Source organism: Nonomuraea sp. NPDC003804, assembly GCF_040610675.1.
In the GTDB taxonomy this organism is placed as follows: Bacteria; Actinomycetota; Actinomycetes; order Streptosporangiales; family Streptosporangiaceae; genus Nonomuraea.
Map to the genome: position 1 here is coordinate 111,608 of NZ_JBEXMT010000016.1, position 55,141 is coordinate 166,748.

Genomic DNA, 55,141 nt, shown 5'->3' on the forward strand with positions numbered 1-55,141 from the left:
GGTGCCGGCGCAGGTCCTGCTGGCGGAGACCTTCGCGTACGGCGAGGCGCACGGGGTCACCCGTGAGGCGCTGGCCCAGGTGCTGTCGGGCACGCCGCTGGGCGCGCTGGCGGCGCGGATCGCGGCTCCGGCGCAGGAGACGAGGTACGCGCTGGGGTTGGCGGCCAAGGACGTGCGGCTGGGGGCGTGGGAGGGAACGACGATGGCGCGCGCGGCGCAGGCCCGGCTGGAGGCGGCGGAGGCCGCCGGCCACGGCGAGCGGGACGTGACCGCGATCGCCACGCACGTCGCCACGGAGGTCGCTGCGCCGTCGCGCGCGGTGCCGGTCAACCCGGGCAGCGTGCCGGCCACCAACGGGTTCTACTCGCACGCGGTCCGCGTGGGCGGCATGCTCTACGTCTCTGGCCAGGCCGCCTTCGACGAGCGCGGCCAGGTGGTCGGCGAGGGCGACATGGCGGCGCAGGCCGAGGCCGTCTTCCAGAACATCGGCAAGATCCTCGCCGACCAGGGGGCCGGGTTCGAGGACATCGCGTTCATCAGGACCTACCTGACGGACATGGAGCAGAGGTTCGCCTACGGGCAGGTGCGCCGGAAGTACATCACGGGAACACCGCCGGCGAGCACGACCGTGGAGGTGTCCAAGCTGTTCATGCCGGGGCTGCTGCTGGAGATCGACCTGATCGTCGCCCTGCCGTAGAGGCACGAAGGCGGCGGGCCGCAGTCCGCGCCGTGCCAGGCGGGCCGTGCGAGACGGCGCCGCCGTCCGCGCCGTGCCAGGAGGGCCGCCGTCCGCGCTCTGACAGGCGGGCCGTGCGAGACGGGCCGCCGGTGGGCGGCGGCCCATCTCGGGGCGAGCGGCTAGGCCAGCGGGCCGGTGACGGACTCGACGGCGGACACGACCGTGCCGTCGGCGACCAGGCGGACGACGGACTCGATCTCGGGCGCCAGGAACCTGTCGGTGCCGGGCCCCGGCACGCTGTCGCGCAGCGCCCCGACCACGGCCCCGGTGGCGGGGGCGGGCTGGAGCGGAGCGCGCAGGTCGATGGCCCGCGCGGCGGTGAGCACCTCCACGGCCAGCACCCGCGTCAGCCCGTCGACCGAACGGCGCAGCTTGCGCGCGGCCGACCAGCCCATGGAGACGTGGTCCTCCTGCATGGCCGAGCTCGGGATCGAGTCGACGCTCGCGGGAGCGGCCAGGCGCTTCATCTCCGACACGATGGCCGCCTGGGTGTACTGGGCGATCATGTGGCCGGAGTCGACGCCCGGGTCGTCGGCCAGGAAGGCGGGCAGGCCGTGGTTGCGGGCCACGTCGAGGAACCGGTCGGTCCTGCGCTCGGACATGGAGGCGACGTCGGCGGCGACGATGGCCAGGAAGTCGAGGACGTAGGCGACGGGCGCGCCGTGGAAGTTGCCGTTGGACTCCACCCGGCCGTCGGCCAGGACGGCGGGGTTGTCGACGGCCGAGGCCAGCTCCCAGGTGGCCACGTTGGCGGCGTGGGCGACGGTGTCACGGGCGGCGCCGGCCACCTGCGGGGCGCAGCGCAGCGAGTAGGCGTCCTGGACGCGGGTGCAGGCGTTGGGGTCGCGGTGGCTCTCCATGATCCCGGAGTCCTTCAGGACGCGGACCATGTTCGCCGCCGCCAGCGCCTGGCCCGGCTGCGGGCGCAGCGCCTGCAGCTCGGGCGCGAAGACGCGGTCGGTGCCGAGCAGCGCCTCCACGCTCATGGCGGCGCTGATGTCGGCGGTCTTGAGCAGCCTGGTGAGGTCGTGGATGGCGAGGATGAGCATGCCGAGCATGCCGTCGGTGCCGTTGATGAGAGCCAGGCCCTCCTTGGCGGCCAGCTCGACGGGCTCGATGCCCGCCTGCTTGAGCGCCTCGGCACTCGGTCCGACCTTTCCGGACTTGTCCCTCACGACGCCTTCGCCCATCAAGGTGAGGGCGACATGGGCGAGGGGGGCGAGGTCTCCCGAGCAGCCCAGGCTGCCGTACTCGTGGACGACCGGGGTGATGTGCGCGTTGAGGAGAGCCGCCATGGTCTTGGCGGTCGTCGGGCGGATGCCGGTGTGACCCGTGGCGAGGGTGTGCAGGCGCAGCAGCATCAGCGCGCGCACCACCTCGGTCTCGACCTCGGGCCCGCTGCCGGCCGCATGGGAGCGCACCAGCGAACGCTGCAGCTGGGCGCGCAGCGAGGGGTCGATGTGCCTGGTGGCCAGCGCGCCGAACCCGGTGGAGACGCCGTAGGCGGGGGTCGGGCTCTCGGCCAGTTCGTCCACCCGCTGGCGGGCGGCGGAGATGGCGGCGATCGCGTCGTCCGTGAGGTGGACGGGGGCGCCGTGGCGGGCCACTCGGATGACGTCGTCGAAGGTCAGCGGCTCAGGACCGACGTTCACGACTTCGTTGTCGCGCATATTGCACTCTCTCGCTCAGGTAACCGGCGTATGTGATGTTAGCTCCTTACAGGGCAACCGACCGCACCGTCTCTCCTGCCCCGGCATGGGCGGAATCACCACGTGGGGCCGTCGGGCTCGGCCTGGTCGGCGTGGAGCGCGGAGAGGGGTGCGGGACGGGCCGCACAAGCGACGGCTTGCGCGGCCACGCCTCGGCCGACACCCACGGGGCCGGTCTAGGCACCCGCCACCGCGCACAGCAGGCGGTTGTTGCCGCGCTGCCACAGCGTGCCGATCTCGGCGAAGCCGGCGCCGCGAAGGGCGTCGACGTGCGTGGAGAGCAGGTTGGACTCCGCGCCGCTGTGGCTGCTGCCCGCCGTGGTGCGGGCGGTGTTGAGCGCCGCCAGGTCGGGGTCGGCCGCCACCGCCTCCCACCACTGCTTCCAGCCCTCGGGCAGGTCGCCGCCGAAGTAGCGCTCGGTCTCCCTCTCGTGTACGGCACGCTCCAGCCTGGCGAGGGACGGCGTGGCGTCGTCGGAGTCGAGGTGGTCGCCGTTGAGCAGCAGCCCGCCGGGCCGCAGGACCGCCGCCAGCTCGCCGTACAGGGTGGCCAGCTCGGGACCGGCGATCCAGTGCAGCGCGGTGGTGCTCACCGCCGCGTCCGCCTGCCGGTCAAGGCCGAGCTGCCGGGTCCATCCGGGAGTGCGCAGGTCGAGCGAGAGGAAACGGAGGTGCGGATAGGCGGCGCGACCGAGCCCGAGCAGCAGCGGGTCGGCGTCGACGGAGATCACGGTGGCCTCGGGCAGGCGCTCGACCAGCCTGGCCGACAGCGAGCCGGGGCCACATCCGAGGTCGATCACGAGCGGGTCGGGGCGCCCCAGAGCCTCCACGGCGTCGATCAACGCGGTGAAACGCTCCTCACGGTCGGGCAGGTAGCCCTCCTGCTGGCGGTCCCAGCGTGCGATCCACTCCTTGGCGGCAGCGTTGGTGAGCACGAAGATCTCCTTGTGACCGTCGTTTACAATTTCGGCAGTCACAACGTAGAGCGCGAGGGAGTAACTGGTCAAGTGGAATTCAACAGTCACAATGATGGCGTCGTGCGGGTCGCCGTAGGACTGATCAACTCCCTGACCCCGGGCGAGCGGCGGGGCCGTCCCTACGCCCTCCCCGCCGACCTGGCGCCGGCGGCAACCGACGGGCTGCGCGCCGGCTACCCGCGCCACCAGGAGGCGAGCCCGACGGAGGCGACGGAGCTGGCCGCCGTCGCGCGGCGGCTGCGCACCGTCTTCGAGGCCGTCTCCTCGGGCGACATCGACGCGGCGGCCGGGCAGATCAACCGGTTGCTCGAGGAGACCAACGCGCGGCCTCGCCTCGACCGGCACGACGGGGAACCCTGGCACCTGCACTTCCACGGCCCCGGCGGCACCATGGCGGGCGACTGGGCGGCCAGCTGCGCGACGTCGCTGGCGATCGTGCTGGGAAGCGAGTTCCACGACCGGCTCGGCGTGTGCACGGCGCCGCACTGCGACCGGGTCTACGTGGACGTCTCCCGCAACGGCACCCGCCGCTTCTGCTCCACGGCCTGCCAGAACCGGGTGAAGACCGCCGCGTTCCGCGCCCGCGCCAGGACCTGACCGTCACCGCGCCGGACGGGCCCGTCGACGCCGTCCGGCCCGCCGGGCTCCGTTGCGGCGGCCGGGGTCACTCCGTGCGCGCCGCTTTCGGTTTGGGGACTCGGCAAGGATTCGGTACAGTTCTCTTCGTCGTCGCGAACGAGCGGCAACGCGGAAGTGGCTCAGTGGTAGAGCATCACCTTGCCAAGGTGAGGGTCGCGGGTTCGAATCCCGTCTTCCGCTCGGAAGCACCGAGGACGATTAGCTCAGCGGGAGAGCGCTTCCCTGACACGGAAGAGGTCACTGGTTCAATCCCAGTATCGTCCACCACATCGAAACCCCAGGCCGTCCCGGCCTGGGGTTTCGTGTTTACGCAGACCCGCGCCCGCCCGTGGGGGCGGGCGCTCCTCGCGGCTGGGTCAGGTGAGAGCGGGTCAGGTGAGCGGCGGGTAGACGTGGTCGCCGGGGTGGCCGGGCGGCAGGACGCAGCGGCGGCCGCGGTCGGTGCTGGGACAGCGTTCGGCGTCCTCACGCATCGGCAGCCGGCCAGGGGATTCGTCGTTCATCATCGCCTTCTGTCGGAAGAGGGTCAAAAACGTATCCACTGTCGTCAGCGCGGTCCAGATGTTACTGAAGGTAATGATCGTGGCCGCGACCTGCGAAAAGATGATCTCCGTACTCTCCGGGGACCGCGTCGCGGTCAGGCCGACCCCGCGCCGGGCCCGACCGCGCGCCCCTGGCTACGATCTCTGACGCCGTCACCGCCGCGGTGTTCCGGCGAAGGAGGTTCGACCCGAATGAAGATCGTCCTGGCAGGGGCCAACGGGGCCGTCGGCCGTCAGTTGGTGCCGCTGCTGGTCGAGGCGGGACACGAGGTGGTCGGCACCTCGAAGGCCCGTGCCCTCGGCTGGACCCCCGCCTGGCCCTCCTGGCGAACCGGCTTCCCCGCCCTCACCGCCACGGCCTGACCACGTCAGATCCCGGGTCGCCACGCGCGGCGCCGGGCCGTCGCGGGGCGCGTCCCGCCTCGTGTGGCGCGGTGCGTGGCCTGTCGCGGGCGGTCAGAACAGCCAGCGGGTCTGGCCGTACTCGCCGTCCCGCGCGAAGCCGAAGGCCCGCTCGGGCGCGACCCTGAACACCGGCACCCGGCCACCCCGTCCGACGAACGCCCCGTCGGCCACGTCGAAGCGCCAGTCGGGGCCGTACTTGGTCGTGTACGCCTCGGCCAGCCGGCGCAGCTCGGCCTCGTCGGTCACCGGCTCCGCGCGTCCCTCGACCACCACGTCCGGGCCGCCGCTCATGGAGCTGGAGCCGGTGGTGAGCACGCAGCGGGTGTTGCTCTCCAGGTTCTTGGCCTTGCGCTCGGTCGCCCCCGTGCAGAAGTACAGCGCGCCGTCGTGCCAGACGGCGATCAGCGGGGTGACGTGCGGGCCGCCGTCAGGCCGTACGGTGGACAGCCAGTAGATTTCCGCCGCCGACAGGATGTCGCGCGCCTCCGCCCAGCTGGTGGGGGTGGCGTTGTCGCTGCTGAAGCGGCGGTCGAGCGTCGTCTCGGGATCCTTGTCCGCCATACCTCCGGCATATCATCCCCCGGCCGAACGACGCACGAGGGCGCGCACCTCCTCGGCCAGGTCCGCGACGGGACCCTCCACCGTGACGCCGGGCACCACCTGCTGGATCGGCAGCGCGTTGACGGGCGAGGCGGGCAGGCCGAGCTCGGCCCGCCAGGCGGCGAACTGGGCGGCGGAGGCGGCGTAGACGATACGGCCGAGCCCCACCCAGCCGTGCGCGGCCGAACACATCGGGCAGTGCTCGCCGGAGGTGTAGAGGGTCGTGCCGGCCCGCTCCTCCACCGGCAGGTTCGCGGCCGCCCACCTGGCCAGGTCGATCTCGGGGTGGCGGGTGGGGTCCGACGCGGAGGTCTCGCGGTTGCGGTCCTCGGCCAGGACGGTGCCGTCGGCGGCCACCAGCACCGAGCCGAACGGGTCGTCGCCCGACTCCAGCGCCTCGGCGGCCAGTTCCAGGCAGCGGCGCAGATGCCGCAGATCGATCTCGTTCACCGGCCCATGCTAGGCGCGGCCGGTGAACCCCGGCCGCGCACGACCGCCGCCGAGCACCGGCGTGTCGACATGGACGGCTCGCCGGCGACCGCCCCGGCTCAGCGGAGGAAGGCCGCGGCGACCCCCGCGTCGACGGGGATGTGCAGCCCCGTGGTGAGCGACAGGTCGCCGCCGGTCAGCGCGAACACCGCCGCCGCGATGTGCTCGGGCAGGACCTCGCGCTTCAGCAGCGTCCGCTGGGCGTAGAACTCGCCCAGCTTCTCCTCCTCCACTCCGTAGACGGCGGCCCGGTTCGCCCCCCACCCTGACGCGAAGATGCCCGACCCCCTCACCACGCCGTCGGGGTTGACGCCGTTGACCCGGATGCCGTGGGCGCCCAGCTCGGCGGCCAGCAGGCGCACCTGGTGGGCCTGGTCCGCCTTGGCGGCTCCGTAGGCGAGGTTGTTCGGCCCGGCGAAGACGGCGTTCTTGGAGGAGATGTAGACGATGTCGCCGCCGATGTCCTGGAGGAGGAGCACTCGGGCGGTCTCCCGCGAGACGAGGAAGGAGCCCCTGGCCATGACGTCGTGCTGGAGGTTCCAGTCGTCGAGGGTGGTGTCGAGGAGCGACCGCGAGAGGGACAGGCCGGCGTTGTTCACGATCAGGTCGACGCCGCCGAAGGCGAGGACGGCCTGCCGTACGCACGCGACGACCTGCTCCTCGGACGTGACGTCCACCGCGACGGCGACGGCTGTGTCCGCCCCCCGCCGGCCGGCGGGTTCCACGGCGCTCGGCCCGGCCGCGCCGGGAACGCCTGCGGCGGGCGGCAGGTGGGGGTGGCCGTTGAGTTCGGCGGCGACCTTCTCGGCGGCGGCGAGGTCGCGGTCGGCCACGACGACGCAGGCGCCCTCGGCGGCCAGGCGGCGGGCGGTGGCGGCGCCGATGCCCGAGCCGCCGCCGGTGACCAGCGCCACCCGTCCGGCCAGCGGTTTGGCCTTGGGGAGGCGGCGCAGCTTGGCCTCCTCGAGCTCCCAGTACTCGATGCGGAACTTCTCCGACTCGGGGATCGGCGCGTAGGTGGAGACGGCCTCGGCGCCGCGCATCACGTTGACGGCGTTGACGTAGAACTCGCCGGCGACCCGCGCGGTCTGCTTGTCCTTGCCGAAGGAGAACATGCCGACGCCGGGCACCAGCACGATGGCCGGGTCGGCGCCGCGCATCGCGGGCGAGTCCGGTACGGCATGCCGCCGGTAGTACGCCGCGTACCGGTCACGGTATTCGGCATGCAGGACGCGCAGCCGCGCCATCGCCTCGTCCAGCGAGGCGGTGGGGGGAAGGTCGAGGACGAGGGGAGCCACCTTCGTCCGCAGGAAGTGGTCGGGGCAGGAGGTTCCCAGGGCGGCCAGGCGCGGGTGCTCGGCACGGGCGAGGAAGTCCAGGACCTCCGGGCTGTCGGTGTAGTGGCCGACCTGGCGCACGTCGGTGGAGCACAGGCCGCGGACCAGCGGGAAGAGCGCGGCGGCGCGCGCCCTCCGCTCGGTGGCCGGTGGCGAGGGGTGGATCACCGGGCCGAAGGGCTCCGGCTTGCCGTGCTCGTCGATGTAGCGCTGGGCGGTGCGGATGATCTCGAGGGAGTTCGCCTGGCACTCCTTGCTCGTCGCGCCCCACGCGGTGATGCCGTGGCCGCCGAGGACGCAGCCGATGGCCTGCGGGTTGGCGGCCTGCAGCGCGGCGATGTCGAGACCGAGCTGGAAGCCGGGCCGCCGCCACGGCACCCACAGCACCCGGTCGCCGAAGATGCGGGCGGTCAGCTCGGGCCCGTCGGCGGCGGTGGCCAGGGCGATGCCGGAGTCGGGGTGGAGATGGTCGACGTGGGGCGCGTCGAGCAGGCCGTGCATGGCGGTGTCGATGGACGGCGCGGCGCCGCCCTTGCCGTGCAGGCAGAAGTCGAAGGCGGCGACCATCTCGTCCTCGCGCTCCACCCCCGGGTAGACGCCGGCGAGGGCGCGCAGCCGGTCCAGGCGCAGGACGGCCAGGCCGTCCTCGGTGAGGGTCCCGAGGTCGCCGCCGGAGCCCTTGACCCACATGAGCTCGACGTCGCCGCCGGTCACGGGGTCGCGCCGGACGCCCTTGGCCGAGGCGTTGCCGCCCGCGAAGTTGGTGTTGCGCGGGTCCGAGCCGAGGGCATGGGCCCGGTCGAGCAGCTCGGTAACCGTCATCAGGTGTCTCCCTTTGCGTGTGGTGTCGGTGATGGAGCTGGATCGTCAGGCCGCGCCGGTGGGTCGCGGGGCAGGACCTGCCGGGTCACGCGCCCCATCCCGCCTGGGAGCCGCCCACCCGCTCGGCCGCGATCTTCTCGAAGTACCCAGACCTCGCGTACGCCGCCATCGGGTCGGGGTCCAGGCCCATCTCGGCCCGCAACTCCCCCAGCATGGCCCGCACGTCGGTGTTGTAGGCGTCCATCAGCACGGCGTTGGCCCCCAGCACGTCACCCTCGGCCTGCGCCGCGGCCAGTGCCTCCCGGTCGACGAGCAGCGCCTTGGCCGTGGCCTCCTGGACGTTCATGACCGACCTGATCTGCCCGGGGATCTTCGGCTCGATGTTGTGGCACTGGTCGAGCATGAAGGACACGTGCGGGCCGTACCCGCCTCCGCTGATCACCTCGAACATGATCCGGAACAGCTGGAACGGGTCGGCCGCGCCGACCATGAGGTCGTCGTCGGCGTAGAAGCGGGAGTTGAAGTCGAAGCCGCCCAGCTTCCCCTCGCGCAGCAGGAACGCCACGATGAACTCGATGTTGGTGCCGGGCGCGTGGTGGCCGGTGTCGACGACGACCTGCGCCTTGTCGCCGAGGGCGCGGCAGTGGGCGTAGGCGGTCCCCCAGTCGGGCACGTCGGTGACGTAGAAGGCGGGCTCGAACAGCTTGTACTCCAGCAGGAGCCGCTGCCCCTCCCCCAGCCGCTCGTGGACCTGCTCCAGCGCGGAGGCCAGCCGGTCCTGGCGCGCCCTGATGTCGTCCTGGCCGGGGTAGTTGGTGCCGTCGGAGAACCACAGCTTGAGGGTGGCCGAGCCGGTGGCGTCCATGATGTCGACGCAGGCGAGCAGGTGGTCGAGGGCCTTGCGGCGGATCGCGGGGTCGGGGTGGGTGACGCTGCCGAGCTTGTAGTCGTCGTCCTGGAAGACGTTGGAGTTGATCGCGCCGATGCCGAGGCCGAGCGAGGCGGCGTGCCCGGCGAGGTCCTCGTAGGAGTCGACCCGGTCCCACGGGATGTGCAGCGCCACGGTGGGCGCGATGCCGGTGAAGGCGTGCACCTGGGCGGCGTCGGCCAGCTTCTCGTAGGGGTCGCGGGGCACGCCCGGCTGGGCGAACACCTTGAACCTCGTGCCCGAGTTGCCGTACGCCCATGAGGGCGTCTCGATGTGCTGCCGCCTGAGCAGGTCCTTGATCATGCGACTCCCCGCTTGGGTGTCTGAAACGTTTTAACGAAAACTAGACTCACATCCGCTGAAGGTCAATGCCAAGCCGGGAAATACGTTTTAATCAGCGCATGCGAATCACAGCTGTCGACCTCGGCGCGTCCAGCGGCCGGGTCATGCGCGCCGAGGTCACGGCCGACCGGGTCGACCTCGTCGAGGTGCACCGCTTCCCCAACCGTCCCGTCACCGTCGCGGGCACCCTCCACTGGGACATCCTGGCCCTCTACCACGACACCCTCGACGGCCTGCGGAGGGCCGGCGAGACCGACTCGATCGGCGTCGACTCGTGGGCGGTCGACTACGGCCTGCTGGACGGCGAGGGCGCACTCATCGGCAACCCGGTCCACTACCGGGACGCGCGCACCGCCCGCTACACCGAGCGGCTCGACCTCGACCGCTACCAGGTCAACGGCCTGCAGTTCCTGCCGTTCAACACGCTCTACCAGCTGCTGGAGAGCCGGCTCGACCACGCCGAGACGCTGCTCCTCATCCCCGACCTGCTCACCTACTGGCTGACCGGCGTCAAGGGGGCCGAGCTCACCAACGCCTCCACCACCGGCCTGTTCGACGTCAGGGGCAGGGACTGGGCACGGCCGCTGATCGCCGACCTCGGCCTGCCGGCGCGCATCTTCCCGCAGATCTCCCCTCCGGGGAGCGTCGCGGGCCCGCTGACGGCCGACGTCGGGCACCGCGCGGTCGTCACGCGGGTCGCCTCCCACGACACCGCCTCCGCCGTGGTCGCCGTGCCCGCGCGGACGCCACGCTTCGCCTACGTCTCCTGCGGCACCTGGTCGCTGGTCGGCGTCGAGCTCGACGAACCGGTGCTGACCGACGGCAGCGTGGCCGCCAACTTCACCAACGAGGCGGGCGCCGACGGCACCATCCGCTACCTGCGCAACGTCATGGGCCTGTGGATCCTGCAGGAGTGCGTGCGGGCATGGGGCGAGAGCGACCTGGAGGGCCTGCTGCGGGCGGCCGCGGCCGAGCGGTCCACGGCGGTGATCGATCCTGACGATCCGAGCTTCCTGCCGCCGGGCGACATGCCGGCCCGCATCGCGGCCTACTGCGCGCGCACCGGGCAGCCCGCACCGTCGAGCAGGCCGCAGGCCGTACGATGCATCCTGGAAAGCCTCGCCCTCGCCTATCGGAGAGCCGTCAGCGACGCCGCGCGGCTGAGCGGACGGGAGGTCGAGGTCGTGCACATCGTCGGAGGCGGCGCTCGCAACGCGCTGCTGTGCCAGCTGACGGCCGACGCCACGGGCCTGCCCGTGGTCGCGGGGCCGGTGGAGGCGGCGGCGCTGGGCAACGTGCTGGTGCAGGCGCGTGCCCTGGGGCTGGTGGCCGACCCGCGCGAGCTGGTACGGCGCAGCCAGCCGCTGCGCACCTACCATCCGGGGGGCGGGCGTGGCTGAACCGGTCAGCATCAAGGAGGTCGCGGCCAGGGCGGGCGTGTCGCCCGGCACGGTGTCGAACGTCCTCAACCGCCCCGAGAAGGTCGCCGGCTCCACGCGCAGCCGGGTCGAGCAGGCGATCCGCGAGCTCGGCTTCGTCCGCCACGGGTCGGCCTCGACGCTGAGGGCGGGCCACAGCCGGACGATCGGCCTGTCGGTGATCGACATCGGCAACCCGTTCTTCACCGACGTCGCCGCCGGCGTGGAGGATCTGGCCAGCGACCGCGGCTACGCGGTGATCCTCGGCAACAGCTCAGGCAGCAGGGCCAAGGAGGAGCGCAACCTGCTGGTCTTCGCCGAGCAGCGGGTGCGCGGCGTGCTGATCACCCCGTCCGACGACGACTCGCGTCGCCTGGAGCGGCTGCGCTCGCGCGGCATCAGCGTGGTGCTCGTCGACCATCCCGCCGAGCGGCCCGACCAGTGCGCGGTGTCGGTCAACGACGTGATGGGCGGCACGATGGCGGTCTCCCACCTGCTGGCGGGCGGGGCCGAGCGGCTCGTCTACGTCGCCGGACCCGCCTCGATGCGGCAGTGCGGCGAGCGGCGCGAGGGGGCCGAGCGGGCGCTGGCCGCCGCCGGCCGCGACCCCGCCGAGCTGCGCGTGCTGGAGATGCCGTCGATGACCGCCAAGGCGGGCCAGCAGGCCGCGGAGACGCTCGTGGCCGACCTGCCGGACGCCGTCTTCTGCGCCAACGACCTGCTGGCGCTCGGCCTGCTGCGCGGCCTGCTGCAGGCGGGCGTGCGGGTGCCCGAGCAGGTGTCGCTGATCGGCTACGACGACATCGACTTCGCCGCCGCGTCGGCGGTCTCGCTCAGCTCGGTCAGGCAGCCGACCTACCAGCTCGGCAGGGTGGCCACCGAATTGCTGCTGGACGAGTGTGACAATCCCAACACACACGCCCACCAGCAGATCATGTTCCAACCCGAACTGGTGATCAGGGAATCGACGCGGTGACGTCTAGACTTCCCAGCATGTCCAACGCTGTCCGCCATGTCCTCGGAGTGGTCGCTGGGCTGCTCCTGACTCCCCTGCTGGCCGTCGGCCTCGCCTTCGGCGCGGGCCAGATCCTGTTCGCGTTCAGGACCTACACCGGGCCGTGGTGGGGAGCACTCGCGCTCGCCGGAACCGCGATCGTGCTCGGATTCGTCGCCGGCTCGCGGCTGTCCCCCGTGGCCTCGCTGCTGGCCGGCCTCACCTACACCCTGATGGGCGTGGTGCTGGTCATGCCCTGGCTGTATCCGTCGGACCTGCTGCTCCTGCTGCCTGACACCCTCAAGTACGGCTTCGACGTGCTCGGCCCGACCGGCATGCTGCTCGCCCTCGGCGTGATGCTGGTGACCGCCTCCGCCTTCCCCTCGCGCTGGCGCTCGGCCAGGCCCGAGCTTCCCCCGCCGCCCGCCCCGTACGGCCCGCCGTCCCAGCAGCCGGCCTACCCCTCCGCCTTCACCCCCTTCCAGCGCCCCGACCGCGGCGACGACGACCAGACCAGGCCGCTGCCGCGCTGACCGGGAGACCCCCGATCGCCGAGACCGTCCACTGACCGCCCGGCGCGCCGTCCCTGCCGGGTGGCGTTCGACGATGCCCGCTCCGAGCTCGACCACCCCGCCGAGCCGATCCCCCACCCGGCTCAGAAAGGCCCACGATGCGTGAAGTCCTGATCGTGCAGAACGCCGCCAGCGGCGGCCCGAGAAGGGTCGGCGACTGGCTGGCCGAGGACGGTCTCGACCTGGAGGTCGTGCGGCCCTTCGACGGCGACGAGCTGCCGGCGCGGCTGGGCGGGCGCGCGCTGGTCGTGCTGGGCGGCGGCTACCTGCCCTCCGACGACGCCAGGGCGCCGTGGCTGCCGGCCACCAGGGAGCTGGTCCGGGAGGCGATCGACGACGGCAGGCCGTACCTGGGGATCTGCCTGGGCGGGCAGATGCTCGCCGAGGTGGCCGGCGGGCTGGTGAAGGCCGACGCGGGCGAGCCGGAGAACGGCAGCACGCCGATCACGCTGCGCCCGGAGGCCGCCGCCGACCCGCTCTTCCACGACCTGCCCGGGGTCGTCACCGCGATCGAGCACCACAAGGACGCGGTCGTCGAGCTGCCGGAGGGAGCCGTGTGGCTGGCGCGCACGGAGGCCTGTCCCTACCAGGCGTTCCGGGTCGGCGCGGCGGCGTGGGGCGTGCAGTTCCACCCCGAGGTGACGCCCGAGCGGATCCTGGAATGGGACGACCGCGGCTTCGACCTGGCCGACCTGCATCGCAGGGCACTGCTCGACGAGCCCGCCGCCGTCGCCGTCTGGCGGGAGGTGACCAGGCGCTTCGCCGGGGTGGCGCGGATGTCGTAGACGAGGCGACGGCCCTCGGTTACGTTGCGGTGATGCGATCAATCCGATCACGCACCCTTATCGCCATGAGCGCGGCCGCGGGGCTCTTCCTCGCCACACCGGCGGCCGCCACCGACAAGGGCCCGGGCGCACCGGGCATCGGAGACTCCTACTTTCCCGAACACGGCAACGGCGGCTACGACGCCAGGCACTACAGCCTGACCCTGGACTACCAGCCCGGCACCGACCTGCTGCGCGGGAAGACCACGATCGTGGCCACGGCGACCCAGCACCTGACCCGCTTCAACCTCGACTTCCTGCTCAAGGTCGACAGCGTCAAGGTCAACGGCAGGGCCGCCACGTTCGCCAGGTCCGGCCTGCACGAGCTGGAGATCACGCCGCCGCGCGCGCTGGTCAGGGGCACGCCGTTCATCGTCGAGGTGACCTACGCCGACACCCCGTCGAAGGTGCCGGTGCCCGACGAGACGGGCGGCTTCACGCCGTGGATCGCCACCGCCGACGGCGCGCTCGCGCTGGGCCAGCCGCAGGTGGCCTGGTGGTGGTTCCCGAGCAACGACCACCCGCTCGACAAGGCCACCTACGACATCACGATCACCGTGCCCAAGGGCACGCAGGCCATCAGCAACGGTGTCAAGGTCGGGGAACGCACGCGAGGCGATCGGACGACCTCCACCTGGCGGATGGACAAGCCGATGGCCACCTACCTGGCCACGCTGTTCGTCGGGCAGCTCGACGTGCGGCAGGGACGCTCGTCGGGCGGGCTGCCCGTCACCACCGCCTACAGCAAGAACCTGGGCCGCTACGAGGCGGCGGCCAAGGAGTCGGTGGAGCGGACGCCGGAGATCGTCGACTGGCTGGCGGACCGGTTCGGCCGCTACCCGTTCCACTCGATGGGCGGCTCGGTCACCAGCGCGCTGCCGGGCTTCGCGCTGGAGACGCAGACGCAGCCGGTCTACGACCCGCGCTTCTTCTCCGGCGGCCCCGACACCTACGTGGTCGTGCACGAGAACGCCCACCAGTGGTTCGGCGACAGCGTCGCGGTGAAGGACTGGAAGCACATCTGGCTCAACGAGGGCTTCGCCACCTACGCCGAGTGGATCTGGTCGGAGAAGCTGGGCGAGGGCACGGCCGCCGAGGTCGCCGACTTCTTCTACGACCAGTACCCGGCCGGTGACCCGTTCTGGCAGGTCAAGCCGGGCGACCCGGGCGCGGCCGACCTGTTCCACAACGCCACCTACTACCGCGGCGGCATGACGTTGCAGGCGCTGCGCACCGAGGTCGGCGACGCGGCCTTCTGGTCGATCATCAGGACGTGGGCGCGCGCCAAGGCGCACGGCAACGCCGAGACCGCCGAGTTCGTCGCGCTGGCCGAGCGGATCTCGGGCAAGCAGCTGGACGCGCTGTTCGACACCTGGCTGTTCACGCCCGGCAAGCCGGCCACCTCGCCGACCGGCGCCACGCCCACGGCCGCCGCCAAGTCGGCCGCGGTCGCGCCGGCGTCCATCGCCAAGATCGAGAAGGTGCACGAGCTGCTGAAGCACCGTAAGCCGTGACCCCGTGGAGCCGGTACGGCATGCGCGTGCCGTACCGGCTCCACTGACGTGACCTCACGACGTTCATGACTTGGTGAAATCGGCTGCGCACGCTGCGTGACGCTCTCCACAATGTCGGCGTGCTGGCTTCCTTGATCCTCTTCGCCGGGCTGCTGACCGCGCCCGTCCAGGCCTACCAGGAGTACGTCGCGCTCGGCGACTCGTGGAGCGCCGACGTCTCCGTCCTGCACGTCACGGGTGCGCACGCGCCCCGCGGCTGCGCGCAGAGCACCTACAACTATCCCAAGCAGGTCGCCGCGGCGCTGGGGGTCCCGGTCTTCCGCGACGCGACCTGCGGTGGCGCGACGACCCGCCACATGACGGCCGAGCAGGACGTCAACCACGTCAGGCACCTGTTCGACGGGGTGAACCCGCCGCAGTTCGACCGGCTGACTCCGACGACTGACCTGGTGACGCTGGGCATCGGCGGCAACGACGCCAAGCTGGCCACGGCGGCGGCCGGATGCCTCAACCTGCTGCCCGCCCCGTTCGGCCGGCCGTGCAAGCCGGCGTGGGTGAGGGGCGGCGTCGACCGCATGTCGCGGGCCATCGTCGCGGCCGAGCCCAAGGTGGCGGCGGTCGTCGACGGGATCAGGCAGCGTTCGCCACGCGCCCGGATCCTGCTCGTCGACTACCTGGCGGGGCTGCCGCAGGAGGGCGGCTGCTACCCCTACGTCCAGGCCGCCGACGACGACCTCGAATGGCTGGGCGACAAGCTGGAGGAGCTGAACGCCATGCTGGCGCGGGTGGCGGCCGCCAAGGGGATCGAGTTCGTCGACACCTACAGCACCAGCGTCGGGCACGACGTGTGCCGGCGTCCCGGCGTCAAGTGGGTCGAGGGCTACCTGCCGCTGTCGACCGACCCGCTCGGACCGGCCATCCCCCTGCACCCGAACCGGCGCGGCGCCGACCACCAGGCCCTCAGGGTGCTCGACACGCTGCAGCCCGCACGCTAGGCGAACGCGTCGATCCCCAGCTTGACGGCCACCGCCAGCCCGCAGGCCGCCGCCAGGTAGCGCAGCGACCTGCCGGGCAGGCGGCGGGCGATGGCGGGGCCGAGCCAGCCGCCGACGAGGAACCCGGCGGCCAGCGGCGCCACCGCCCACCACTCCACCGGGCCGAACAGCGCGAACCCGACGGCGGCCACGCAGTTGGCCAGCCCCGACACGACGTTCTTGACCGCGTTCACCCTGGCGGGCGCCTGATCCATGATGGCGGTGAGCACGGCGAACATGAGGATCCCGCCCGCGGCCCCGAAGTAGCCGATGTATCCGGCGACCGCGAACAGCGCGACCCGGGTGAGCAGGCCGTGGTCGCCGTCCGGCCGCGTCCCCGGCGGGCGGACCAGCAGCACGGAGGCGAGCGCGATGAGGAAGGGCGCGATCATCTCGAACGTCCGCGAGGGCGTGAGCAGCAACAGCGCCGCGCCGGTGGCGCCGCCCAGCGCGGTGATCCAGCCCAGCCGCAGCACGAGGGAGCCCTGCCCGTGGAGCTCGGGCCGGGAGCCCGCCGCCGCGCCGACGGCGGTGAAGACCAGGGCGACGGTGTTGGTGACGTTGGCGGCCAGCGGTTGCAGTCCGAAGGCCAGCAGCGCCGGGTAGGAGACGATCGAGGCCAGGCTGACCACGGTGCTGACCACTCCGGCCACGACACCGACCGCGAGCAGGCCGAGCACTTCGAGCACCACGACATGCTACGGCCTGCCGGAAGTGTCAGTTAATCCTGGTCGGCGAACCCGGGAATCCAGCGCTCGGCCTCGGCCCGGAAGGGCGCCTTCGCCGCCAGCTGCGACAGGATGCCGTAGCCCGCCGTGAGCACGCGGAAGCTCACGACGTAGTCGGGCGGCACGTTGAGCATGCGGAAGATGCTCGACCCGTCGCTGAACATGTACAGGCCGCGCTCGCGCATCCAGTCGCGGGTGAAGGCGAACTCCGGCACGGCGATCGGCTCGGCGTACGGCCCGACGAACGAGGCCAGGGCGGCAAGATCGACCTCCACGCCCTCACGGATCACGCCTTCCCGCCGGAACACCTCGGCCACGCCCTCGATGTCGCCGGCGGCTCCGTGGCGCAGCAGCGGCCCGATCGCGGCCGGGTGCCCGCCGGGCAGCCGTTTGACGGCGCCGAAGTCGAGCACGCCCAGCCGCCCGTCCTGGGTGATCTTGAAGTTGCCCGGATGCGGGTCGCCGTGCAGCAGGCCGCAGCGGGTGGGCGCGGAGAAGGAGAAGCGCACCAGATGCAGCGCGGCCCTGTCACGCTCCTCCTGGGTGCCCTCCGCGATCACCCTGGACAGCGGCACGCCGTCCAGCCACTCCGTGACGATCACGTGCTCCGAGGCGGCCACGACAGGCGGGATCGCGAAGTCGGGGTCGCCCTCGTACGCCTCGGCGAAGGCGTGCCACGCCTCGGCCTCGAGGCCGTAGTCGAGCTCCTCCTCGACCCGCTCCTGCAGCTCCTGGACGAACGCCTTCACATCGAGGCCGGGCAGCAGCACGCCGAACAGCTTGGCGACCCTGCCGACCTGGCGCAGATCGGTGCGCAGCGCCCTGGCCGCGCCCGGGTACTGCACCTTGACCGCGACCGGCCTGCCGTCGGCCCACACCGCCCGGTGCACCTGCCCGATGGAGGCCGAGGCGGCGGGGGTGTCGTCGAAGGCGGCGAAGTGCTCGCGCCAGCCGTCCCCGAAGTCCTGCGCCAGCACCCGGTGCACCGTGGCGGAGGGCATGGCCGGCGCCGAGTCCTGCAGCCGGGTCAGCGCCGCCCGGTACGGCTCGACGATCGCGGGCGGCAGCGCCGACTCCAGCACCGACAGCAGCTGGCCCAGCTTCATGGCGCCGCCCTTGAGCTCGCCGAGCACCGTGAAGATCTGCTCGGCGGTGCGCGCCTGCACCTCGGCCGCGATCAGCTCGGCGGGTCTGCCGAACGCGCGCTTGCCGAGCCCCAGCGCGGTACGGCCGGCGTAGCCGAGGGGAAGCGTGGCGAGCTTGGCGGTGCGCGTCACCGCCAGACGGGGAAGGTGGGCCATGCCCTCATTTTTTGGACAGTTTTCTAATAAGGCAACGTGATGGTGACCACGCCCTCCCCAGGGCGCCGGGTTCCGCTCACCGCAGACCGAGCACGTCGATCGCGCGCTCGCGCATCTCCACCTTCCTGATCTTGCCGGTGACCGTCATCGGGAAGCCCTCGACCACGTGGACGTAGCGCGGGATCTTGTAGTGGGCGATCTCCCCCGCGCAGAACTCCCTGACCGCCTCGGCCGTCAGCGGCGGCGCGCCCTCGCGCATGACGACCCAGGCCATCAGCTCCTCGCCGTACTTCTCGTCGGGGACGCCGATGACCTGGACGTCGGCGATGTCGGGGTGGCGGTGGAGGTACTCCTCGATCTCGCGCGGGTAGACGTTCTCCCCACCCCTGATCACCATGTCCTTGATGCGGCCGACCACGCTGACGTAGCCGTCGGCGTCCATGACCGCCAGGTCGCCGGTGTGCATCCACCGGGCGGCGTCGATGGCCTCGGCCGTCTTGCCGGGCTCGTCCCAGTAGCCGAGCATCACCGAGTAGCCGCGGGTGCACAGCTCGCCCGGCTCGCCCCTCGGCACCGTCAGCCCGGTCTCCGGGTGCACGATCTTGACCTCGACGTGCGGCATCACCCGGCCCACGGTCTCGGTGCGGCGCTCCAGGGTGTCGTCGGTCCTGGTCATGGTGGAGACAGGGGAGGTCTCGGTCATGCCGTAGCAGATGGCGACCTCGGTCATGTGCATCTCGATGACGACCCGCTTCATCACCTCGACCGGGCAGGGCGAGCCCGCCATGATCCCGGTGCGCAGGCTGGACAGGTCGAACCCGCCGGCCAGGGCCAGCTCGGCGATGAACATCGTCGGCACGCCGTACAGGCTGGTGCAGCGCTCCTGCTCGACCGCGCGCAGCGTGGCCTCGGGGTCGAAGCCGGCGGCGGGGATGACCACGCACGCGCCGTGGGAGACGGCGCCGAGGTTGCCCATCACCATGCCGAAGCAGTGGTAGAAGGGCACCGGAAGGCAGACCCTGTCGCGCTCGGTGTAGTGGATCAGCTCGCCGACGAAGTAGCCGTTGTTGAGGATGTTGTGGTGCGACAGCGTCGCGCCCTTGGGAAAGCCCGTCGTGCCGGAGGTGTACTGGATGTTGATGGGCTCGTCGGGCGACAGCTCGATCGCCGCCAGCCGCTCGGCGGGCACCCGCGCGGCCAGCAGCCGCTCCCAGCTGTCCTCGCCGAGATAGACGACGTCGGCGAAACCGATCTCCTCGATCATCTTCCGGTAGTCGCTGCCCTTGTGCGACACGGCGCTGATCAGCAGCCGCATGCCCGACTGCCGGACCACGTACTCCAGCTCGTGGCCGCGGTAGGCGGGGTTGACGTTGACGAGAATGGCGCCGATCTTCGCCGTGGCGTACTGGACGAAGACCCATTCGGCGCAGTTGGGCGCCCAGATGCCGACCCGGTCGCCCTTGCCGATCCCCCGGGCGAGCAGGGACCTGGCCAGGCCGTCCACCTCGGCGTTGAGTTCGGTGTAGGTCCACCGCCGGCCCGTGGGCACCTCCACGAGGGCCTCCCTGCCGCCGAAGCGGCTGACCGTGCGCTCGAGGTTCTGCCCGATCGTCTCGCCGAGCAGCGGCGCGTGCGCGGCGATGCTGGAGTAGGACTGCATGCTCACAGTCTGCGACCGGGCCGCGCGCCGTACCACCCCCGAACAGGGGTGGTGCCGCACGGCCGCCAGTGGTTGGATCAGGGCATGCTCGAGCAGGTGGACGCGCTCCAGCAGGCGCTCAGCAGGCTGCAGCGCACGGCGGGCGTGCAGGTGGCCTTCGGCGGGATGGTCGGCGAGCGGCGCCACATCAGGATGTCGCAGCTGCGCGGCACCCGCACGAACGCGCTGCACGGGATCGCCGTGACCGCGGGGGCAGGCCTCGGCGGCAAGGTGCTCGCGCTGGCGCGGCCCGCGGCGGTGGGCGACTACGCCACGGCCACCGACATCACCCACGAGTACGACCGCCCCGTGCTCGCCGAGTCGCTGCGCTCGGTGCTGGCCGTGCCGGTCGTCGTCGATTCCGTGGTGCGGGCGGTGATCTACGGCGCGATCAGGGAGCCGCTGGCCTTCGGCGACCGGGTGCTGCTGGCCGCCATGCGGGTGAGCGGCGAGCTGGCCACCGAGCTGGCCGTCCGCGACGAGGTGTCCCGGCGGCTCGCGCTGGCCGAACGCGCGGGCGCGACGCCGGGCCGCTCTCCCGGACAGGAGGATCTGCGCGAGGCCAACGCCGAACTGCGTGCCATCGCGCAGGAGGTCGACGCGCCCGAGCTGCGCGAGCGGCTGCTGACGGTCTGCGCGCGGCTGTCCGGTGAGGTCCGGCGTGACCCCGCGCCGCCGGTACGGCTGTCGCCGCGCGAGCTCGACGTGCTGGCCTGGGTCGGGCTCGGCTGCGGCAACGCCGAGATCGCCAGGCGCCTGGGGTTGCTGCCGGAGACCGTCAAGAGCTACCTGCGCGGGGCGATGCGCAAGCTCGGCACGCACAACCGGCACGAGACGGTGGTTGCCGCCCGGCGGCTGGGGCTGATGCCGTAGGCCCGGTCACAGCCGAGGGGGTCGGCGGCCATCGCCGGACGGCGGCGGCGGGTCCCGTCACGTCGTGCTGGGGGTGGGGCTCGGGGTCTCCTTGGGGTGCACCACGATGGGCACGCTGGACTTGACGACGCCCGAGCCCTTGATGGCCTGGCCGTCGTGCAGCTTCCAGGTCTCGAGCTGGTAGGTGCCCGGCGGGACGTCGGTCCACTTGTGGTACTGCCAGGCGTTGCAGGCGAACTGCACGGCCTCGCGGCTGGGCCGTACGGCCACCCAGTACACGGTCGTCCCCTGGGGGCAGCTCTCGTACGACCAGAACTCGACATCCCCCTTGGCCGTCTGCGTCCACCACGGAGAGAAGATCCGGAACGCCATCCGGTCGATCCGGGTCGGGAACCCGTACCCCTTGACCACCTGCGGCGCCCCGGACACCGGCACGGCCAGCAGCGCGGCGGCCGGGCCTGTCCCGCTCTCCGACGGCGTGAACAGCGAGTAGCCGAGCAACAGAGCGGCGATCACGGCAGCGGCGGGAGCCAGGTAACGGGGCCGCCTCCACCAGGGGGCGACCGGCGGCGGCGACGCCACGGCGGGCGCGTCCGGCGGCGCCACGGCGGAGTCGTCCGGCTGAGTCGCGGCGGGATTGTCCGGCTGGATATCGGCGGGGTCGTCCGGCTGGGTCCCGGCGGGCTGTTCGCCGAGTTCCCGCCGGCGTTCGAGCCACGGCTCCGGGTCGTGCCCGCAGGCCCGCACGTAGGCGTCCACGAACTCCTGCGGGGGCAACTCCTTCGGCGTGAGCCGCCGCGAGAGCGTGCTGGGGTGGTACCGCATCCGGCGCCCCAGCTCCTCCAGAGTCAGCGTGCCGCGTAACCGCCGCAGATCGTCGACGAACTCCGCGACCGGACCCTCTTCCCGATCGATCGGGTGATCCTTGCGTCCACCTCGCGCCATGCTCTCCTCCGCTGTCGCTGTGCAGTTGTTGCGGTTGTTGCTGCTTTGTTTCCGCAGCTTGCAGGGGGTGTCGAAGGCCTACCGCCTAGGGCAGCATCGGTCCGGGACGATCACCATCCATGATCGCCATCATCTCATCCGCTCCCCCTCAGGAAGGACCCTCATGTCCACGATGTCTGCTTCTGCACGCCTTGCCGCGACGGTGGCTCTGGCCACGGGGCTCGCTCTGACCCAGTCTGTCGTCCACGCCCCCGCCGCCCAGGCCACGACCCAGGGCACGACCCAGGCCGCGACCCGGGGCACGACCCAGGCCGCCACGCAGGGTCTGCCCTGCGCCGGTGAGCGCATCGGCCGCACCGAGATCACCGCCACGGGCGGGGGCGCGCGGATGAAGGGCGCGTTCCTGCACGTCCACCGCAATGGCAGCCGCGTGTGCGCCTTCACCAACACCAGCCTCGCGGCCGAGGACTACGCCAAGTTCATGTCGGTCTCGATCTGGGTGTGCGGGCGCTCCGTCGCCGAGTGCCGTGACTACCAGGACCACCTCGACGGCGGCGGCTACCACTACCGGGCCAACGCCGAGAGCTACGTGAAGCGGGGCTTCGTCCGGACCAATGGCGCCACCCTCATCGCCGGCAGTCAGTGCATCCGGGCCTGGGGGCGCGTGGGGTTCACCGACTCGAGCGGCAGGCAGCTCGCCGGGGAGGCGAACAGCGCGATCTACTGCTGAGGCCGAGCCCAGCCCCCACCCCCCGCCGCGCGGCCACGTAAGGACAAGGACAGTGACGGAGAAGTACGGCGAGTACGTCGTGGCCGGCACGCTCGGCTCGGGCGGCCAGGCCGTCGTCCACCTGGGCGTGGGAGCGGACGGCGGGCGGGTGGCCATCAAGGTGCTGCTCGACTCGATGGCCGGGGACCCCGACGCGCTGCGGCGCTTCGAACGCGAAGCCGCCGCCGCGCGCCGGGTGGCGCCGTTCTGCACGGCCAGGGTGCTGCACACCGGGGTGGACGGCGGCCGGCCCTACCTCGTCAGCGAGTACGTCCCCGGCCCCTCCCTGCACTCGCTGGTCAGGACGGACGGCCCGCGCACCGGCAGCGGCCTCGACCGCCTGGCCGTCGCGACCCTGGCGGCTCTCGTGGCCATCCACCGCGCCGGGGTCGTCCATCGCGACCTCAAGCCGTCCAACGTCATCATGGGCCCCGAGGGCCCCGTGGTGATCGACTTCGGGATCGCCAGCGCCACCGGCCACCTGCTCACCCGCAACGCCATGGGCACTCCGGCGTACATGTCCCCCGAGCAGTTCGAGCAGCGCGAGCCGACCCCGGCCACCGACCTGTTCAGCTGGGCCCTCACCATGATCTTCGCGAGCACGGGACGGCAGGCGTTCTCCGGTGACACCGTGCCGGCGCTCATGCACGCCGTCCTGACCGCCGAACCCGACCTGACCGGCGTCCCCTCCGGACTGCTCCCCCTGCTTCGCGACTGCCTCGCCAAGGACCCCGCCGCCCGTCCCACGGCCGCCGCCCTGCTGTCCCGGCTCCTCCACGACAACCCCGGCCTGTCGACCGCCGACGTCCGCCTCTCGCGCGGTCCTGTCCTTGACGGCCCCGGAACTCCACACGGCACCGCCGCTCCCCCGGACCCGGGCGTCCGGGCCTCGGTCACCCGCCCGCCCGGCACCGCCCGTCCGTGGTGGAAGAAGCCCCTGGCGGTGATCCCCGTCGCCGTCGTGATCTCCGCGCTGCTCCTGGTGTACCCGCCGGCGTTCGCCCCGGGGAACGTCGGCGGGAACGGGCCCGCGGCTCCGGCCGGCACCCTTTCACCCCGTGGGACGGGCCCGGCGGCCCTGCCGGCGTCCGGGGCGCCGCAGGTGGTCAAGGGGTACGGGTTCCCGACCCGGATCGACCGGATGGCGTTCCGGATCTTCTCTCCGTGGTGGACGCAGACGGCCAAGGGGGATGTCGAGTTCTGGTCGTACGAGAGCTGCCCCCAGGGGACCACCGTCTACTGGGTGGCCGTACGGCCCAGCCGCGAGGCCGTGCAGTTCGCCTGCAACGCCTGGCAGTACCACAAGTGGACCGACGTCGCCCCGGGCACCTACCAGCTCGACATCTGGAAGGCGCACGACGGCCGCGCCATCAAGGGCTCGGGCGTCCTCAGGTCCAGCGCGCCCATCGTGGTGCACCCCAAGACCACCCCGCCGGCCGGCCCCTGACGGGCCGGTCGCCGATACGGCCGGCCGCCACCACCACCCGCGGATTCCGGTCACCAGCCCCGATCTCGTCACCGGGCGCAAGACATCAGCGATCTTCGAACGAAGGAGCCAGAAACATGTTCTCCAAACTGAGCGCGATGGCCGGCCTGCTCTGCGCCGCACTTCTGCTCACCGCCTGTGGAAGCGGGCTGGGCGCGCTGGAGGGCGCATGGGAGGGGCAAGCCGACGACTCTCAGGTGACGGTCGAGATCACCGGGGACGGCGCGATCACCAGCAGCGTGGACGGTGGCGCCTGCGAGGGCACCGTCAAACCCGCCGACGACGGCTACAAGTTCTTCCTGGACTGCGGCTTCAGCAAGAGCAGCGGGACCCTCACCCTGTCCGATGACGAGGAGACGCTCACCGCCGTCTCCGGTGAGGAGGATCCGCTCGTCCTCTCCCGCGTCGACTAGGACATTTACGTCCACCAGCCGACGGAGGTGTTCCCGCTCCCCTGAGGGTAGGCGCGGGGGTGACCAGGAAGGAGGCTCCCATGGCGGACCAGACGGTACCCGAGCGGATGAACGAGAACGACGTCGTCGACCTGTTGCTCCACCAGCACGACCTGATCAAGGAGCTGTTCGCGGAGGTGGAGGGCGCGCCGCCCGACGCCCGCGGCGAGCCGTTCCAGCGGCTGGTACGGCTGCTCGCCGTCCACGAGACGGCCGAGGAGCAGATCGTCCACCCCTACGCCCGGCGCAAGCTCCCGGGCGGGGAGGCGGTCGTGGACGAGCGGCTGGCCGAGGAGAACGCGGCCAAGGACATGCTCGCCGAGATGGAGAAGGCGGGCGTCGACGACCCGCAGTTCACGGCCAACCTCGCCACGCTGCGCGCGTCGGTGCTGGAACACGCCGCGGCCGAGGAACGTGAGGAGTTCCCCCAGCTGCGCGCCGAGACCAGCGAGGCCGAGCGCAGGACGATGGCCGTGGGAGTGAAGGCGGCCGAGGCGCTGGCGCCCACGCACCCGCACCCCGGCGTCGAGACGGCCACCGAGAACCTTCTGATGGGTCCGCTGGCGGCGGTCAAGGACAGGACGGTCGACGCCATCAGGAAGGCGATGGGCAAGCAGGCCTGACCGGTCCCGGCCTAGCGGGACCTTCTCCACGCGACGGCCCCGGCGATCAGCAGCCCGGCCGCCCCGGCCGCGGCCCACCGGCGCTGGCGGGCCACGCGCCGCTCCACCTCGGCGTACGGGGTGGTCGAGAAGGAGACCAGCTCGTAGCGGGACACGTAGCGGCCCGGCAGCGCCCGCTCCAGGGCGTGCTCGACGCGCTTCTGGGCGAGGAAGACCCGGGAGCCGACCTTGTCGCGCATCTCGACGAAGTTGTCCAGCGCGAGGCGGGCGATGACGTCGGTGTCGGCCTTGCGGCGCTGGAACAGCTCCAGCGCCCTGGCGAAGTCGTCGCCCGTCTCGTCGAGGCACCGGTCGAGCTCGACGCAGTCCTGGAAGCCGCAGTTGGCGCCCTGGCCGTAGAAGGGGACGATGGCGTGGGCCGCGTCGCCGATCAGCCCGACCAGGGTGCCGTTGACGGTCCCGTGCCAGGGGTCGCAGCGCATCGTGACCAGGTGCCCGACCGGGTTGCGGGCGTAGTCGGAGGCCAGGTGCGGCATCACCTCGGCGGCGTCGGGATACTCCTTGCCGAAGAAGGCGCGTACCTTCTCCGGCGTGTCGAGCGCCGCCAGTGCCTCGTGCGGCCAGAACAGCGTGCACGTGAAGGACTTGTCGGGGTTCGGCAGGGCGATCATCATCGACCGGCCGCGCGGCCAGATGTGCAACGCCCCCGGGTCGAAGGCGAACTCCCCCAGTTGGGGGGGAATCGTCAGCTCCTTGTAGCCGTAGTCGAGGTACTGCTGGCTGAAGTCGGTGCCCGGCAGCTGCTGAAGCCTGGCCCTGACCGCGCTGTAGGCGCCGTCGGCGCCGATGACGACCTGCTGGCCCTTCTCGACGATGCCGCCCTCGAACTCCAGCGTGCCGTCCCCGATGCCGGTCAGCCGGTGCCCGAACCTGACCCGCACACCCTTGTGCGCCTCCGCCGCGTCGAGCAGCTTGCCGTTGAGCGCGCCGCGGCTGATGGAGTTGATCGCGTGCCGCTGGTCGGAGCTGTAGGGCTGGAAGGTGAGGGAGCCGTCGACGGCGTGCATCATCCGGCCCGGCATCGGGATGGCCTCCGCCAGTGCCTCCTCCGCCAGGCCGAGCCTGCGCAGCGCGTCGATGCCGCGCTCGGAGATCGCCAGGTTGATCGACCTGCCGCGCTCGGCACCCGTCAGCCTGGGGTCGGGGCGACGCTCGTACAGCGTCACCTCGTGGCCTCTCCTGGCGAGAAAACAAGCCAGCAAGCAGCCCACCAGGCCGGCTCCGACGATCGAGACCTCCACGGTCGCTCCCTTCCCTCCCCTCCTTGGTACGGCGCGGCGGCGCGAAACACCAGGACCGGTTCCACGACACGGCACCACGCACCCCGGCCGGCACGTCTTTCCCTCGGCGGAACCCCGAAGCCGGGCCCTGACCCAGCGTGCGCTCCTCCAGGAGAGCGGGCACCCCGCAGGGAGAGCGGGCACCCCTCCGGAAGGGCGGGCACCCCTCCGTAAGGCGAGCGCCTCTCCCGGAGGGCGAGCACCTCCGGGAGAGGGCGGGAAGCGGGCGGGCCGGTCAGGCGGGCTTCGGCGGCGTGGCCCTGACCAGGCGTTCGGCGATGGCGAGGGCGGTGGTGCGCCAGATGGGGGCGCGCGGCGAGATCACCGCGAAGTGGTCGCCCGACATCTCCATGTAGGTCACCTCGTCCCCGACCGCCTCGGCCGCCCTGGCATACCTGCGGCTGAAGTCGATCAGGTCGAGATCGTCGCCCGACCCCTGGACGATGAGCTGCGGCACCCCGAGCGGCAGCCGCAGCAGCGGGCTCGACGCCGCGTACGTCGCCTGCGGCGAGCCGCTGTCGAAGCGCGCGTGCCCGCCCAGCGCCGCCGCCACCGCGCCGGAGCTGAGGTGCCGCCGGTCGCCTTCCACCAGGTCGAGCACGCCCGCGAGCGACACCGCCAGCGCCACCTTGGCGTTGTCGGCCGCCGCCCGCAGGGCGAGCTGGGCGCCCGCCGAGTGGCCGACGACCGCGACCCTGTCCAGGTCGAGCCGCGTACCGGTCAGCCCGGCCGCCACGGTGGGCAGGGCGTCGAGCCCGGCGGCGACGTCGGCGGTCGTGGCCTCCCAGCCGTGCAGGTCGGGGCGGCGGTACTCCAGGTTCCACGCCGCGAGCCCGCGCGCCGCCAGGTCGGCGCAGAGCGCGTCCATCAGGTCGGCCGCCCACACCGAGCGCCAGTAGCCGCCGTGCACGAGGGCCACGACCGGCAGGGGCAGGTCGGCGGTGGCCATGGCGGGCAGGTACAGGTCGCCCCACTGCTCGGGGTGCGTGCCGTAGGTGAAGCGCCGCGGCCGGTGCCGGTGCCGGTGGACGGCGTGCCTGATGGCCCACACCAGCCCGTCGATCCCCCTGCCCTGGATGTGCGCGGTTCCCTCGAGCTGGCGCACCCGGCTGAAGTCGCACCAGACGACGCCGTCCGCCGTGCCCATGAGTTCGCGCAGTTCCGGCGAGGGCCCGGGGATCGCCACGACGGGGCCGCCCGCCGTACCCGCAAGGAGGGCACGCGCCTCACCGGCGTCACGGGCGTGCCGCAGCGCCCCGCTCACTCCTAGCGCCGAGAACTCCCGCTCGGCCACCTCCCCCAGCAACGCCCAGTCGGCAGCCAGCCCCGGCCCGACGATCACCCGTACGTCCGTCATGAGGCAAGCATGCTGATCGTCCCGCAGGAGTCAAAGCCCATATGGACTTTTATCGACCTTTCTTCGGGATAAGGAGCCAAAGACCGGCCACCACGAGGGCGGGCCGGAGGAGGACACCGGGCGGCTGTCACAACTCGGCGAGAACGGCCCGCGCGACGTCACCGGTCTCAGGACGAAGCACTGCGTGCCGAACGCGCGGGTGTGAACGCCCAGACGGCCAGCCACACGCTGAGACCCATGATCGTCATGCCGAGCGGCACGTGCAGCGCCGTCACGCCCGAGCCTCCCGTGGCCGACTGGACGAAGCCCAGCAGCAGGATCGCCAGGCCGGCCAGCGCCGGCCAGCCCGGGCCGCGTCCTGGACGCCACACCAGGACGCCGACGATCAGCAGGAGCAGCCCCACGGTATGGACGGCACCGGCGCCCATACCGTGAAGCGCGCTGCCGCCGCCGCTGAGCAGCTGCCCCGCCGTGACGGCCTGGGCGAGCACGGCGGCGACGTTGAGCAGGGCGAGGATCTTGAAGGGGGTGAGGAATCTGACCATGTGAGCAAGGGTCACGCCGACGGCCGGCGACGGCATCCGCCACGCGTCGTCATCGCGACTACGCCGACGGGTGTACTCGGCCCGGCCCGCCCTCGCCGTACGGCACGCGGCCCTCGCCGAACGGCACGCTTGCCCTCGTCCCGCGACCTGCGGGCCCGCGCCGTTCACGGGCTGAAGGCCTGTGCGTTCACGGGCTGAAGTAGCGCTCCAGCACCACGGCCACGCCGTCCTCGGCGTTCGACAGCGTGTGGCGCTCGACGGCGGCCAGCACGGTGTGGTGCGAGTTGGCCATCGCGTAGCCGGTGCCCGCGTAGGCGAGTACGGCCAGGTCGTTGGGCATGTCGCCGAAGGCCACCACGTCGGCGGGGTCGATGCCGCGCTCCCGGCAGAGCTCGGCCAGCGCGCCCGCCTTGGTCACCCCGGCCGCGCTGATCTCCAGCAGCCCGCCGCTGCCCGAATAGGTGAGCTCTGCCCGGCCGTCCACGGCGGCGGTCGCCGCGGTGAACATCTCGTCCGCGTGGTGGGCCGGCGACCAGGCCAGCAGCTTGACGACCGGCGCGGGGTCCGCCCACACCGACGCCACCTCCCGGCGGTAGGCGGCGTCATGGGGGACGTGCTTGCCGTACCCGGGCTCGAACAGCACGCCGGTGCCCGTCTCGATCGCGAAGGTGAGGCCCGGCAGCGCTTCGGCGAGGGACCGCGTGACCGCGCGGGCCTCGGCAGGGTCGAGCGTCCGGGTGGTGAGGGCGCGGCCCGCGGCGACGTCGTAGACGATCGCGCCGTTGCTGCAGATCGCCGTGCCGTCGACGCCGGTCTCCGCGGCGATGCGGGCGATGGAGCGCGGCGGTCTCGCGGTGACGAAGACCACCTCCGCGCCCGCCGTCCTGGCCGCCTCGAGGGCGCGGCGGGTGCGGGGGGTGACGGCACCGGCGGGGTCGAGGAGCGTGCCGTCGAGGTCGGTGGCGATCAGGCGGGGGAGGCTCATGCCGGGGATTATCCGGCACCCCGCCTCAGCGCGGGATCAGGGCCTTGATGTCGGAGAAGACCCGCTCGCAGGCGGGCCCGACCGCGTCGCCCGAGTCCTGGATGAACCCGTGCGCCAGGCCGGGCTCCTGCCGGTGCACGACCTTCACGCCGGCCTCGGCGAGCTTGGCGGCGTAGGCGTCGCCCTCGTCGCGCAGGGCGTCGTTCTCCGCGGTCACCAGCAGCGTGGTCGGCAGGCCGTACAGGTTGGGGGACAGCAGGGGGCTGGCGCCGGGGCGCTGCGCGGGGTCGGGCACCCACTGGGCGACGAACCAGGCCAGCGTGTCGGCGTCCAGCCCGTAGCCGGAGCCCTTGGAGACGATGCTCGGCGAGGAGAGCGTGAGGTCGGTGTTCGGGCACAGCAGCACCTGCAGCGCCGGCATCGCGCAGCCCTCGTCGCGCAGCCGCATGCACGCCATCGTGGCCAGGTAGCCGCCCGAGCTGTCGCCGGCGACCGCCACCGGCCTCGTCCAGCGCAGCACCTCGACCGCGTCGTCGAGCGCGGCGGGGCAGGGGTGCTCGGGGGCGAGCCGGTAGTCGACGGCCAGCACCTCGACGTCGCACTCGCGGGCGATCCTCCGGCAGGTCCTGTCGTGGGTTTCCAGGTCGCCGAAGACCCAGCCGCCGCCGTGCAGGTACACCATCAGCGGCCGCGGCCGGTCGGCCGGATGGTAGCGGCGCAGGCGCAGCCCCGACGGACTGGTCAGGTCGACGACCCGGGCAATGTCGGGCCCGGGAGGGCGCTGCGGGGCGCGCGTCCTGAGCTCCACCAGTCTTATGTCAGACATAACGGCACATAGTAGGGTTTCCGGATGCCTGAAAAAGCCGGAATCAGCTCCGTGCTTCGATTCACCACCGAGTTGGTCGCCTGGATCGCGACGCCATGGGCACTGGCATCGCACTCCGTGACGCTGGCCGTACTGTCCGTCATCGCACTCATCGGGCTGCCGACGGTCTTCGCCACCCCCGGCGACAAGCGCCAGGTGATCGTCGCGGTTCCGGGGATCGTGACGATCCTGCTGGTGATCCTGCAGCTGGTCGCCGCCGTGACCGCGGCGTGGGCGGCATGGGCGCGCCCGGTGGCGGTGGTCGTGACGGTGCTGGCCGCCGCGACCGTGGTGACCGAGCTGCCGCGCTGGCGCCGCCTGCTCAGCTGAACTCGTCCCACATCAGCAGGCCCTCCCGCGCCTCCGCCGACTCCTCGAGGGCGCTGCGCACCACGGTCAGCACGATCTCCAGCGCCTGCATCGAGTCGGCGCCCGTGACCTTCCGCTCCCGCTCCCAGCCGCCGAGGCCGTCGATCCGGTAGGGGCAGGACCACTCCCCCGTCGGCTCCTCGTACGGCAGGCCGATCGTCACCGTGACCTCGCCGGGCGGCTCGGTCAGCAGCGTGAGAACACGCTGGGCGATCTCGTACATACCAAGCGATCTACCCAGTCGCGCGTACCGCGAAAGTGATCACACGGGTCTTCACGACCATGCTCCTGCCCACGCGCCGGCCCTCATGGTCGAGACTCTTGCCTTGACGCTACGGGCCGTATCGAAGGACTGAATGAGATGTCGCGTGTGCTGGTGACAGGGTTCGAGCCGTTCGGCGGGGAGACGACGAACCCCTCCTACGACGCCGCCGTGCTGGTTCCAGGGGCGACCGCGGTCGAGCTGCCGTGCGTGTTCGCCGACGCGCCGGCGGCGCTGCGGGAGGCGATCGAACGGTACGACCCCGACGTGGTCCTGTGCACGGGACAGGCCGGCGGCCGGGCCGGGATCACGATGGAGAAGGTGGCGATCAACCTCATCGAGGCACGCATCCCCGACAACGCGGGCGCCCGGCCGAGCGGCGTGCCGGTGGTGCCGGGCGGCCCCGACGCCTACCTGTCCAGGCTGCCGGTCAAGGCCATGGTGCGGGCGGTCAGGACGGAGGGGATCCCGGCCGCCGTCTCCTACACGGCGGGCACGTTCGTGTGCAACCAGGTGGCCTACGAGCTCGCGCACCTGATCGCGACCGAGCGGCCCGGCCTGCGCGGCGGGTTCGTGCACGTGCCGTACGCGCCGCACCAGGTCTCCGGCGTCACCGGCGCCGACCGGCCCAGCATGGACACCGCCACGGTGGCGCGGGCGCTGGGCGTGCTGGTCCAGGCGTCCGACGGCGTCGAGGACGACCTGCCCGAAGGCGCCGTCCAGTAGCGCCGGGGGCGCCGCGCGGTCGCCGAGGCCCTCGGCGACCGCGTCGCGGCGCCCCGGCGTTCGCGCGGGACCCACCGGCCCAGGCCGGCCAGGCCGGCCCAGGTCAGTCCAGGTCAGCCCAGGGCGGCGTCGATCTCCGCGCGGGTCGGCATCGAGGTGCTGGCACCCTCGCGCTGGACCGAGAGCGAGGCCGCCACCGAGGCGAAGCGGAGCGCCTCCTCCGGCGCCCGCCCCTCGGACCTGGCCACCGCCAGCGCGCCGACGAAGGTGTCGCCGGCCGCCGTGGTGTCGACCGCCTTCACCGGCTCGGCGGGGACCCGCAGCCGCACGCCGTCGCGCGAGCCGTACAGCGCGCCCTCGGCGCCCAGGGTGATCACCGCCTCCGGCACGCGGTCGAGCAGCGCGTCCAGCGCCTTGCCTGGGTCCTCGACCCCGGTGATCGCCGCCGCCTCGTGCTCGTTCGGCACGATCAGCGTCACCGCCGCCAGCAGCTCGTCGGGCAGCGGCTGGGCGGGCGCGGGGGTGAGGATCACCGGCGCGTCGGCGGCCCGCGCCGCCTTCGCCGCGGCGACGACGGCCGCCATCGGCAGCTCGAGCTGCAGCAGCACCGCGGTCGAGCCCGCGATGAGCTCCAGGTCGTCGTCGGACGGCCCGGTCACGGTGCCGTTGGCGCCGGGCACCACGATGATCGAGTTGCCGCCGGAGTCCTCCACCACGATGTGCGCGATGCCGCTCGGCCCCGACACGTGCCGGAGCACGCTGACATCGACGCCCGACTCGACGAGCGTCGAGCGCAGCACCACGCCGAAGGGGTCGTCGCCGACCGCGCCGAGGAAGGCGACGTCCGCGCCCGCGCGCGAGGCGGCGATCGCCTGGTTGGCGCCCTTCCCACCGGGGATGGTGCGGAAGGAGCGCCCGGTGACCGTTTCTCCGAGTCTGGGCGCCGTGGGCACGTAGGCGACCAGATCCATGTTCACGCTGCCGAAAACCGAGATCATGACACCATCATCCTCTCCGTGCGCCGCGCCAGCTCGCTCAGGGCGATGCCGTCGAAGTCGGTCAGGCTGCTGGCCAGGCTGTCGCGCAGCCGCCACCGGTCCGGCACGCCCCCGTTGAGCGCGCCGGCGATCGAGCCGGCCGTGGCGCCGGCCGAGTCGGTGTCCCAGCCGCCCGCCACGGCCCCCGCGATCGTGGCGGTGAAGTCGCCGTCGGCGTGCACGAGCGTGGCCGCGACCAGGGCGGCGTTGTTGATCGTGTGCACCCAGTGCAGGTGCCCGTGCCGCTCGTACAGGCGGTCGACGACCTGCTCGAAGTCGTCCAGGCGGGTGGCGTCCGCGACGGCCTGCCGTACGGCCTCGGCCAGCCGGGAGCGGGGCGGGACCACGGACAGGCCCGCCTCGACGACGTCCTCGACCGAGCCGGCCACCATCGACTGGGCGCACATGGCGGCCACGAACATCGCGCCGTAGACGCCGTTGGCGGTGTGGGTGAGCCTGGCGTCGCGCCAGGCGTACTCGGCCGCCGTGGCGGGGTCGCCCGGGTTGACCCAGCCGTACAGGTCGGTCCTGATCAGCGCGCCGATCCACTCCCGGAACGGGTTGCGGTAGGTCGCGGTCGTCGGCGGTTCCAGGCCCGCCAGCAGGTTGCGGTAGGCGACGCGCTCGGCGGTGAACGTCCGCCCGGCGGGCAGCTCGTCCAGCCACAGCGTGGCCACGTCGTCGGTGGTGAAGCCGCGGCCGTGCCGTTCCAGCACCGACAGGGCCAGCAGCGGATAGTTGAGGTCGTCGTCCTCGGGGACGCCGTCGACGTTCTCGGCCAGCGAGTTGACCGCGCTGCGCCGGTTCCACGGCCAGCGCCCGTTGATCTCGGCGGGCAGCCCGGCGGCGGTGAACCAGCCGCGGATCGGCCAGTTGCCCGTCGCCTCGGCGATGGCCCTGACACCCTCGCGCGGGATCTTCTCCACCGGTTTGCCGAGCACGCACCCGGCGGCCCTGCCGAGCCACGCCCCGAGCATCCTGCCGGGCACGGGCGACGCCGCCGCCGGGCGGGCGGCGGGCCAGCCGGGGCACCGGGCGACGATCTCGGCCAGGTCGGTGGGCTCGTCCAGCGGCGACTCCCGCGCGGCCAGCTCGTCCAGCAGCTCCTCGGCCAGCCCGCGCAGCGCCAGCGCGTCGGGCGAGGAGGCTCCCGCGCGGGGCGGCGCGTCGTGGCCGCCCGCCGCGTGCCAGCGCGCCGTGATGTCGGCCACGTCGCGGCCGTCCTCGGCGGCCTGGCGGAGCTCGTGCCCCACCAGGTCCTCGGGCTGCACCCAGGTGAGCCTGATCACTGGCCGGCCAGCTCGGCGAAGGCGGCCTCGTGGGCGCGGCGCCGCTCCAGGTCGTCACGGTGGATCCGCCGCGTCACCCCGGCCAGCGCCAGTCCGGGTGCGACCAGGTCGGTACGGCTGGCCGTACCGACCTGGTCGACCCACGCGGACGGCACGCAGGACAGCCCGCCGAGCGCCCCCGCCAGCGCCCCGCCCATGGAGGCGATGGAGTCGGCGTCGCGCCCGTAGTTGACGCCGCCGAGCACGGTGTCGCGGTAGTCGCCCTTGGCGATCAGCAGGAACGCCAGCGCCAGGGGCAGTTCCTCGATGCTGTGCACCCGGGACGGCCGCCGGGCGCCGAGCCCCTGGTCGCGGTAGGTGTCGGCGACCGTGTCGTAGGGACGCATGGCCGCGCGCAGCCCCTCGAAGGAGCCCTCCCAGTGCCCGAAGTCGCGCGCCCGCGAGCACACGGCCTCGATGGCGGCCCTGGTGCCGTCCTTGGCCAGCCGGGACGCCACGGCCACCACCGAGTCGGCCGTCGCGCCCGGCCGCATGGCCTCGGCGACCGCCGCCGCCATGACCCCGGCGGCCTCGCGCCCGTAGGAGGACTGGTGCGCCCCGGTCAGGTCGATCGCCTCGGCGTAGGCCGCGTCGGGGTCGCCGGCGTTGACCACGCCGACCGGCGCGACGTACATCGCGGCGCCGCAGTTGACGATGTTGCCGGTGCCGGCCTCGCGCGGGTCGACGTGACCGTAGTGCAGCCGCGCCACGATCCACTTCTCGGCCAGGAAGACCCGCTGCAGCGGCAGCGCCTCTGCCTCCAGCTCGGGGATCCACCGCTTCTCGGCCATCATCTCCGGCACCATGTGCTCGGCCATCGCGTAGGCGTCGAGGTGCCCGGCGGTCTTCTCGTAGACGCGGATCAGCGCGTGGGTCATCAGGGTGTCGTCGGTGATGTGGCCGTCGCCCTTGTGGTAGGGCGCGATAGGCCGGGCGTTGCGCCAGTCGGTGTTGAACGGCGGGACGACACCCTCGACCGTTCCCCCGTAACGCTGGGTGATCTGCTCGGGCGTCCAGCCTTCGGTGGCGCCGCCGAGGGCGTCACCGACCGCCGCTCCCGCCACGCACCCAGTGGCCTTGTCCTCCAGCGGCGTCATGCGATTCCCTCCGAGATATCAACGAGATCCCTGCCCGCCAGTTCGGGCAGGCAGCATCCAGCCAGCCTGCGCGCCGAGGCGGCCCATGCCTGCGGCACCGCCGAAAGACCGCCGCAGGCGCCGGTGAGCGCCCCGGTCAGCGCGGGCGCCGAGTCGGCCACCGCGGCCAGGCACGCCGCGGCCGGCACGGCCTCGGCGAGCGACCCGCCCGACACCTCGGCCAGCGCCAGCGCTATCGGCACGGTCACCGCGGCCGCGACGGCGTAGCTGTAGACGTGGTCGACGAGCGCGGCGTCGAGCGCGGGCACCGCGGCGAAGGCGCCTCCCGCCTCGCGGGCCACCCGCAGCGCCGTCCTGGCGTTGTGGCCGATCGCGGTGTCTTCGGGCAGCTCGGCCAGCGCCGCCTCGACCGCCGTGGCGGCCGGTGCGCCGGTGACGGCGGCCGCGACCGCAGCAGCCATCGCCCTGGCCCCGAGCACGCCGTCGCCGGCGTTGGTGACGTGCGCGTCGGCCGTGGGATCACGCCCCGTGACCCCGAACGCGACGGCCCGTACGGCGGCCGCGTCGTCGAAGAAGTGCGGGTTGTCGTGCCCGCTGGCGGGCGGCTCGAGGCCGCGCCGCAGGTTGTCCAGCGCGCTCGCCACCGAGACGCGGGCCCGCAGGTCGTCGCGCCCGGCCAGGTCGAGGAAGGCCCCGGCCCGGTCCTGCGCGATGGTCAGCGCGGTCCACGCCAGCCACTCGGCGTCGTCGGACGGCCCGACGGCCAGCGGCGCGGTCGGCTGGTTGAGCGCGAACGGCACCGGCAGCGTGGTGACCCCGCGCTCCTCGGCGAAGGCGTCGAGCTCGCGATGCAGCCGCCTGCTCCACGGCGCGTGCAGCGCGGCGCGATGCCGGGCCGCCGGCCAGCCCGCCGCGTCGCCCACGGCCAGGCCGACGAACGCGCCTGTGATCCTGTCCCCCGACATGTGGTCTCTACAGTCCTCTCGCCCACTCGTCCTCGGCCGGTCCTCTCGCCAGCTCGTCCGCGACGTCGAGCACGTGCCTGCCCGCCACGACCGGCAGGCACGTGCCGGTGGCGGGGCCGACGCGCTCGGCCCACCTGCCCGGCACCCCGCCCTCCCCGCGCCCCGCGCCCGCCAACGCGCCGGCGATGGCGCCGATGGTGTCGGCGTCGCGGCCCAGGCTGACCGCGTAGGTCACCGACTCCTCCACCTCGCCGTCGCCGTGCAGGTAGGCGGCGAACGCCAGCGCCACGGCCTCGGGCGCCAGGTCGGTCCACGGGTAGTGCCTCATGACCACGGCCTCGTGCAGCCGCTCGGGCGAGTCCCTGAGCGGGCGGGCCCTGGTGACGGCACGGGCGGTCCACGAGTCGGCGGGGATCGCGGCCAGCCCGGCCTCGACCGCCTCCTCCGCCGTGGCCCCCGTCATCGCGACGGCCACGGCCGCGGCGACCGCCATGCCGCCGTTGATGCCCTCCCCGTCGGCGCTGACCAGGCCGTCCTGCTCGACCAGCCGGGCCGCCTCCGCCGGATCACCCGGGCAGAAGACACCGTACGGCGCCGCCCGCATCGCCAGGCCGTCCGACCAGCCGTGCGCGTGGACCTTGCCGGTCAGCGGCGGTTCGAGACCGCGCCGCAGCGCCTGGACGGTGCCGAGCTCGGAGAAGCCCGCGCCCCTCATCGGGCCGAGCACCGAGGGGATGATCTCCCTGCGGTAGGCGGCGGCGACGTCGGCGCTGGTCAGCTCGTGGCCGTGCCGTACGAGCAGCGACGCGGCGAAGATGGCGTACTCGGTGTCGTCGGTGCCGCCGCCCTCGATCTCGGTGAGCCTGCCCCACCTGGCGGCGATCTCGGCCGGTTCCATGTTCTCGGCGGGCGCGCCGAGGGCGTCGCCGGCCGCCAGGCCGAGCAGGCACCCCCGGGCGCGATCCTGCGTCAAGGTCACGAGGAGTACCGCTCCAGCACCTCGTTGCCCTCCTCGACCAGCTTGGCCGCCGCCTCGTCGAGGGAGATCTTGTTGGCGTAGTACTGCTGCAGGGTGGGGGTGGCCACCTTGCTCTTCCACTCGTCGAAGCCGTTGACCTTCAGGAACGGCGCGACGACCAGGTTCTTGGCCGAGGCGGTGGCCACGTCCCAGCCGTTCTCCTGGGTGGTCATCGACGGGTCGGCGGCGGCCTGCTGCGAGGTGGGCAGCAGCCAGTCGCCCTTGGCGAGCTTGGCCTGGTTGGTGCCGTTCAGGAAGAAGGAGATGAACTTCAGCGCCTGGTCGGAGTGCTTGCTGTCGGCCGAGACGGACAAGGTCTGGGAGACCGCGCCCTGCTCGGAGGTGGTGCCCTTCAGCGGTGGCAGCGTGACCCACTCGAAGTCCTTGGGAGCCTGCTCGGCGACCTGCTGGCGCAGGTAGACGCCGGCGGGCAGCAGCGCGAACTTGCCGGCGTAGAAGGCGGGCAGCGGGTCGGCGCTGCCCTGGCCGAGCGCGGCGGGGTCGGCCGACTTGTCCTTCCAGAGCTGGTCGTGGATGCGCTGCAGCACCTCCTTCTCCTCCGGGCCGACCTTGACGGTGGTCTTGCCGTCGGCGCCGGTCTGGAAGAAGGTGCCGCCGTAGTTGAGCGCCAGGTTCAGCGTCTTGTTGACCGGGGACTTCATCGGCCAGGCCACACCGAAGCCGCCGTCCTTGGTCAGCTTCTTGCTGACCTCGGCGAACTCGTCCCACGTCCAGGGGTTGTCGGGCGTGGGGATGCGGACCTTGGCCGCGTCGAGCAGCTTCTTGTTGGCGATGATGACCTGCGACTCCTGCAGGAACGGCACGCCGTACACGCCTTCGGTGCCCTTGCCGTCCTTGAAGGTCACGGTGTCCCACGCCTTCTGCGGGATGTCGCTCTTCAGCTCGGCGGGCAGCTTGTCCTTCAGGTCCAGCAGGTAGCCGTCGGCGGCGAAGCCGGACAGCGCGGGAGAGTCGTCGTGGATGACGTCAGGGGCGGTGCCGCCGGAGAACTGCGTGACCAGCTGGTCGTTGACGTTGTCCCAGCTGCCCTGCACGTAGGTGACCTGGATGTCGGGGTTGGCCTTGTTCCACTCCTCGACGAGCTCCTTGTTCGCCGCGAGCGACTCCTTCTGCCAGGCCAGGCTGAGGAAGTTGATCTTCACGGGCTCGCCGCCGGGCTTGGCGGACTCGGCGGCGCCGCCGCCACCCCCGCCGCCGCCACCGCACGCGGCCGCCATGGTCACGATGGCCGCAGCCGCCAAAGCGGACTTGATACGCATAAGAGCCTCCTAGCCCTTGACCGCTCCGGCCATGAGGCCGGACCTCAGCCGTCGCTGGATGATTGCGAAGAAGATCAGGCTCGGGATCGTCGCCATGAGCGACGCCGCGGCGAGCGGGCCGAGCCTGGCCACTCCCTCGGGTCCGGTGAACCGGACCAGGGTGAGCGGCAGGGTCATCACGTCGGGGTCCTGGAGGATCACGAGCGCGAAGAGGAACTCGTTCCATGAGGAGATGAACGAGAACAGCAGCGTCGCCACGACCCCGGGGGCCAGCAGCGGCGCCACCACGGTGGCGATGGTGCGCATGCGTCCCGCGCCGTCGACGGAGGCGGCCTCCTCCAGCTCGGGCGGTACGGCACGCACGTAGCCCTGCAGCATCCACAGCGCGAACGGCAGCGTGAACGTGACGTGCACGATCACCAGGCCGGGCAGCGTGTTCACCAGCTGCAGCTCCCGCAGCACCATGAAGAGCGGGATGATGATCAGGATGAACGGGAAGACCTGGCTGACCAGCACCCAGCCGAGCGCGATCCGGTTGACCAGGCTCCGGTGGCGGGCCATCGCGTAGGCGGCCGGCAGCGAGATCAGCACGGTGATCACGCTGGTGAAGACCGCCACGACCAGGCTCCTGCCGGCGGCGCCGAGCAGGTCCTGCTCCCCGAAGGCGTCGGAGAAGTTGGCCAGGGTCGGGTCGCGGGGGATCCAGGTGGGGTCGAGGCCGGCCATCTCCTGCGGCGTCTTGAGCGCCGTGGACAGCAGCCAGACCAGGGGGAAGGCCAGGAAGAGGATGTAGGCCAGGAGCGCCAGATATTTCGGGGCCTGCTTCACTTCGTCTCCCTCATCTGGCGCCACAGGTACAGCCCCAGCACCGCCAGCACGACGATCACCATCGCGACGCCGAGCATGGAGGCGTAGCCGAAGAATCGGTACCGGAAGGCCTCCTCGTAGGCGAAGAGCATCGGCAGCCGCGTCTGGCCGCCCGGCCCGCCGGCGGTGAGCACGTAGACCAGGCCGAACTGGTTGATGTTCCACACGAAGTCGAGCGAGGTGATGGCCACGATGACCGGCCTGAGCTGCGGCAGGGTGATGTTCCAGAACCGCCGCCAGCGGCCCGCCCCGTCCACCTCGACCGCCTCGTACAGCTCCTTGGGGATGCTCTGCAGGCCGGCCAGCAGCACGACGGTGGTCTGCGGCATGCCCGTCCAGACGCCGACCACGATGATGGCCGGCAGCGCGAGCGAGAAGTCGGCCAGCCAGTCGATGTGCGTGCCGAGCATCGCGTTCAGGATGCCGGCGTCGGGGTGGTAGACCAGCTTCCACATCAGGCCGATGACCACGGGCGGCATCGCCCACGGCACCACGGCCAGCACCCTGGCCACGCCCCTGAAGCGCAGGTTCTGGTTGAGCAGCAGCGCCAGGCCCAGCGCGGCCAGGAACTGCAGCACGGTCACCGAGACGGCCCAGATCATGCCGATCCGGAACGAGGACCAGAACTTCTCGTCGGTCAGCAGCTGGCCGAGGTTCTCCAGGCCGGTGAACTCGATGTCCCTGTTCCTGCCCGCCCGCGCGTCGGTGAAGGCGAGGCTGATGCCGTACAGCAGGGGCCCGAGGCTGAACAGCAGCACCGGCACCAGCGCGGGGAGCATCAGCAGCAGCGTCTCGCGGCCCTGCCGGGAGCGGACCTTGCGGCGCGGGCGCGGCGAGGTGTGCGGGGGTCTGGTCGCGACCGCCGTCATGGTGTGCCTCCCTGCGGGTCCGATGCGGCGTCGGCGGGCCGCGTGGCGGGGAGCGCCCGGACCGGCGGGACCGGTCCTCCCGCCGCGCTCTGTCCGACGGTGGAGGCCCGGACGGCGAGCACGGGCGGCACCGTGACCAGCCGCGGCTCCCTGCCGGTGTCCTTGAGGCGGTCGAGCATCAGCTCGGCGGCCGCCTTGCCGCGCTCGGCCGATCCGAGCGAGACGCTCGTGAGCGACGGCCACGAGGCCGCGGCCAGGTCGGTGTCGTCCATGCCGACCACCGCCACGTCCTCCGGCACCCGCAGGCCCGCCGCCCGCAGCACGTCGAGCGCGCCCAGCGCGATCAGGTCGTTGGCGCACATCAGCGCGTCCACGCCGGCCGCGCGCTCGAGCAGCGCGCGTGCCGCGCGCGCTCCCGCCGCCCGGTAGAAGTCGCCCACCTCGACGATCCCCTCGTCGTACGGCAGGCCGCGCTCCTTCAGCGCCTCCCGGTAGGCCGCGGCACGCGCCGCGCCCGGCACGGTGTCGAGCGGGCCGTTGAGGAAGCCGATCCGGCGCCGGCCGAGCGCGTGGAGATGGTCGATGGCGAGCCTGACGCCGGTGCGCGAGTCGGCCCTGACGTTGTCGACGCGCGTGCCGTCCGGCACCGAGCCGATGATGACGACGGGCGCCCGGGCGGCCGCGATCATCTTCAGGTGCTCGTCGGTGACGCGCAGCGGGCTCATGATCAGCCCGTCGACGTAGCGCTCGCCGAGGCTGTGCAGCACGTCGATCTCGTCGGCCACGATGGCGTCGGTGGAGTGCAGGACCAGCCGGTAGCCCGCCGCCTTCAGCACCGGCTGGATCTGGCGCACCATCGCCAGGTAGACGGGGTTGCCGATGTCGGCCATGGCGAAGGCGATCTGGTGGGTGCGGCGCGACTTGAGGCTCCGGGCCACGGCGTTGCGCACGTAGCCGAGCTCTTCGGCGGCGCTCAGCACCCTGCGGACGGTCTCCTCACGGGTGGGCAGGCCGTTGAGCACACGGGAGACGGAGGCGATCGACACCCCGGCGCGTTCGGCGATCGTGGTGATCGTGGGTCCTTCGCCCAACGCTTGACCTCCCTGGGGAACTGAAAACGTTTACAGTACATTTACTGTAAACGTTTACGGAGCTGGGCTCATGAAACAGGCCGGTAACGTCGAAGGTCAAGTCACGATCACATAACGCCAGGTCAGCGCGGTCTCGCGGGGCGGACCGGGTCCAATGGGCCAGAGATCGTTCTGGTCGGGAAACGTTTACCGGCCAGCCATCCGCGATCACTCGCCTGGACAGCCATGATCCTTACGTTGAGGCCACGCGCGCCGGCAGCGGCGCGCGGGGCCCACGGGCCGCTCAGGACGAGGTCAGGTAGCGCTCGGCCAGCTCGCAGGTGCCGCGCGTGTAGCCGGCGCCGAGCTCTCGGGCGAGGTCCACGCCCTGGTGCGACCCGATCCACGCCACCAGCAGGAGCCTTCTGAACAGGATGAACGTCCAGATCTCCCGCTCGTCCGCCGCGTCGAACGGCTCCTCGCCGCGGTAGCCGTCCAGCCACGAGTCGATCAGCTCGGGCACCACCGGCTCGTGCTCGATGAAGCTGAGGGCGGCGGCCAGGTCGTAGACGTGCCAGCCGAACCCGCAGTCGTCGAAGTCGATCACGCTGGGTTCGGGGCCGCCGTCGTCGAGCAGGTTGGCCAGGCGCATGTCGGCGTGGATCAGCCCGAACCGCTCGGGCGGCTGCCCGTAGCGGCCGACGCGCTCGCGCAGCCGATGCTCCAGCCGCCGCAGCAGGGCGCGGGCCTCGCCGTCGACGCCGACGCCGTCCTGCCATCGTCCCCACCTCGCGTGGGCGCCGAAGGCGGCCTCCCAGTCCCACGCGAACCTGGTGAAGCCGTCGGGCCGCCGCCACCGTACGGCGTGCCGGTGCATGCGCGCGGTCACCGCGCCGAGCTGCTTGAACCCGTCGACCAGCCGTTCCTGCCGCGGCTCGGTGCCCGGCAGGAACGCGAACATCACGGCGTTCCTGCCGCCCACCTGGACCACCCGCGCGCCGTCGGCCGACTCGATCACGCCCGGCGTGCGCACGCCCTCCTCCCGTCTGAGCGCCTCCAGCCAGGCCAGCTCGGAGCCGATCGCCTGCGCCGAGTGGTAGCCGAGCCGGTGCACCCGCAGGATCGACCGTGCTCCGGTGTCGGGGTCGTCCACGCGGAACGTGGCGTTCTCCGAGACGTTGATCAGCGTCACCGTGCTGGCGGGCGAGACTCGGTAGCGGGTCAGCGCCGCCCGCGCCACCTCGCCGACGCGGTCGAGGACGCCGTCTCCGGCGGACAGATCATGTAGCTCCACCCGAGCATTGTCCCGGCAGCGCGGGAGCGGGCGATCAGCGGCCCGCGGGGACCGGCTCGGGAACCGTGGTGATCGCCCGGATCGCGGGGGTGCCGGCCAGGCCGACCACCGCGGCCAGCACGGCCGGGATGACCAGCGCGACGGGCAGCGACGAGTGTTCCGTGACGAATCCGAGGACGGCGGGCCCGACCAGCAGCCCCGAGTACCCGAAAGCCGTCACCAGCGACAGCGCCCGGCCGACCGCCCCGCCGGCCGCGCCCACGGCGCTGAAGACGACGGGCACCACGGTGGCCAGGCCGATGCCCGCCAGCGCCCACCCGGCCCACGCGCCGGCGACGGTGGGCACGAACAGGACCAGCAGGTATCCGGCCGTGGCGAAGGCGCCCGCGAGCTGGATCGTGCGGACCGGTCCCAGCCTGGCCCTGATCGGGTCGCCGAGCAGCCGCACCGACGTCATCGCCACGGAGAACACCGTGTACGCCAGGGGCGCGGCGGCGGGGTCGGTGCCCAGCACCCACACCGCGTGCAGGGCCGCCCAGTCGATGGCCGCGCCCTCGCTGAGGTGCCCGGCGAAGGCGACCAGGCCGAGCAGGGCGACCAGGCCCCACCGCATGGCTCCCATACCGCCGCCCGGCTGCGCCGACGAGGTCGCCGGCCGTCCTGGCAGCAGGAGGCGGGCGGCGGGCAGGTACAGGAACGGCACGACGACGGCGGCGCCGACCAGCAGCGCCTGGCCGTCCACGCCCAGCTTGAGCCCGAGCGCGGTGAGCGTGCCGCCGGTCGCGCCGCCCAGACTCCACGTGCCGTGGAAGGCCGAGATGATCGGCCTGCCGTAGGCCTGCTCGACCTCGACGGAGTGGACGTTCATCGCCACCTCGATCGCGCCGAGGCCCAGGCCGAAGACGACGGCCGTGACGGTCAGCACCGCGTAGGAGGGCGCCAGCGCGGGGCCGAGCAGCACCGCGGCCGACACCGGACCGGCGATCCAGCACACCGTCCTGCTGGTCCACCGGTCCACGATCCGGCCGGCCAGCAGCATCGACACCAGGGCGCCGAGCGACACGAGCAGCAGCGTGTAGCCGATCCGCTCGGGCCCGAGGGCCAGCCGCTGGTTGAGGGCCGGTAGGCCGGCTGCCCACATGCCCATGACGAGACCGCAGAGGAAGAAGAAGCCGAAAACACCGATCCGCGCTCTTTTGTTCACGGCTAGAGCATAAACTGACTTCCATGGATGTGGGAGACCTGCGCGTGCACAATCGCCTGCGGCTGCTGCGCGCGGTGCACGACTGCGCGGCCGGCCGTACGAGGTCCCAGCTCACCCGCGACCTGGCCCTGGCGCGCGGCACCGCGTCGGTGCTGGTGGCCGGGCTGGTCGAGGACGAGCTGCTCCAGGAGGCGCCGCCGCGCGAACACGCGAGGGGGCGGCCGACCCAGGTGCCGGGCCCGCACCCCGACGGGCCGCTCGCCCTGGCCGCCGACCTGCGGGAGGACACCTGGACGATCGCGGCGGGCGAGCTCGGCGGCGGCTCGCGCGTGCTGGCCACGCGCGGCCACGACGGCACGCCCGGCGACGCCCTGCCGTCCCTCGGGGCGGCGCTGCGCGAACGGCTCGGGCGGCTGGGGCCCCGGGTGGTGGGCGTCGGCCTGTCGGCGGCGGGCCCCGTGCGTGCGGACGGGATGCTGGACATCTCCCACCTCGGCTGGGTCGACGTCGACGTGGCCCAGGCGCTCGCGCTCGGCGACGTGCCCCTGCTGGTGGGCAACGACGCCAGGCTGGCGGGCCTGGCCGAGGCCCGCCGCGGCCACCTGCGGGGCGTGGACGTGGGGCTGCACATCCACGTCGACTTCGACCCCGGCGGCGCCCTGCTCGTCGAGGGCCGCCCCCTGACCGGAGCGGGCGGTACGGCCGGCGAGTTCGGCCACATGCCGCTGGCCGGCGGCGACGAGCCGTGCCCGTGCGGCGCCCGGGGCTGCCTCAGCCTGGCGGTGGGCCGCAACGCGCTGCTCCGGCACCTCGGCCTGGAGGCCGGTCGCGGCAGGGGCAGGGACCAGGCCGAGGGCATCGTCGCGGCCGCCGCGGCCGGCGATCCCGCGGCGGTGGCGGCGATCGAAGCGAACGCCGCGGCGCTCGGCAGGGGCATCGGCGCGCTCGTCAACGCCCTCGACCCCGGGACGGTCACGGTGTCGGGCATCGGCGTCGCGCTGGTCGGCGAGCGGTTGCGGCGCTCCTGTGACGAGGCCCTCATGGAACTGCGCCGTCGCCGGCCGCCGGCGATCCTGCCCTCCGCCCTGGCCGACACGGGCCCGCTCGTCGGGGCGATGGAGTCGGTTTTCGACGCCTTCCTGACCCCCGACGGCCTCGAAATCTGGCACGCGACACGCCCGAAACGGGAAATGTGACAGAAACCACGATGATCTTGCAATCGTGACGCGGCGGACGATACCCATGAGTCCATGAAATTTCGGGACACAGTGGGGTTGGAGATCGCGTTACGGATGTGCGAGGCGGCGATCAGGCAGGCCCGCCGCGAGGGCGCGCTCGTCTCCGTCGCGGTGGTCGACGCGGGCGGACATCTGGTGAGCTTCCAGCGCATGGAAGGCGCCGAGATCGCCGGTCCCGTCCTGGCTCCCGGTAAGGCCTACACCTCGGTGGCCAACCGGATGGCGACCGCCGACCTGGCCCCGCTCACCGTCCCGGGAGGCGAGCTGTACGGCCTCGCGGGCGACCGTTTCGTCTGCTTCGGAGGTGGCATCCCCTTGTGGGCGGACTACGGTGAAGGAGAGCGCGTGGTCGGCGGTGTGGGGGTCAGCGGGGGCACCGTCGCGCAGGACGTGGCGTGCGCCGAGGCGGCCGCTTCGGTCTGGCGCACCGGCTGAGCGGCGGCTTTCCGCAACACGAACCGCTGGCATCCGCCATGATTAGCCGCGACACCACGGGTAACACAATCCCGAAGCATTACTCCCCGAGGAGAGATCGAGATGGCACTTCCCACTCTTACCCCCGAGCAGCGCAAGGCGGCGCTGGAGAAGGCCGCTGAGGCCCGTGCCGCTCGCACCGCTCTGCTCGCGAAGGTCAAGGCCGGTGAGCTGACCTTCGCCGACCTGCTGGAGCGTGACGACGACATCGCCAAGAAGATCAAGGTCTCGCAGGCGCTGCGCGCCGTCAAGGGCGTCGGGCCGGCCAAGGCCAACGCGCTCATGGAGGAGGCCGGCGTCGACGAGAAGCGCCGTCTCGGTGGCCTGGGCGCCCAGCAGCGCAAGAAGCTGGTGGACGCGCTCGGGGCCTGAGTCCCCTCGCGGCCGGTCCTGACGGGACCGGCCGCGCGCCTCAGCCGCGCAGGTACGCCAGCACGGCCAGCACCCTGCGATGCTGGTCGCCGTCGTCGGCGTAGAGCCCGAGCTTGGCGAAGATGCTCCTGATGTGCTTCTCCACCGCCCCGTCACTGATCACCAGGTGCCTGCCGATGGCCGGGTTGGACCTGCCCTCCGCCATCAGGGCCAGCACCTCCCGCTCCCGCGGTGTCAGCTGGGCCAGCGGATCGTCCCTGCGCCTGCGCACCATCAGCTGGGCCACCACCTGGGGGTCGAAGACCGTGCCACCCGAGGCCACGCGCCGCAGCCCCTCCATGAACTCGTCGACGTCGACGACCCTGTCCTTCAGCAGGTAGCCGACCGCGCCGCGGGCGTCGGCCAGCAGGTCGTCGGCATAGGAGACCTCGACGTACTGCGACAGGATCAGCACGGGCGCCCCCGGCACCTGTCCGCGGGCCCGCACCGCCGCGCGCAGCCCCTCGTCGGTGAACGACGGCGGCATCCGCACGTCGACCACCGACACGTCCGGCTTGTGGGTGGCCACGGCCTCGACCAGCGCGTCTCCGTCGCCGACCGCCGCCACCACCTCGCAGCCGAACTCCTCCAGCAGCCTGATCAGGCCCTCCCTGATCAGGACCGCGTCATCGGCCACGACTACCCGCACGGCACCTCCGCGATGATCACTGTCGGCCCGCCCACGGGCGAGCTCACGACCAGCTCGCCGTCGACCGCGCGCAGCCGGTCGGCCAGCCCGGCCAGACCGTGTCCCTTGGCGACGTGTGCGCCGCCCACCCCATCATCGCCGATCGTCAGCATCAGCGTGTTCCCCACCCTGCTGAGCTGCACCGAACAGGTGGTGGCGCGGCTGTGCTTGGCGATGTTCGTCAGCGACTCGGCGACGACGTAGTAGACCGTGTTCTCCACCGCGGCGACGTAGCGCTCGGCGACCTGCACGTCCAGGTCGACGGGCACCGTGCACCTGCCCGCCAGGGCGGCCAGCGCGGGCGCCAGGCCCCGGTCGGCCAGGATCGGCGGCGCGATGCCGCGCGAGAGGGCGCGCAGCTCGTCCAGCGTCTCGCGGGTGGCGGTGATGGCCCCGGCGAGCGTCGCGTGGGCGGCCTGCGGGTCCTTCTTCAGCTGGCGCTGCGCCCTGGACAGGTCCATCGCCAGCGACACCAGGCGCTGCTGCGGGCCGTCGTGGATGTCGCGCTCCAGCCGGCGCAGCGCGTCGGCCTCGGCCGAGACCGCCGCGGCCCGGCCCTCCGCCAGGTCGTCGATGCGCTCCTGCAGTTCGGCGACACTCGTCAGCAGCGCCCTGCCGAGCCCCGCGCGCAGCAGCGCCGCGCCCCTGACCACGAACGGCAGGACCAGGGCGCCCGCCAGGCCGATCGCGACGTAGAAGGCCGTGTTGACCAGGTAGCCGTCGCCCAGGCCGAGCAGTTCGGGAAGCTCCATGTTCCCAGGGATGCGGGAGGTGATCCAGCCGTAGAGCGGATAGGACAGCCCGAGGATCGGGACCGCCCAGAACACCACCGTCACCACGAACGTGGCGATCGCGATCGGGAAGTTGACGATGCCGTGCAGCAGGTCCAGCCATGACTGGCCCGCGGTCAGCGGGTTCACCAGGCGGCGGAAGCGGCCCGCGCCCTCCGGCGGCTGCCGGTAGCGGGGCCTGATGGCGGGACGGTGGAGCACGTCCGACAGCCAGCCGCGCTCCACGTCGGCGAACCCCCTGGCCACCATCAGGGTGCCGCACAGGACGGGCACCCCGACCCACACCACCACGGTACCGAGACCCAGCGCGAATCCGGAGATGAGCAGGAGGAAGGCGATGATCGCCGTGGGGAAGCCGACCAGCAGGTAGCGCGTGTCCAGCAGGACACGTCTCATCAGGGAGCGCATGACACCACGCTACGAGCCCGGCGGACCCGTTCTCGCCCCTGCGGGCAGGCGTCCGGCGGTAGGGCCAGCCCTACCACCCGCGGTGGTGAGACCTTGACCACAAGACGGCGGGCTGCGGGACTGTGCTCGGCGGCCCCGGACGGAAGCCTTGAACCACCACCTTCCGAATCGAGGCCTCCCCATGACCGTCCTGCTCGAACGCCGCCCCGCCGTACGCGCCCCTGCCAGGGACTCCTTCATCGACGTGCTGCGGCTCGCGGGCATGGCCCTGGTGGTGCTCCAGCACTGGACGATCCCCGTCCTGGGCTACGACGGTGTCCGCCTGACCACGGGGAACGCGCTGTCGGCCCCCGGCGTGTGGGTGGTCACCTGGATCAGCCAGGTCATGCCGCTGGTGTTCTTCGCGGGCGGCGCGGCCAACGCCATCAGCTTCCGCCGCGCACCCGGCACCGCGCCCGCGTGGCTGGCCGTACGGCTGCGCCGGCTGGCCTGGCCGGTGCTGCCGCTGGCGGCGGTCTGGATCCCGCTCCCGCACGTGCTGGCCACGTTCGGGGTGCCCGCGCAGCCGCTGGAGGTGGGCTCGCGGCTGACCGGGCAGCTGCTGTGGTTCCTGGTCGTCTACCTGATCGCGGTCGCCGCGACGCCGCTGATGCTCAGGCTGCACGACCGGTACGGCTGGCGGGTGCCGGCCGTCCTGGTCGCCGGCGCGGTGGCCACCGACCTGGTCAGGTTCACCTCCGGTGTCGACCTGGTCGGCTACCTCAACATCGGCTTCGTGTGGCTGGCCGTCCACCAGCTCGGCTTCTGCTACACCGACGGCAGGCTGGGCCGTCCCGGCGTGCTGGCCGTGGCGGGGTACGGCGCCGCGGCGCTGCTGGTGGGCTTCGGCCCCTACCCCGGCAGCATGATCGGGCTGCCCGGCGCCGGGATGTCGAACATGGCGCCGCCCACGCTGGCCGTCCTGGCCGTCGGCGTCGGGCAGATCGGCCTGGCCACGCTGCTGCGGCCGTGGATCACGCGGCTGCGCACCGAGCGGCTGGTGGCCTGGGCGGGGCCCAGGATGATGACCGTCTACCTGTGGCACATGCCCGCGCTGTTCACGGTGAGCGGCGTGGTGGTGGTCGGCCTCGGCGTCGGCACCCCCGCGCCCGGCGGACTCGGCTGGCTGGCGGGGTGGCCGGTGTGGTTCGGCGCGCTCTGCCTGGTCATCTGGCCGCTGCTGCGGATGTTCGCCAGGTTCGAGGAGCCGCCGGCGCTGCCGTACGGGATCGCCACGTGGCACAGCTCGCTGGCCGCCGCGGCGCTGGTCGGCGGCGGGCTGCTGGGGCTGACCGCCTTCGGCTTCGCGCCGGGCGCGGTCCCCGTGGTCTCGACGCTCGCCATCGCGGGCGGCCTGCTCCTGACCGCTCCCCGCGCTCGCCTGTGACTCCTCACCGCCTCCGTACGCGGTCCTGACGGCCGCTCGTTAACCAGTTCGGCCCTGTCCTTGGCAAGATGGAGAGGGTGAGCCTCATTGACCGCCTCCCCGAAGAGATCGACGCCGATCCCGATGCCATCTTCGACGCGTTCGTCACGTGGAACTCCGAACGGGGGCTCACCCTCTATCCGGCGCAGGAAGAGGCGCTGATCGAGGTCGTCTCGGGAAACAACCTGATCCTCGCCACCCCGACCGGGTCCGGCAAGAGCCTGGTCGCGGCGGGAGCCCACTTCGCCGCCCTGACCCGCGACCAGCGCACCTTCTACACCGCGCCGATCAAGGCGCTGGTCTCGGAGAAGTTCTTCGACCTGGTGGCGCTGTTCGGCACCGAGAACGTCGGCATGATGACCGGCGACGCCAGCGTCAACCCCGGCGCGCCGATCATCTGCTGCACCGCCGAGATCCTGGCCAACGTGGCCCTGCGCGACGGCGCCGCCGCCGACATCGGCCAGGTCGTCATGGACGAGTTCCACTTCTACGCCGAGCCCGACCGCGGCTGGGCGTGGCAGGTGCCGTTGCTGGAGCTGCCGCACGTGCAGTTCGTGCTGATGTCGGCCACGCTCGGCGACGTCAGCATGTTCATGGAGGACCTCACCCGGCGCACCGGCAGGGAGACCTCGGTCGTCAAGCACGCCGAGCGGCCCGTCCCGCTGGTCTACTCCTACCGGATGACCCCGCTGCACGAGACTCTCGAGGAGATGCTCAGCACGGGCCAGGCGCCCGTCTACGTGGTCCACTTCACCCAGGCCGCCGCGATGGAGCGCGCCCAGTCGCTGATGTCCATCAACATGGCGACGAAGGCCGAGAAGGAGGCCATCGCCGCCCTGATCGGCAACTTCCGGTTCACCACCCGGTTCGGGCGGGCCCTGTCCCGCCTGGTACGGCACGGCATCGGCGTCCACCACGCCGGCATGCTGCCCAAGTACCGGCGCCTGGTGGAGCGGCTGGCCCAGGCCGGCCTGCTGAAGGTCATCTGCGGCACCGACACGCTCGGCGTCGGCGTCAACGTCCCCATCAGGACCGTGCTGTTCACCGCCCTGTCGAAGTACGACGGCAACAAGGTGCGCCGCCTGCGCGCCCGCGAGTTCCACCAGATCGCCGGGCGCGCGGGCCGCGCCGGCTTCGACACGATCGGCTACGTCGCCTGCCAGGCCCCCGAGCACGACATCGAGAACGCCAAGGCGCTGGCCAAGATCGGCGACGACCCCAAGCGGCGCCGCGGCTACGCCCGCAAGAAGCCGCCGGAGGGGTTCGTCGGCTGGAGCGAGGAGACGTTCGAGAAGCTGCAGACGGCCGAGCCCGAGCCGCTGGCCTCCCGCTTCAAGGTCAGCAACGCCATGCTGCTCGCCGTCATCAACCGGCCAGGCGACTGCTTCGCGGCCATGAAGCACCTGCTGACCGACAACCACGAGGACCGCAAGTGGCAGCGGCGGCACATCAGCCAGGCCATCGCGATCTACCGCTCGCTGCTGGCCGGCGGCGTGGTGGAGAAGCTGCGCGAGCCCGACGAGCAGGGCAGGATGGCGCGCCTCACCATCGACCTGCAGGAGGACTTCGCGCTCAACCAGGCGCTGTCCACCTTCGCACTGGCCGCCTTCGACCTGCTCGACCTCGAGTCGCCCAGCTACGCGCTCGACATGGTCTCGATCGTCGAGTCCATCCTCGACGACCCGCGCCAGGTGCTGTCGGCGCAGCTGAAGAAGGCCCGCGGCGAGGCCGTGGCGCAGATGAAGGCCGACGGCGTCGAGTACGAAGAGCGCATGGAACAGCTGCAGGAGATCATGTATCCGATGCCGCTGGAGACGCTGCTGCTCGGCGCCTACGAGACCTACCGGCGCGGCCACCCCTGGGTCGCCGACTACACCGTCAGCCCCAAGGCCGTCGTGCGCGACATGTACGAGCGCGCGATGACCTTCACCGAGTACATCCAGTTCTACGAGCTGTCCCGGTCGGAAGGCGCGGTGCTGCGCTACCTCGCCGACGCCTACCGGACGCTGAGCCGTACGATCCCCGAGCATCTCAAGACCGACGACCTCGTCGACCTCATCGAATGGCTCGGCGAGCTGGTTCGCCAGGTCGACTCCTCGCTGATCGACGAGTGGGAGAAGCTCAGCAACCCCGAGGCGGCGCTGGAGCAGGAACAGGAGCTGGAACGCACGGTCAGGCCCGTCACCGGCAACCCGCGCGCGTTCCGGGTCCTGGTCAGGAACGCGATGTTCCGGCTGGTCGAGCTGTGCTCGCTGGAGAAGGAGCACGAGCTCGAGGAGCTGGCTCCCGACGTCGACTGGGGCGCGGCGCTCGACGCCTACTACGACGAGCACGAGGAGATCTTCACCGACGCCGACGCCCGCGGACCCGGCCTGCTGCGCATCTCGGAGGAGAAGGAGCTCTGGAAGGTGCGCCAGGTCATCAAGGATCCGGCGGGCGACGGCGACTGGGGCATCGACGCGCAGGTCGACCTGGCCGCCTCCGACGAGGAAGGCCGCGCCGTCCTCCACGTCCTCGGTCTGAACCGCCTGTGACCCGGGGCTGAGGTCCGCCACGGGGAAAGGACCATCATGACGTCGGGGAGCCCGCGCGTGCTGCGGACACTCAACGAGCGCGCCGCCCTCGAGCTCCTGCTCGGCGACGGACCGCTCACCAGGGGCGAGCTCGAGTCCAGGACCGGGCTGTCGAAGGCGGCCGCCGCCGAGGTGCTGCGCCGCCTGGAGAGCGCGGGCCTGGTGCGCAAGGGCGGGCGCAAGTCGGGAAGCGTGGGCCCCGCCGCCCAGATGTGGGCGCTGGACGGCTCCGCCGGACACGTGGCGGGCGTCGACGTCACCTCCTTCCGGCTCGACGTGGCGGTGGCCGACCTCGCGGGCCGGCCGATCGCCGAGCACAGGATCGCCACGGACGGAGAGATCGACCCCGTCACCACGCTCGCCGGGGCGCTGCACGCGGCGGCGGGCAAGGCGGGGCTGGCGGCGGCCGACCTCGACCAGATCGTGGTGGGCATGCCGGGCATCGTCGACAGCGGCGCCGGCGACCGCCTCGACACGGTGAGCGGGCTGCCCCACCGGCGGCGGGTGCACGACCTCGCGCCGCTGCGCGAACTGCTCGGCAATCCCCGCATCCGCGTGGAGAACGACGTCAACCTGGTCGCCCTCGAGGAGCAGGCGGCCGGCGCCGCCCGGGGAGCCGACACCTTCGCGCTGCTCTGGCTCGGCCAGGGGCTCGGCTCGGGCATCGTCCTGAACGGCAGGCTCTGGCGCGGCGCGTCCGGCCGGGGCGGCGAGGTGGGGTCCATCCTGGCGCCCGACGGCCGCCCCCTCGGCTCCCTGCTGGGCGCCGGCGCGGTCAACGACCTGGCCCACGCCTGGGGCGCCGCCCGTGTACCGGGCGCTCCGGAAGAGACGCGCGCCGCCGTCCGGATGCCGGGTGGCGCCTCGGAGTCCTGGGATGCCACCGAGGCCGCGGCCCGCGCGCTCGCGAGCGGGCACCCCGCGCTTCTCGACGAGGTGGCCGCCCGCCTGGCCGTCGCCGTCAGCGGGCTCGTCGCGGTCCTCGACCCGGGTCTCGTGGTGCTCGGCGGGCCGCTCCTGCGGGCGGGAGGCCAGGCGCTCCACCAGCGCGTCGCCGACCGAGTCGCCGATGTCGAGGCGCGCACCGTGCTGCTGCCCAGCGCCGTCGGCGGCAACGCGGTCCGGGCGGGCGCCGTCGAGTTCGCCCTGTCCCTCGCCAGGGAGCGCGTGTTCCACGCGGGCACGGCGGGCCGCCACCGCTGACCAGAACGGCCGGCATCACCGGCGGACACCCAGGTTTCCCGGCGGGCGCGTCATCACCGCCCAGAGCCGGCCGCGATCGGCGTACGAGCCCGCGGAAACGATGAACGTGTGCCGGAACGGACTGGCAATGGACGCCCCGGCACACGTTTCTCCACCAAGCCTCCCGTCACGACGCCGCGATCGTGTCATGATCCTGTCTCAAGCTCGTGACATTCAGCACGACGCGATCGTGCAGATCTTCCCGAGCATCTTCGTGGCGTCCTTCGTCTGGGCCGCGAAATCCGCGGCGGCGGGCTTGCCCCACTCCCCCGCCTGCGAGTACAGCACCAGGGCGGTGCCCTTACGGGCGACGATCGCGCGCTCGCCGCCGATGGCGGCCTTGCGGCCCATGTAGACCTGGCCGGTCACGGCCAGGCCCTCGTCGCCCAGCGTGACGGCCTTCACCGAGTACCTGTAGTCCGACTGACCGCTCTTGGCCGACGCGCAGGTCCGCACGGCCGACCTGAGATCCGCCACAGCCTGGGTGGCCTGCTCCTTGGTCGAGTAGAGGATCACCTGCTCGGACTTCTGGAAGTCGGGCACCGCCGTGTAGATGATCGTCCGGGCGGCGACGCGGCCCGCCGAGGCGAGCGCGGCCTTGTCGCACGGGTTCACGGTCAGCTTGGCCGTGGTGCGCCTGCTGACGGCCCAGTTCGTCTCGGGGTCGTTGTCCTTCGCGGTCGCCGCCTTGTCCCAGAGCAGGAAGCCAGGGGGGACGGTGGGGGCGGAGGCGGTCAACGCGAGGGCGCCGGCGAGCAGGAAGTTGGTCATCACGGTGGATCAGACGCTTGAGGTGATCCAATGGTTCAAAATGGCTGCATGAACGACGAAGACATCCGGCGAGTCCTCGGGCTCCTCCACCAAAACGCGACGTTGCGCGCCTTCGCCGCGCTGGTGCTGGGCGGGCGGCCGGAGGCCGACGAGGACGTCCTCGTCCGGCTCGAGCGCGGCGGCCTGGCCGTACGGCACGCGGACGGGAGCTGGGCGGCGCGCCCCGAGCGGTTCCGCGAGCTGCTGAAGGCGGCGGCCCCGCCGCCGCGGGCCATGACCCAGGAGGAGCGGGTCCTGCAGGCGTTCCTGGTCGACGGCCGGCTGAGGGAGATCCCGGCGAAGGCGGACAAGCGCCTGGTGATCCTGCGCCACATCGTGAGGGTGTTCGAGCCGGGCGTCCGCTACACCGAGAAGGACGTCAACGTGGCATTGCGGGCCTTCCACCACGACTTCTCGGCGCTGCGGCGCTACCTGGTCGATCACGACCTGCTGAGCAGGGACGCCAACGTCTACTGGCGCAGCGGCGGCCCCGTCGAGGTCTGAGGCCGCGGCCGCGCCCGGTCTTCTGGATCTGTGAAAGATCTCGGCTAGGAGCCGAAGTACTTCTTGGCCCCGTCGTGCAGCATGACGGGCTCGGTCCGCACCGCCGTCTCCTTGTTGATCTCCGTGGCCGCCTTCGAGACCGCCACCAGGTCGGCGTGGTGGTCGAAGATCAGCTTCGTGATGCTCCCGGCCAGCGCGGGGTCCATCTTCTCGTTGACGACCAGCAGGTTGGGCACCACCACCGTGGCGACGTCGGCCGGCGCCTGGTAGACGTCCTTGCCGATGCTGCCCGCCGTGTAGACCTGCCCGTGCTCGGCCTGCAGCCTGGGCAGCACGTCGGCGAGCGGCACGAAGACCGCCTCGTCCTTCATGGTGGTCGTCAGGTCGGTGATGCCGGGGGTGGGCAGCCCGCCCGACCAGATCAGCGCGTCGAGCCCGCCGGACTTCAGCGCGTCGACGCTCTCGGGCAGGCCGAGCGCCTGGCGGGTGACGTCCTTGTCGGGGTCGAGGCCGGCCGCCTTGAGCAGCCGCAGCGAGATCACCTCGGTGCCGGAGTTGGGCGAGCCGGTGGAGACCCGCTTGCCCTTGAGGTCGGCGATGCGCTTGACGCCGGACTCGGCGCTCGCCACGACCTGCGTGTAGTTGTTGTACAGGCGGGCCAGGGCCCTGATCGGCTGGGGCGCGGAGAAGGCGCCCTTGCCCTGCACCGCGTCGGCCGCGGAGTCGGCGAGGGTGAAGCCGAGGTCGGAGTCGCCCCTGGCCACGCGCTGGATGTTCTCCACCGACGCGCCGGTCGCCTCGGCCGTGGCCTCGTAGCCGGGCAGGTTCTTGGTGATGAGGTCGGCCAGGCCGCCCCCCATGATGTAGTAGACGCCGGTGGTGTTGCCGGTCGCGATCGACAGCCGTTTCCCGCCGCCTCCCGTCGGCTGTTCTGCTCGTTCGGCGCTCCTGTCGCCTCCGCAGCCGGCCAGGGCCACCACCCCGGCCATGCAGGCCGCCATGAACGCCGCGGACAACAACCTCATGTGCGTCTCCTCACTAGGTGTACGGCGAGCGCCAGCAGAGCAAGACCTGAGCCGATCGCGATCGGCACCGGGGACAGCACCAGGAGCAGCAGCGCCGCCGCCCCGCACAGGACCCGCTCGGCGGGACCCGCCGGCCCGCCCGTGGCCACCGCGAGCGCCACGACCGCCAGCGCCGACGCGGTGAACGTCCAGGCGATCTGCCAGGGGGTCCCCTGCCCCAGCAGGGCGCCTCCCGCCGGGGTCAGCACGAACGCGAACGGCACGAGGAAGGCC

The 55,141-nt window shown here is 72.3% G+C and carries 56 protein-coding genes and 2 tRNA genes (2 of these 58 cut by a window edge); 25 read left to right on the forward strand and 33 right to left on the reverse strand.

Annotated features, from left to right (window positions below):
* A protein-coding gene (locus tag ABZX22_RS22680) for a Rid family hydrolase (protein ID WP_354912297.1) crosses the window boundary here: on the forward strand, positions 1-697 show its 3' portion. 461 nt of this gene lie to the left of the window's left edge; 697 of the gene's 1,158 nt are visible here — the last part of the coding sequence; its start codon lies off the left edge, out of view; the stop codon is at positions 695-697.
* A gap of 161 nt (positions 698-858) precedes the next feature.
* Here the strand turns inward: ABZX22_RS22680 and hutH are convergent, their stop codons facing one another.
* Together hutH and ABZX22_RS22690 are read right to left on the reverse strand one after the other, a co-directional pair.
* Positions 859-2,409, reverse strand: a complete 1,551-nt coding sequence (gene hutH / locus ABZX22_RS22685; RefSeq protein WP_354912300.1) for a histidine ammonia-lyase — start codon at positions 2,407-2,409, stop codon at positions 859-861.
* A gap of 215 nt (positions 2,410-2,624) precedes the next feature.
* Positions 2,625-3,383: a class I SAM-dependent methyltransferase gene (locus ABZX22_RS22690; protein ID WP_354912302.1), complete on the reverse strand. Its 759-nt coding sequence runs from the start codon at positions 3,381-3,383 to the stop codon at positions 2,625-2,627.
* Positions 3,384-3,485: 102 nt separating this feature from the next.
* Between ABZX22_RS22690 and ABZX22_RS22695 the strand changes: the two genes are divergently transcribed.
* From ABZX22_RS22695 to ABZX22_RS22705, 3 genes are all read left to right on the forward strand, one after another.
* The gene (locus ABZX22_RS22695; protein WP_354912304.1) at positions 3,486-4,022 is read left to right on the forward strand and encodes a CGNR zinc finger domain-containing protein; all 537 of its coding nucleotides are present in this window, start codon (positions 3,486-3,488) and stop codon (positions 4,020-4,022) included.
* 150 nt (positions 4,023-4,172) lie between these two features.
* Positions 4,173-4,244, forward strand: a tRNA-Gly gene (locus tag ABZX22_RS22700).
* A 12-nt stretch (positions 4,245-4,256) separates the two neighbouring features.
* Positions 4,257-4,331, forward strand: a tRNA-Val gene (locus tag ABZX22_RS22705).
* Positions 4,332-4,435: 104 nt separating this feature from the next.
* Here the strand turns inward: ABZX22_RS22705 and ABZX22_RS22710 are convergent.
* Positions 4,436-4,594 (reverse strand): hypothetical protein, encoded by a 159-nt coding sequence (locus tag ABZX22_RS22710; RefSeq protein WP_354912307.1) that lies wholly within the window; start codon positions 4,592-4,594, stop codon positions 4,436-4,438.
* Positions 4,595-4,798: 204 nt separating this feature from the next.
* On the opposite strand from ABZX22_RS22710, the gene ABZX22_RS22715 reads away from it, so the two are divergent.
* Positions 4,799-4,969: a hypothetical protein gene (locus ABZX22_RS22715; protein ID WP_354912310.1), complete on the forward strand. Its 171-nt coding sequence runs from the start codon at positions 4,799-4,801 to the stop codon at positions 4,967-4,969.
* Positions 4,970-5,062: 93 nt separating this feature from the next.
* On the opposite strand, the gene ABZX22_RS22720 is transcribed toward ABZX22_RS22715, so the two are convergent.
* From ABZX22_RS22720 to rhaI, 4 genes are all read right to left on the reverse strand, one after another.
* Positions 5,063-5,572 (reverse strand): pyridoxamine 5'-phosphate oxidase family protein, encoded by a 510-nt coding sequence (locus ABZX22_RS22720; protein WP_354912312.1) that lies wholly within the window; start codon positions 5,570-5,572, stop codon positions 5,063-5,065.
* 12 nt (positions 5,573-5,584) lie between these two features.
* On the reverse strand, positions 5,585-6,061 hold the full coding sequence (locus ABZX22_RS22725; protein ID WP_354912315.1) for a nucleoside deaminase: 477 nt from the start codon (positions 6,059-6,061) through the stop codon (positions 5,585-5,587).
* 98 nt (positions 6,062-6,159) lie between these two features.
* Positions 6,160-8,259 (reverse strand): bifunctional aldolase/short-chain dehydrogenase, encoded by a 2,100-nt coding sequence (locus tag ABZX22_RS22730; RefSeq protein ID WP_354912318.1) that lies wholly within the window; start codon positions 8,257-8,259, stop codon positions 6,160-6,162.
* 85 nt (positions 8,260-8,344) lie between these two features.
* Positions 8,345-9,490: an L-rhamnose isomerase gene (gene rhaI / locus ABZX22_RS22735; protein WP_354912321.1), complete on the reverse strand. Its 1,146-nt coding sequence runs from the start codon at positions 9,488-9,490 to the stop codon at positions 8,345-8,347.
* 98 nt (positions 9,491-9,588) lie between these two features.
* Here rhaI and ABZX22_RS22740 point away from each other — a divergent pair, with 98 nt between their 5' ends.
* The 6 genes from ABZX22_RS22740 (at position 9,589) to ABZX22_RS22765 (ending at position 15,846) form a co-directional block, all read left to right on the forward strand.
* On the forward strand, positions 9,589-10,929 hold the full coding sequence (locus ABZX22_RS22740) for a rhamnulokinase family protein (RefSeq protein WP_354912324.1): 1,341 nt from the start codon (positions 9,589-9,591) through the stop codon (positions 10,927-10,929).
* Entirely contained in the window at positions 10,922-11,923 is a 1,002-nt protein-coding gene (locus tag ABZX22_RS22745) for a LacI family DNA-binding transcriptional regulator (RefSeq protein ID WP_354912326.1), read from the forward strand. Before ABZX22_RS22740 ends, ABZX22_RS22745 begins: the two co-directional genes overlap by 8 nt.
* Before the next feature lie 17 nt (positions 11,924-11,940).
* Complete coding sequence (locus tag ABZX22_RS22750) at positions 11,941-12,474, forward strand: hypothetical protein (RefSeq protein ID WP_354912329.1); 534 nt, start codon at positions 11,941-11,943, stop codon at positions 12,472-12,474.
* A gap of 137 nt (positions 12,475-12,611) precedes the next feature.
* The gene (locus tag ABZX22_RS22755; RefSeq protein ID WP_354912332.1) at positions 12,612-13,298 is read left to right on the forward strand and encodes a type 1 glutamine amidotransferase; all 687 of its coding nucleotides are present in this window, start codon (positions 12,612-12,614) and stop codon (positions 13,296-13,298) included.
* Positions 13,299-13,363: 65 nt separating this feature from the next.
* Positions 13,364-14,851: a M1 family metallopeptidase gene (locus ABZX22_RS22760; protein WP_354912335.1), complete on the forward strand. Its 1,488-nt coding sequence runs from the start codon at positions 13,364-13,366 to the stop codon at positions 14,849-14,851.
* A 119-nt stretch (positions 14,852-14,970) separates the two neighbouring features.
* Positions 14,971-15,846 (forward strand): SGNH/GDSL hydrolase family protein, encoded by an 876-nt coding sequence (locus ABZX22_RS22765; RefSeq protein ID WP_354912338.1) that lies wholly within the window; start codon positions 14,971-14,973, stop codon positions 15,844-15,846.
* Here the strand turns inward: ABZX22_RS22765 and ABZX22_RS22770 are convergent.
* From ABZX22_RS22770 to ABZX22_RS22780, 3 genes are all read right to left on the reverse strand, one after another.
* Positions 15,843-16,574: a sulfite exporter TauE/SafE family protein gene (locus ABZX22_RS22770; protein ID WP_354912340.1), complete on the reverse strand. Its 732-nt coding sequence runs from the start codon at positions 16,572-16,574 to the stop codon at positions 15,843-15,845. The two genes, ABZX22_RS22765 and ABZX22_RS22770, sit on opposite strands and share 4 nt — an antisense overlap.
* A 32-nt stretch (positions 16,575-16,606) precedes the next feature.
* Positions 16,607-17,914, reverse strand: coding sequence for an AarF/ABC1/UbiB kinase family protein (locus ABZX22_RS22775; protein ID WP_354912343.1), 1,308 nt, complete (start codon positions 17,912-17,914; stop codon positions 16,607-16,609).
* 76 nt (positions 17,915-17,990) lie between these two features.
* The gene (locus tag ABZX22_RS22780; RefSeq protein WP_354912345.1) at positions 17,991-19,574 is read right to left on the reverse strand and encodes an AMP-binding protein; all 1,584 of its coding nucleotides are present in this window, start codon (positions 19,572-19,574) and stop codon (positions 17,991-17,993) included.
* A gap of 84 nt (positions 19,575-19,658) precedes the next feature.
* Between ABZX22_RS22780 and ABZX22_RS22785 the strand changes: the two genes are divergently transcribed.
* Positions 19,659-20,486 (forward strand): LuxR C-terminal-related transcriptional regulator, encoded by an 828-nt coding sequence (locus ABZX22_RS22785; RefSeq protein ID WP_354912348.1) that lies wholly within the window; start codon positions 19,659-19,661, stop codon positions 20,484-20,486.
* 57 nt (positions 20,487-20,543) lie between these two features.
* On the opposite strand, the gene ABZX22_RS22790 is transcribed toward ABZX22_RS22785, so the two are convergent.
* Entirely contained in the window at positions 20,544-21,431 is an 888-nt protein-coding gene (locus ABZX22_RS22790) for a helix-turn-helix domain-containing protein (protein WP_354912351.1), read from the reverse strand.
* 163 nt (positions 21,432-21,594) lie between these two features.
* Between ABZX22_RS22790 and ABZX22_RS22795 the strand changes: the two genes are divergently transcribed.
* The 4 genes from ABZX22_RS22795 (at position 21,595) to ABZX22_RS22810 (ending at position 24,761) form a co-directional block, all read left to right on the forward strand.
* Positions 21,595-22,161 (forward strand): hypothetical protein, encoded by a 567-nt coding sequence (locus ABZX22_RS22795; protein WP_354912354.1) that lies wholly within the window; start codon positions 21,595-21,597, stop codon positions 22,159-22,161.
* Positions 22,162-22,213: 52 nt separating this feature from the next.
* A complete protein-coding gene (locus tag ABZX22_RS22800; protein ID WP_354912357.1) occupies positions 22,214-23,647 on the forward strand; it encodes a protein kinase in 1,434 nt (477 codons plus the stop codon).
* A gap of 116 nt (positions 23,648-23,763) precedes the next feature.
* Complete coding sequence (locus ABZX22_RS22805; RefSeq protein WP_354912360.1) at positions 23,764-24,099, forward strand: hypothetical protein; 336 nt, start codon at positions 23,764-23,766, stop codon at positions 24,097-24,099.
* 80 nt (positions 24,100-24,179) lie between these two features.
* Positions 24,180-24,761 (forward strand): hemerythrin domain-containing protein, encoded by a 582-nt coding sequence (locus tag ABZX22_RS22810; RefSeq protein WP_354912363.1) that lies wholly within the window; start codon positions 24,180-24,182, stop codon positions 24,759-24,761.
* 11 nt (positions 24,762-24,772) lie between these two features.
* Here the strand turns inward: ABZX22_RS22810 and ABZX22_RS22815 are convergent, their stop codons facing one another.
* From ABZX22_RS22815 to ABZX22_RS22835, 5 genes are all read right to left on the reverse strand, one after another.
* On the reverse strand, positions 24,773-26,062 hold the full coding sequence (locus tag ABZX22_RS22815; protein WP_354912366.1) for an NAD(P)/FAD-dependent oxidoreductase: 1,290 nt from the start codon (positions 26,060-26,062) through the stop codon (positions 24,773-24,775).
* Positions 26,063-26,336: 274 nt separating this feature from the next.
* Positions 26,337-27,458, reverse strand: coding sequence for an alpha/beta hydrolase (locus tag ABZX22_RS22820; RefSeq protein WP_354912369.1), 1,122 nt, complete (start codon positions 27,456-27,458; stop codon positions 26,337-26,339).
* A gap of 167 nt (positions 27,459-27,625) precedes the next feature.
* Positions 27,626-28,003: a hypothetical protein gene (locus ABZX22_RS22825; protein WP_354912372.1), complete on the reverse strand. Its 378-nt coding sequence runs from the start codon at positions 28,001-28,003 to the stop codon at positions 27,626-27,628.
* A gap of 187 nt (positions 28,004-28,190) precedes the next feature.
* Positions 28,191-28,988 carry an HAD family hydrolase gene (locus tag ABZX22_RS22830; RefSeq protein ID WP_354912375.1) on the reverse strand — a complete coding sequence of 266 codons (798 nt, stop codon included), beginning with the start codon at positions 28,986-28,988 and terminating at the stop codon, positions 28,191-28,193.
* Between the two features lie 25 nt (positions 28,989-29,013).
* A complete protein-coding gene (locus ABZX22_RS22835; RefSeq protein WP_354912378.1) occupies positions 29,014-29,814 on the reverse strand; it encodes an alpha/beta hydrolase in 801 nt (266 codons plus the stop codon).
* 51 nt (positions 29,815-29,865) lie between these two features.
* Here ABZX22_RS22835 and ABZX22_RS22840 point away from each other — a divergent pair, with 51 nt between their 5' ends.
* Positions 29,866-30,183 (forward strand): hypothetical protein, encoded by a 318-nt coding sequence (locus ABZX22_RS22840; RefSeq protein ID WP_354912381.1) that lies wholly within the window; start codon positions 29,866-29,868, stop codon positions 30,181-30,183.
* On the opposite strand, the gene ABZX22_RS22845 is transcribed toward ABZX22_RS22840, so the two are convergent.
* A complete protein-coding gene (locus tag ABZX22_RS22845) occupies positions 30,176-30,445 on the reverse strand; it encodes a hypothetical protein (protein WP_354912383.1) in 270 nt (89 codons plus the stop codon). The two genes, ABZX22_RS22840 and ABZX22_RS22845, sit on opposite strands and share 8 nt — an antisense overlap.
* A gap of 138 nt (positions 30,446-30,583) precedes the next feature.
* Here ABZX22_RS22845 and pcp point away from each other — a divergent pair, with 138 nt between their 5' ends.
* Positions 30,584-31,210 carry a pyroglutamyl-peptidase I gene (pcp, locus tag ABZX22_RS22850; protein WP_354912385.1) on the forward strand — a complete coding sequence of 209 codons (627 nt, stop codon included), beginning with the start codon at positions 30,584-30,586 and terminating at the stop codon, positions 31,208-31,210.
* 113 nt (positions 31,211-31,323) lie between these two features.
* Here the strand turns inward: pcp and rbsK are convergent, their stop codons facing one another.
* The 11 genes from rbsK to ABZX22_RS22905 form a co-directional block, all read right to left on the reverse strand.
* Positions 31,324-32,208, reverse strand: coding sequence for a ribokinase (gene rbsK / locus ABZX22_RS22855; RefSeq protein WP_354912387.1), 885 nt, complete (start codon positions 32,206-32,208; stop codon positions 31,324-31,326).
* Positions 32,205-33,536 carry an ADP-ribosylglycohydrolase family protein gene (locus ABZX22_RS22860; protein ID WP_354912389.1) on the reverse strand — a complete coding sequence of 444 codons (1,332 nt, stop codon included), beginning with the start codon at positions 33,534-33,536 and terminating at the stop codon, positions 32,205-32,207. Before ABZX22_RS22860 ends, rbsK begins: the two co-directional genes overlap by 4 nt.
* A complete protein-coding gene (locus tag ABZX22_RS22865) occupies positions 33,533-34,672 on the reverse strand; it encodes an ADP-ribosylglycohydrolase family protein (RefSeq protein WP_354912391.1) in 1,140 nt (379 codons plus the stop codon). The genes ABZX22_RS22860 and ABZX22_RS22865 overlap by 4 nt, the downstream gene beginning before the upstream one ends.
* A complete protein-coding gene (locus tag ABZX22_RS22870) occupies positions 34,669-35,637 on the reverse strand; it encodes an ADP-ribosylglycohydrolase family protein (RefSeq protein ID WP_354912393.1) in 969 nt (322 codons plus the stop codon). Before ABZX22_RS22870 ends, ABZX22_RS22865 begins: the two co-directional genes overlap by 4 nt.
* Positions 35,638-35,644: 7 nt before the next feature.
* A complete protein-coding gene (locus ABZX22_RS22875) occupies positions 35,645-36,616 on the reverse strand; it encodes an ADP-ribosylglycohydrolase family protein (protein WP_354912395.1) in 972 nt (323 codons plus the stop codon).
* Entirely contained in the window at positions 36,613-37,935 is a 1,323-nt protein-coding gene (locus ABZX22_RS22880) for a sugar ABC transporter substrate-binding protein (RefSeq protein WP_354912397.1), read from the reverse strand. Before ABZX22_RS22880 ends, ABZX22_RS22875 begins: the two co-directional genes overlap by 4 nt.
* A 9-nt stretch (positions 37,936-37,944) precedes the next feature.
* The gene (locus ABZX22_RS22885) at positions 37,945-38,763 is read right to left on the reverse strand and encodes a carbohydrate ABC transporter permease (RefSeq protein WP_354912399.1); all 819 of its coding nucleotides are present in this window, start codon (positions 38,761-38,763) and stop codon (positions 37,945-37,947) included.
* Complete coding sequence (locus ABZX22_RS22890; protein ID WP_354912401.1) at positions 38,760-39,671, reverse strand: sugar ABC transporter permease; 912 nt, start codon at positions 39,669-39,671, stop codon at positions 38,760-38,762. The genes ABZX22_RS22885 and ABZX22_RS22890 overlap by 4 nt, the downstream gene beginning before the upstream one ends.
* Positions 39,668-40,762: a LacI family DNA-binding transcriptional regulator gene (locus ABZX22_RS22895; RefSeq protein ID WP_354912403.1), complete on the reverse strand. Its 1,095-nt coding sequence runs from the start codon at positions 40,760-40,762 to the stop codon at positions 39,668-39,670. Before ABZX22_RS22895 ends, ABZX22_RS22890 begins: the two co-directional genes overlap by 4 nt.
* 283 nt (positions 40,763-41,045) lie before the next feature.
* Complete coding sequence (locus ABZX22_RS22900) at positions 41,046-42,035, reverse strand: phosphotransferase (RefSeq protein WP_354912405.1); 990 nt, start codon at positions 42,033-42,035, stop codon at positions 41,046-41,048.
* A gap of 34 nt (positions 42,036-42,069) precedes the next feature.
* A complete protein-coding gene (locus ABZX22_RS22905; RefSeq protein ID WP_354912407.1) occupies positions 42,070-43,239 on the reverse strand; it encodes an MFS transporter in 1,170 nt (389 codons plus the stop codon).
* Positions 43,240-43,262: 23 nt separating this feature from the next.
* Between ABZX22_RS22905 and ABZX22_RS22910 the strand changes: the two genes are divergently transcribed.
* From ABZX22_RS22910 to mihF, 3 genes are all read left to right on the forward strand, one after another.
* Positions 43,263-44,435, forward strand: coding sequence for an ROK family protein (locus ABZX22_RS22910; protein ID WP_354912409.1), 1,173 nt, complete (start codon positions 43,263-43,265; stop codon positions 44,433-44,435).
* Between the two features lie 54 nt (positions 44,436-44,489).
* Entirely contained in the window at positions 44,490-44,912 is a 423-nt protein-coding gene (locus ABZX22_RS22915; RefSeq protein WP_354912411.1) for a heme-binding protein, read from the forward strand.
* A 102-nt stretch (positions 44,913-45,014) separates the two neighbouring features.
* Positions 45,015-45,323, forward strand: a complete 309-nt coding sequence (gene mihF / locus ABZX22_RS22920) for an integration host factor, actinobacterial type (protein WP_354912413.1) — start codon at positions 45,015-45,017, stop codon at positions 45,321-45,323.
* A 40-nt stretch (positions 45,324-45,363) separates the two neighbouring features.
* On the opposite strand, the gene ABZX22_RS22925 is transcribed toward mihF, so the two are convergent.
* Entirely contained in the window at positions 45,364-46,011 is a 648-nt protein-coding gene (locus ABZX22_RS22925; RefSeq protein WP_354912415.1) for a response regulator transcription factor, read from the reverse strand.
* Positions 46,002-47,249, reverse strand: a complete 1,248-nt coding sequence (locus ABZX22_RS22930) for a sensor domain-containing protein (RefSeq protein ID WP_354912417.1) — start codon at positions 47,247-47,249, stop codon at positions 46,002-46,004. Before ABZX22_RS22930 ends, ABZX22_RS22925 begins: the two co-directional genes overlap by 10 nt.
* A gap of 181 nt (positions 47,250-47,430) precedes the next feature.
* Here ABZX22_RS22930 and ABZX22_RS22935 point away from each other — a divergent pair, with 181 nt between their 5' ends.
* The 3 genes from ABZX22_RS22935 (at position 47,431) to ABZX22_RS22945 (ending at position 52,490) form a co-directional block, all read left to right on the forward strand.
* A complete protein-coding gene (locus ABZX22_RS22935; RefSeq protein ID WP_354912419.1) occupies positions 47,431-48,675 on the forward strand; it encodes an acyltransferase in 1,245 nt (414 codons plus the stop codon).
* Positions 48,676-48,743: 68 nt separating this feature from the next.
* On the forward strand, positions 48,744-51,248 hold the full coding sequence (locus ABZX22_RS22940) for a DUF3516 domain-containing protein (RefSeq protein WP_354912421.1): 2,505 nt from the start codon (positions 48,744-48,746) through the stop codon (positions 51,246-51,248).
* 36 nt (positions 51,249-51,284) lie between these two features.
* Complete coding sequence (locus tag ABZX22_RS22945; RefSeq protein ID WP_354912423.1) at positions 51,285-52,490, forward strand: ROK family transcriptional regulator; 1,206 nt, start codon at positions 51,285-51,287, stop codon at positions 52,488-52,490.
* 213 nt (positions 52,491-52,703) lie between these two features.
* Here ABZX22_RS22945 and ABZX22_RS22950 read toward each other — a convergent pair whose 3' ends face one another.
* Positions 52,704-53,300: a hypothetical protein gene (locus ABZX22_RS22950; protein WP_354912425.1), complete on the reverse strand. Its 597-nt coding sequence runs from the start codon at positions 53,298-53,300 to the stop codon at positions 52,704-52,706.
* 48 nt (positions 53,301-53,348) lie between these two features.
* On the opposite strand from ABZX22_RS22950, the gene ABZX22_RS22955 reads away from it, so the two are divergent.
* Entirely contained in the window at positions 53,349-53,843 is a 495-nt protein-coding gene (locus ABZX22_RS22955) for a DUF2087 domain-containing protein (RefSeq protein ID WP_354912427.1), read from the forward strand.
* 44 nt (positions 53,844-53,887) lie between these two features.
* Here the strand turns inward: ABZX22_RS22955 and ABZX22_RS22960 are convergent, their stop codons facing one another.
* Together ABZX22_RS22960 and ABZX22_RS22965 are read right to left on the reverse strand one after the other, a co-directional pair.
* A complete protein-coding gene (locus tag ABZX22_RS22960) occupies positions 53,888-54,868 on the reverse strand; it encodes a TAXI family TRAP transporter solute-binding subunit (RefSeq protein WP_354912429.1) in 981 nt (326 codons plus the stop codon).
* On the reverse strand, positions 54,865-55,141 hold the end of the coding sequence (locus tag ABZX22_RS22965) for a TRAP transporter fused permease subunit (protein WP_354912431.1). The gene runs 1,610 nt beyond the window's last position; the window shows 277 of its 1,887 coding nt (coding positions 1,611-1,887); its start codon lies off the right edge, out of view; it ends in the stop codon at positions 54,865-54,867. Before ABZX22_RS22965 ends, ABZX22_RS22960 begins: the two co-directional genes overlap by 4 nt.

What these genes read in the sequence shown, in the direction of transcription:
- hutH (WP_354912300.1), bottom strand. Translation starts at nt 2,409, where the DNA reads ATGCGCGACAACGAAGTCGTGAACGTCGGTCCTGAGCCGCTGACCTTC.
- ABZX22_RS22715 (WP_354912310.1), top strand. Translation starts at nt 4,799, where the DNA reads ATGAAGATCGTCCTGGCAGGGGCCAACGGGGCCGTCGGCCGTCAGTTG.
- ABZX22_RS22720 (WP_354912312.1), bottom strand. Translation starts at nt 5,572, where the DNA reads ATGGCGGACAAGGATCCCGAGACGACGCTCGACCGCCGCTTCAGCAGC.
- ABZX22_RS22730 (WP_354912318.1), bottom strand. Translation starts at nt 8,259, where the DNA reads ATGACGGTTACCGAGCTGCTCGACCGGGCCCATGCCCTCGGCTCGGAC.
- rhaI (WP_354912321.1), bottom strand. Translation starts at nt 9,490, where the DNA reads ATGATCAAGGACCTGCTCAGGCGGCAGCACATCGAGACGCCCTCATGG.
- ABZX22_RS22740 (WP_354912324.1), top strand. Translation starts at nt 9,589, where the DNA reads ATGCGAATCACAGCTGTCGACCTCGGCGCGTCCAGCGGCCGGGTCATG.
- ABZX22_RS22750 (WP_354912329.1), top strand. Translation starts at nt 11,941, where the DNA reads ATGTCCAACGCTGTCCGCCATGTCCTCGGAGTGGTCGCTGGGCTGCTC.
- ABZX22_RS22755 (WP_354912332.1), top strand. Translation starts at nt 12,612, where the DNA reads ATGCGTGAAGTCCTGATCGTGCAGAACGCCGCCAGCGGCGGCCCGAGA.
- ABZX22_RS22760 (WP_354912335.1), top strand. Translation starts at nt 13,364, where the DNA reads ATGAGCGCGGCCGCGGGGCTCTTCCTCGCCACACCGGCGGCCGCCACC.
- ABZX22_RS22775 (WP_354912343.1), bottom strand. Translation starts at nt 17,914, where the DNA reads ATGGCCCACCTTCCCCGTCTGGCGGTGACGCGCACCGCCAAGCTCGCC.
- ABZX22_RS22780 (WP_354912345.1), bottom strand. Translation starts at nt 19,574, where the DNA reads ATGCAGTCCTACTCCAGCATCGCCGCGCACGCGCCGCTGCTCGGCGAG.
- ABZX22_RS22785 (WP_354912348.1), top strand. Translation starts at nt 19,659, where the DNA reads ATGCTCGAGCAGGTGGACGCGCTCCAGCAGGCGCTCAGCAGGCTGCAG.
- ABZX22_RS22790 (WP_354912351.1), bottom strand. Translation starts at nt 21,431, where the DNA reads ATGGCGCGAGGTGGACGCAAGGATCACCCGATCGATCGGGAAGAGGGT.
- ABZX22_RS22795 (WP_354912354.1), top strand. Translation starts at nt 21,595, where the DNA reads ATGTCCACGATGTCTGCTTCTGCACGCCTTGCCGCGACGGTGGCTCTG.
- ABZX22_RS22805 (WP_354912360.1), top strand. Translation starts at nt 23,764, where the DNA reads ATGTTCTCCAAACTGAGCGCGATGGCCGGCCTGCTCTGCGCCGCACTT.
- ABZX22_RS22810 (WP_354912363.1), top strand. Translation starts at nt 24,180, where the DNA reads ATGGCGGACCAGACGGTACCCGAGCGGATGAACGAGAACGACGTCGTC.
- ABZX22_RS22820 (WP_354912369.1), bottom strand. Translation starts at nt 27,458, where the DNA reads ATGACGGACGTACGGGTGATCGTCGGGCCGGGGCTGGCTGCCGACTGG.
- ABZX22_RS22825 (WP_354912372.1), bottom strand. Translation starts at nt 28,003, where the DNA reads ATGGTCAGATTCCTCACCCCCTTCAAGATCCTCGCCCTGCTCAACGTC.
- ABZX22_RS22830 (WP_354912375.1), bottom strand. Translation starts at nt 28,988, where the DNA reads ATGAGCCTCCCCCGCCTGATCGCCACCGACCTCGACGGCACGCTCCTC.
- ABZX22_RS22835 (WP_354912378.1), bottom strand. Translation starts at nt 29,814, where the DNA reads ATGTCTGACATAAGACTGGTGGAGCTCAGGACGCGCGCCCCGCAGCGC.
- ABZX22_RS22845 (WP_354912383.1), bottom strand. Translation starts at nt 30,445, where the DNA reads ATGTACGAGATCGCCCAGCGTGTTCTCACGCTGCTGACCGAGCCGCCC.
- pcp (WP_354912385.1), top strand. Translation starts at nt 30,584, where the DNA reads ATGTCGCGTGTGCTGGTGACAGGGTTCGAGCCGTTCGGCGGGGAGACG.
- rbsK (WP_354912387.1), bottom strand. Translation starts at nt 32,208, where the DNA reads ATGATCTCGGTTTTCGGCAGCGTGAACATGGATCTGGTCGCCTACGTG.
- ABZX22_RS22865 (WP_354912391.1), bottom strand. Translation starts at nt 34,672, where the DNA reads ATGACGCCGCTGGAGGACAAGGCCACTGGGTGCGTGGCGGGAGCGGCG.
- ABZX22_RS22870 (WP_354912393.1), bottom strand. Translation starts at nt 35,637, where the DNA reads ATGTCGGGGGACAGGATCACAGGCGCGTTCGTCGGCCTGGCCGTGGGC.
- ABZX22_RS22880 (WP_354912397.1), bottom strand. Translation starts at nt 37,935, where the DNA reads ATGCGTATCAAGTCCGCTTTGGCGGCTGCGGCCATCGTGACCATGGCG.
- ABZX22_RS22890 (WP_354912401.1), bottom strand. Translation starts at nt 39,671, where the DNA reads ATGACGGCGGTCGCGACCAGACCCCCGCACACCTCGCCGCGCCCGCGC.
- ABZX22_RS22910 (WP_354912409.1), top strand. Translation starts at nt 43,263, where the DNA reads ATGGATGTGGGAGACCTGCGCGTGCACAATCGCCTGCGGCTGCTGCGC.
- ABZX22_RS22915 (WP_354912411.1), top strand. Translation starts at nt 44,490, where the DNA reads ATGAAATTTCGGGACACAGTGGGGTTGGAGATCGCGTTACGGATGTGC.
- mihF (WP_354912413.1), top strand. Translation starts at nt 45,015, where the DNA reads ATGGCACTTCCCACTCTTACCCCCGAGCAGCGCAAGGCGGCGCTGGAG.
- ABZX22_RS22930 (WP_354912417.1), bottom strand. Translation starts at nt 47,249, where the DNA reads ATGCGCTCCCTGATGAGACGTGTCCTGCTGGACACGCGCTACCTGCTG.
- ABZX22_RS22935 (WP_354912419.1), top strand. Translation starts at nt 47,431, where the DNA reads ATGACCGTCCTGCTCGAACGCCGCCCCGCCGTACGCGCCCCTGCCAGG.
- ABZX22_RS22940 (WP_354912421.1), top strand. Translation starts at nt 48,744, where the DNA reads ATGGAGAGGGTGAGCCTCATTGACCGCCTCCCCGAAGAGATCGACGCC.
- ABZX22_RS22945 (WP_354912423.1), top strand. Translation starts at nt 51,285, where the DNA reads ATGACGTCGGGGAGCCCGCGCGTGCTGCGGACACTCAACGAGCGCGCC.
- ABZX22_RS22950 (WP_354912425.1), bottom strand. Translation starts at nt 53,300, where the DNA reads ATGACCAACTTCCTGCTCGCCGGCGCCCTCGCGTTGACCGCCTCCGCC.
- ABZX22_RS22955 (WP_354912427.1), top strand. Translation starts at nt 53,349, where the DNA reads ATGAACGACGAAGACATCCGGCGAGTCCTCGGGCTCCTCCACCAAAAC.
- ABZX22_RS22960 (WP_354912429.1), bottom strand. Translation starts at nt 54,868, where the DNA reads ATGAGGTTGTTGTCCGCGGCGTTCATGGCGGCCTGCATGGCCGGGGTG.